This is a genomic window from Mycolicibacterium xanthum, from assembly GCF_019710635.1.
GTDB lineage: Bacteria > Actinomycetota > Actinomycetes > Mycobacteriales > Mycobacteriaceae > Mycobacterium > Mycobacterium xanthum.
Genome location: NZ_JAIFZS010000063.1, coordinates 1 through 57,671, shown reverse-complemented (window position 1 = coordinate 57,671; position 57,671 = coordinate 1). Strand labels below are relative to the sequence as shown.

The following is a 57,671-nucleotide window of genomic DNA, read 5'->3' as shown; positions in this document are numbered from 1 at the left end:
GCACGATCCTCGACGAGCTGGGCCTGGGCGCGGCGTTCACGACACCCGACGAGTCGGCCGATGCCGAGCTGATCGATCTGGTCACCGCCGAGCTCGGGTCCGACTGGCCCCGGCTGGTGGCCCCGGCGTTCGACGCCCGCAAGGCGGTGCTGTTCGACGACCGCTGGGCCAGCGCCCGTGAGGACCTGGTCCGGATCTGGCTGATGGATGAGGGCGACATCGACGCCGACTGGCCCCGCCTGTCGGAGCGGTTCGAAGGTGCCGGCCATGTGGTGGGCACCCAGGCCACCTATTGGCAGGGCAGGGCGCTGGCGGCGGGCCGCAACATCCACGCCTCGCTCTACGCCCGTGCCGCCGCGGGTGCGGAGAACCCGGGCAAGGGCCGCTACAGCGACGAGGTCGCCGTGGTCACCGGCGCGTCGAAGGGCTCCATCGCGGCGTCGGTGGTGGCTCAGCTGCTGGAGGGCGGCGCGACCGTCGTCGCCACCACGTCCAGGCTCGACGACAGCAGGCTGGCGTTCTATCGCGGCCTATACCGTGACAACGCGCGCTTCGGCGCGCAGCTGTGGGTGCTGCCGGCGAACATGGCTTCCTACAACGACATCGACGCGCTCGCCGAGTGGGTCGGCACCGAACAGACCGAGAGCCTCGGGCCGAAGTCGATCCACATCAAGGACGCGATGACGCCGACGCTGCTGTTCCCGTTCGCGGCTCCGCGGGTGGGCGGCGATCTGTCCGACGCGGGTTCGCGCTCCGAGATGGAGATGAAGGTTCTGCTGTGGGCCGTGCAGCGGCTCATCGCCGGGCTGTCGCACATCGGTGCGGACCGCGACATCGCGGCGCGGCTGCACGTGGTGCTGCCCGGTTCCCCGAACCGCGGCATGTTCGGCGGCGACGGCGCCTACGGCGAGTCCAAGTCCGCGCTGGACGCGGTGGTCGCGCGGTGGAAGGCCGAGACGTCCTGGGCGCAGCGGGTCAGCCTGGCCCACGCCCTGATCGGCTGGACCCGCGGAACCGGGCTGATGGGCCACAACGACGTCATCGTCGACGCGGTCGAGGAAGCCGGTGTCACCACCTACTCAACCGAACAGATGGCGGCGATGCTGCTGGATCTGTGCGGCGTGGAGACCAAGGTCGCCGCCGCCCGCGAACCGGTGCAGGCCGACCTGACCGGTGGGCTGGCCGAGGCCGAGCTGGATCTCTCGGAGCTGGCCGCCAAGGCCCGTGAGGATGCCGCCGCCGCCCCGGCCGACGAGGCCGAGGAGGAGCAGGCCGACGGTCACCTGATCGCCGCGCTGCCGTCCCCGCCGCGGCCGGCCACCCCGGCGCCGCCGCCGGAGTGGGCCGACCTCGACGTCGATCCGGCCGACCTGGTCGTCATCGTCGGCGGCGCCGAGCTGGGTCCGTACGGTTCGTCGCGCACCCGTTTCGAGATGGAGGTCGACAACGAGCTGTCGGCCGCCGGCGTGCTGGAGCTGGCGTGGACGACCGGCCTGATCACCTGGGAGGACGATCCCCAACCCGGTTGGTATGACGTCGAATCCGGCGATCTGGTCGACGAGTCGGAACTGGTCGAGCGCTACCACGACGCCGTCGTGGAACGCTGCGGCATTCGCGAGTTCGTCGACGACGGCGCGATCGACCCCGATCACGCGTCGCCGCTGCTGGTCAGCGTGTTCCTGGACAAGGACTTCCGCTTCGTGGTCTCCAGCGAGGCCGACGCGCGGGCGTTCGTGCAGTTCGATCCGGAGCACACCCTGGCCCGGCCGGTCCCGGGGTCCGGTGACTGGGAGGTGATCCGCAAGGCGGGCACCGAGATCCGGGTTCCGCGCAAGACCAAGCTCTCGCGCACCGTCGGTGCCCAGATCCCGACCGGGTTCGATCCGACCGTGTGGGGCATCACCCCGGACATGGCCAACTCGATCGACCGGGTGGCGTTGTGGAACATCGTCGCCACCGTCGACGCGTTCCTGTCCTCCGGGTTCACCCCGACCGAGCTGATGCGCTGGGTGCACCCCAGCCTGGTGGCTTCCACGCAGGGCACCGGCATGGGCGGCATGACCTCGATGCAGACGATGTACCACGGCAACCTGCTGGGCCGGGCCAAGCCGAACGACATCCTGCAGGAGGTGCTGCCCAACGTCGTCGCGGCGCACGTGATGCAGTCCTACGTCGGCGGTTACGGCGCGATGGTGCACCCGGTGGGTGCCTGCGCCACCGCGGCGGTGTCGGTGGAGGAAGGTGTCGACAAGATCCGCCTCGGCAAGGCCGAGCTGGTGGTGGCCGGCGGTTTCGACGACCTGACGCTGGAGGCCGTCATCGGCTTCGGCGACATGGCGGCGACCGCCGACACCGAGATCATGCGCGGCAAGGGGATCAGCGACTCGAAGTTCTCCCGGGCCAACGACCGGCGCCGACTGGGCTTCCTGGAGGCCGAGGGCGGCGGCACCATCCTGCTGGCCCGCGGTGACCTGGCGTTGCGGATGGGTCTGCCGGTGCTGGCGGTGGTCGGCTACGCACAGTCGTTCGCCGACGGCGTGCACACCTCGATCCCGGCTCCGGGCCTGGGCGCGCTGGGCGCCGGCCGCGGCGGCAGGGGCTCGGTGCTGGCGCGCTCGCTGGCCAAGCTGGGGGTGGGTGCCGACGACATCGCGGTGATCTCCAAGCACGACACCTCGACGCTGGCCAACGACCCCAACGAGACCGAACTGCATGAGCGGCTCGCGGACTCGCTGGGCCGGTCGGAGGGTGCACCGCTGTTCGTCATCAGTCAGAAGACGCTGACCGGGCACGCCAAGGGCGGCGCGGCGGTCTTCCAGATGATGGGGCTGTGCCAGGTCCTGCGCGACGGGGTCATCCCGCCGAACCGCAGCCTGGACTGCGTCGACGACGAACTGGCCACCTCGGGGCACTTCGTGTGGCCGCGCGAGACGCTGCGGCTGGGGGAGAAGTACCCGCTCAAGGCGGGCCTGGTCACCAGCCTCGGCTTCGGTCACGTGTCCGGTCTGATCGCGCTGGTGCATCCGCAGGCGTTCCTGGCGACCCTGGATCCGCAGCAGCGGGCGGAATACTCCGCCCAGGCGCAGGAGCGGACCCTGGCCGGGCAGCGCCGCCTTGCGTCGGCGATCGCCGGCGGGCGGCCGATGTACGAGCGTCCCGCCGACCGGCGCTTCGACCACGAGCATTCGGAGAAGGCCCAGGAAGCGGCGATGCTGCTGGACACGGAGTCGAGGCTGGACCAGGACGGCGTGTATCGCAGGTGAACCGTGAGATAGCGTGCTGCCCGTGGGCATCGTCGGGATAGGCATCGATCTCGTCTCCATACCGGAATTCGCCGAGCAGGTGGACCGTCCCGGCACGGTGTTCGCCGAGACCTTCACCCCCGGCGAGCGGCGCGACGCCGCCGACAAGAGCTCGTCGGCGGCGCGCCATCTGGCGGCGCGGTGGGCGGCCAAGGAGGCGGTGATCAAGGCCTGGTCGGTGTCGCGCTTCTCCAAGCGGCCGGTGCTGCCCGAGGGGATCCACCGCGACATCGAGGTCGTCACCGACATGTGGGGACGGCCCCGGGTGCGGCTGTCGGGAGCGATCGCCGAGCACCTCAAAGAGGTGACGATCCACCTGTCGCTGACCCACGAGGCCGACACCGCGGCCGCCGTCGCCGTCCTCGAGGAGCGCTGAGCTTTCCGTGCCGCGTGCCGCGCGCGTCAGCACACCGACACTCCGTGTCCGGCGTGCAACAGCGCGCGCTCGCCGGGTGCGCGAGCTACTAGCCTGACAACCATGAGCGATCTGGTCGCCAAGGTCCGCGACGTCCTGCCATCGGTGCGCGCCGACCTCGAGGATCTGGTGCGCATCCAATCGGTGTGGGCCGACCCGGCCCGGCGTCCCGAGGTGCAGCGCAGCGCCGAGGCAGTATCGAAGCTGTTGTCCGAGGCCGGATTCGGCGACGTGCGCATCGTCTCCGAGGGTGGCGCCCCGGCCGTCATCGCACACCATCCCGCGCCGCCCGGCGCGCCGACGGTGCTGTTGTACGCCCACCACGACGTGCAGCCGGAGGGCGACCCCGCGCAGTGGGACTCGGCGCCGTTCGAGCCGACCGAGCGCGACGGCCGGCTCTTCGGGCGCGGCTCGGCCGACGACAAGGCGGGTATCGCAACGCATCTGGCGGCGTTCCGGGCCCACGGCGGGGCGCCGCCGGTCGGGGTGACGGTGTTCGTCGAGGGTGAGGAGGAGTCGGGCTCGCCGTCGCTGAAGCGGTTGCTCGCGGCGCACCGCGACGCGCTGGCTGCCGACGTGATCGTCATCGCGGACTCGGACAACTGGAGCGCCGAGATCCCTTCGCTGACGGTGTCTTTGCGTGGACTCGCCGACTGCGTGGTCGAGGTGGCCACGCTGGACCACGGCCTGCATTCGGGGATGTGGGGCGGGGTGGTGCCCGACGCGCTGTCGGCGCTGGTCCGACTGTTGGCCGGCCTGCACGACGACGACGGAAACGTCGCGGTCGAGGGACTGCACGAGTCAGACGTGGCCGGCCGGGACTTTCCCGAGTACACCCCGGCGCGGGTGCGGTCGGACACCGGACTGCTCGACGGGGTCGGCCAGATCGGTTCCGGCTCGGTGGCGCAGCGGCTGTGGGCGAAACCGGCGATCACGGTGATCGGTATCGACACCACCCCGATCGCGCAGGCCTCGAACACGCTGATCCCGCGGGCACGGGCCAAGGTCAGCATGCGGGTGGCGCCCGGCGGGGACGCGGCCACACATCTGGCGGCGCTGACCCGCCACCTCGAGTCGCACGCGCCGTGGGGGGCGCACGTGACGGTGACGCCGGGCGACATCGGTGAGCCGTACGCGATCGACGCCACCGGACCGGTCTACGACCAGGTGCGTGCGGTGTTCCGCCAGGCGTGGGGCCACGATGCGGTCGACGCCGGGGTCGGGGGCTCCATCCCGTTCATCGCCGAGTTCGCCGCCGCGTTCCCCGAGGCCGAGATCCTGGTCACCGGCGTCGAGGATCCGGACACCCAGGCACACAGCATCAACGAGAGCCTCGACCTCGGGGTGCTCGAGCGGGCGGCGACGGCCGAGGCGCTGCTGCTGGCCAGCCTCGGCGGGTCAGACGGAGAGGTCGCGCCGTAGCTTGGCGACGTGTCCGGTCGCACGGATGTTGTACTGGGCCACCTCGATCTTGCCCTTCTCGTCGACAACGAACGTCGAGCGGATGACGCCCTGCACGGTCTTGCCGTACATGGTCTTCTCACCGAAGGCGCCCCACGCCTGCAGGACCTTGCGGTCGGGGTCGGACAGCAGCGGGAAGGTCAGTTTCTCCTTGTCGCGGAACCTGGCGAGCTTCTCCGGCTTGTCGGGCGAGATGCCGACCACGTCGAGGCCCGCCTCGTTGAGCTCGCCGAGGTTGTCGCGGAAGTCGCAGGCCTCCTTCGTGCAGCCCGGGGTGGAGGCCGCCGGATAGAAGTACACGATGACCTTGCGGCCCTTGTAGTCCGAGAGCTTGACGGTGTTGCCGTCGGCGTCGGCCAGGCTGAACGCGGGAGCTGTGTCGCCGACCTCGAGTCGGGGAGTCTGCGGCATCGGTGGATTTCCCTCCAGTGGTCCCGATGGATCCGGATTGGTTCGGTAGACCGGGGCACCCGGGTGCGCGCCGGCTGATCTAGGGTAGTGCGGCAGGACCGCGGTGCAGAAGGACCTCGTGCCGGGCGTCGAGGGCATTGCGCGGATATCGCGACGATATGGCGAGGATATGGCGAGGATTTAGGAGGACTCAGTGGCGGACCGGGATCCCGACTCCATCAAGGCCGATATCGATCAGGCCCGAGACCAGTTGGCGGTCACCGTCGACTCGCTGGCGGCCCGGGCGAACCCCCACCGCATCGTCCACGACCTGAAGGTCAGTGTCGTCGCCTTCGTCAAGCGCCCGGCGGTGGCGGTCTCGCTGGCCGGCATCGGGGTGGTCGTCGTGGTGGTGACGGTGCGGCGGCTGCGTCAGCCCTGACCGCCGCGTCAGCGTCTCCGGCCGGAGCGAAACCACGCGGAGAAGGGGAATCCGGGGGGGTTTGCCACGCGGCCGATCCGGCTGCAGCTGTGCACGGCGATGGGCCGTTGGGAGGTGACGTCGATCGCCGAGTCGTCACTACCGGGGCCGGCCGAAACCGGATCTTCCGGGCCTGACATCAGCTAATTCCTCGATTCCCGGTCACTCTGTTCGCCCGCTGCGGACGTCGTTCCGCTCAGCTAAGCGGAACCATAGCATTTCTGCCCTCGTCTGCGCAGCGCAGAAAGCATTCAAGTGCTGTCATCTCGATCTGCGGTTACTGCCGGTGGCGGAATGTGACGTTGCTCGGCGGGCGGCGTCCGGTGCCTTCTAGCACATCACGGAGACGCGCTGTGGGAGAGGTGCCGGATTTTGCATGATCGTAAATAATCGCCGGAGGACGAATTCCGCCCGTGATTGCGGGCGGGGCCGGGAATCCGTCCGCGACGTCTTCTACGCTGACTGCGACCCCGACGAGCAAAGGAGGCGGGCATGGCGTGGTTCCTCGCCCTGCAGGGCCCGGCGCAGCCGAGCCATCAGGCATCGGTCTACGAACTTCAGGACCTGACCGACATCGACAAGCTCGCTCAGGAACTGGCGAGCGCGGCGACGATCGACCGGGTGGTGGCGATCCCGGCGATGCTGCCGCAGAACGCCCGCAACCGACAGAAAGTCACCCTCTACGTCCGGCCTGCCGCATGGGGGATGTGGACCTTCTACGAGCTCTCCGATGAGGACCGCCGCCAGCTGATCAAGGACAACCCGCTGGTGCAGGCGATCCAGCAGCGTCAGCGCGGGCAGGCCGGACAACCCGGGCAGGCCGGACAACCCGGGCAGGTCAATCCGCTTCTCGGCCAGCCCGGCGCAGGTGGCTTCGGCGCCCCCCGCTGACCTGCGTCGACCGGTTGGCAACCCGCGAACGCCGGCGAAGCCGGCCGAGAATCGCTTCGCGGGTCGATTTCGCGGACTGGGCGAGTCGTCCGCGTTGGCGCGAGTAACTTCCCTGTTGGTGATGTGGGTCACACGACGGTGGGGAGCAGGCCATGGCCAAGACCGATTCGCTGGCGCCGACCGAACAGCGCGCCGCGACGACGCCCGCGGGCCTGGGGTTGGCGGCGCTGACCGCGATCGTGGTCGGTTCCATGATCGGCAGCGGAATCTTCGCCCTGCCATCGCAGATGGCCGGCAGCGCGGCGCCCGGGCCGCTGCTGATCGGCTGGGGGATCACCGGCGTCGGCATGCTGACACTCGCGTTCGTCTTCCAGACGCTGGCGCGGCGCAAACCGCACGTCGACGGCGGCGTCTACGGCTACGCCAAAGCGGGATTCGGCAACTACATCGGGTTCACCTCGGCGTTCGGCTACTGGGCCTCGGCGTTCATGGGCAACGTCGCCTACCTCGTCCTGCTCTTCGCCACGCTGGACTACTTCGTCCCGGGCACCTTCACCGAGGGCACCACCGTGTCGGCGATCATCGGCGCCTCGGTTCTGCTGTGGGTGGTGCACTTCCTGATCCTGTCCGGTGTGCAGACGGCGGCGTTCATCAACGTGGTGGTGACCATCGCCAAGGTCGTACCGATTCTGACGTTCATCGGCGTGGCGATCGTCGGCTTCAAGGCCGGCCTGTTCACCGCGGACTTCTGGGGCCACACGACCCAGATCGACGGCGAACCACTGGGCACCACCATGCACCAGGTTCGCAACATGATGTTGATCACGGTCTGGGTGTTCATCGGCATCGAGGGTGCCGCGGTGTACTCCCAGCGCGCCAAGAGCCGCACGGACGTCGGCAAGGCCACCGTCGTCGGCTTCCTGGCCGTGCTGGCGCTGCTGCTGGCGGTGAACTTCCTGTCCTACGGCCTGATGGAGCAGGCGAAGATCGCCGGCCTGGCCGACCCGTCGATGGCGGGTCTGATGGAAGAGCAGGTCGGCAGCTGGGGTGCGGGATTCATCTCGCTCGGCCTGATCGTCTCCTTGCTCGGTGCGCTGCTGGCCTGGGTGCTGCTGTGCGCCGAGATTCTGCGGGTACCCGCTGAGGAAACCGTGATGCCGGAGGTGTTCGGCCGGGAGAATGCCCACGGTTCACCGGCCGCGGCGCTGTGGTTGACCAATGGCTGCGTCCAGGTGGTGCTCGTCCTGACCCTGTTCCTGCCGAGCACCTATACCGGCCTGGTGTACATGGCAACGTCGCTGATCCTGCTGCCCTACCTGTGGTCGGCGGCTTATCAGGTGCTGCTGGCCGTCCGCGGCGAGACCTACGGCAATGGCGAGGGCCGCACCAAGGATTTGATCATCGGCGGTATCGCGTTGATCTACGCGATCTGGCTGGTCTACGCCGGCGAGCTGAAGTATCTGCTGACCGCGGCGCTGTTCTACCTGATAGGCACCGTCTTGTTCGTCTGGGCCCGACGCGAGAAGGGCCAGCCCCTGTTCACGGCCGTGGAGTGGATCATCTTCGCCGCCGTCGCGGTTGCCGGCGTGATCGGGTTCTACGAGATTGTCAGTGGCGGTATCGAGGTCTTCAACGCCTGACCCGGCCGCGTTACCCGATCAAGAAACCGCAGAAAGGAAGCAACCCTGATGGCTGGAGAAACCCGAGTCGGCGTCTGGTCGGAGATCGGCAAGCTGCACCGCGTTCTGGTTTGCCAGCCCGACCTCGCCCACCAGCGGCTCACTCCGGACAACAGCGCGGAACTGCTCTTCGACGACGTGATCTGGCTGGCCCAGGCCCGGCGGGACCACTACGACTTCGTGGCCAAGATGGAGGACCGCGGCGTCGAGGTGTACGACCTGCAGGACTGCCTGGCCGAAGTGCTCGGCGACCGGCTGGCCCGCGCCTGGGTGTTGGACCGCCGTCTCACCGACAATCTGATCGGCCCGAACATCAGCGGGGAGATGCGGCCGTGGCTGGAGGAGATGAAGGCCGCAGAGCTGGCGCGGCATCTGATCGGCGGGATCGCCTTCCATGAGGTTCCCCGCGACGTCACCGGCCCGTTCCTGAGCGTCTTCGCCGAAGCCGAGCCGGCCGGTTTCGTGATCGCGCCGCTGCCCAACACCCAGTTCATGCGGGACAACTCGTCGTGGATCTTCCACGGCGTCACCCTCAACCCCATGTACTGGCCGGCACGGCAAGCCGAGACCCTGCTGACCACAGCCGTGTACAACTTCCATCCGGCGTTCGCCGACGAGGACTACAACGTGTGGCTCGGTGATCCCAACGGGGACCCCTACGATCATGGCGCCACCACACTGGAAGGTGGCGATGTCATGCCCATCGGCAATGGCATCGTGGTGATCGGCATGGGGGAGCGGTCCTCCCGGCAGGCCATCGTGCAGGTCGCGCGCAACCTGTTCGACGCCGGGGCCGCCGAGCAGGTCATCGTGGCGAGCTTGCCCAAGACCCGGTCGGCGATGCATTTGGACACCGTCTTCACGTTCTGCAACCACGATGTGGTGACCGCGTACGCGCCGATCGTCGACAACATCGAACCGATCAGTCTGCGGCCGGATTCCTCGTCGCCGGGCGGCATGTCCGCCCACCACGAGACCAAGGGCCTGGTGCAGACCATCGGCGACGCGCTGGGGGTGAACTTCCACGTCGTCGAGACCGCCGGCGACATCTACGGCATCCAGCGCGAGCAGTGGGATGACGCCAACAACGTCGTCGCGCTGGAACCGGGCGTCGTCATCGGCTATGACCGGAACACTTTGACCAACACCGCATTACGCAAGGCCGGCATCGAGGTCATCACCATCGACGCCAGCGAACTGGGCCGCGGCCGTGGTGGCGGCCGCTGCATGACCTGCCCGATCCTGCGCGATCCGGCCTACGACTGACCTGTGCAACCTGCCCAACCACGTTCAAAGGAGATCGAGGGATGGCATTGAACCAACGCAACCGCAACCTGCTCTCGCTGGTACACCACACCGAGCGTGATCTCCTCTATCTGATCGATCTCGCGCGCGATCTGAAGCGGGCCAAGTACTCCGGCATGATCCGGAACAGCCTGGCCGGCAAGAACATCGCGCTCATCTTCGAGAAAACGTCGACGCGGACCCGGTGCGCCTTCGAGGTGGCCGCCCACGACGAGGGCGCCCATGTCACCTATATCGACCCGAGTTCGTCGCAGATCGGTCACAAGGAGTCGATGAAGGACACCGCCCGGGTGCTGGGCCGGATGTACGACGCGATCGAGTACCGCGGTGCGGGGCAGGAGATCGTCGAGGAGCTGGCCGCATACGCGGGGGTGCCGGTGTTCAACGGTCTCACCGACGAATTCCACCCCACCCAGATGCTCGCCGACGTGCTGACGATGACCGAGCACTGTTTCAAATCGTTGCATGACATCACCTACGCCTACGTCGGCGACGGCCGCAACAACATGGCGAACTCGTTGCTGATGGTGGGAGCCAAACTCGGTATGGATGTGCGGATCGGCGCCCCGAAGCACCTGTGGCCCGCCGACGACCACGTGAAGATGTGCGAGGAATTCGCGGCCGAGTCGGGGGCGCGGCTCACCATCACCGACGACCCCGAGGCGGCGGTGAACGGGGTCGATTTCATCCACACCGACGTCTGGGTGTCCATGGGTGAGCCGATCGAATCGTGGGGTGAACGCATCGCAGAGCTGATGCCCTTCCAGGTCAACGCGAAACTCATTGCCGCGGCGAATAACCCGCGGGTGCGGTTCATGCACTGCCTGCCGGCATTCCACAACTCCGAGACCAAGGTGGGTGCACAGATCGCCGCGCAGTACCCGGAACTGAAGAACGGGATCGAGGTCACCGAGGACGTTTTCGAGAGCCCGGTGAACATCGCATTCGAGCAGGCGGAGAACCGGATGCATACCATCAAGGCGGTCCTCGTGGCCGCGCTGGCCTGAGGCGCGACGATGCGGATCGTCATAGCTCTGGGCGGAAATGCCCTGCTGCAGCGTGGCCAGCCGATGACCGCCGAGAACCAGCGGGCCAACATCCGGCTGGCCGCCGAACGAATCGCCGCGGTGGCACCGGGCAACGAACTCGTCATCGCCCATGGCAACGGCCCGCAGGTCGGGCTGCTCGCACTGCAGGCCGCCGCCTACACGGACGTGGCCCCGTACCCGCTCGACGTCCTGGGCGCGCAGACCGACGCGATGATCGGCTACGTCATCGAACAGGAGCTGGGCAACCTGCTGCCCTTTCATCAGCAGTTGGCCACCCTGTTGACGATGATCGAGGTCGATCCGAAGGACCCGGCGTTCAAGAACCCGACCAAACCGATCGGCCCGGTCTATGACAAAGAGACCGCGGAGAAGCTGGCCGCCGTCAGCGGCTGGTCGATCGCTCCGGACGGGGACAAGTTCCGGCGGGTGGTGGCCAGCCCGAAACCGCGGCGGATTTTCGAGATACGGCCGATCCGGATGCTCGTCGAACGGGGCGTCATCGTGATCTGTGCGGGCGGCGGCGGGATTCCCACGATGTACGACGACGACCACGATCTGCGCGGTGTGGAGGCGGTGATCGACAAGGACCTGGCGGCCGCGCTGCTGGCCGAGGAACTCGATGCCGATCTGCTCGTCATCGCCACCGACGTCGACGGCGTCTACACCGGCTGGGGGACGCCCGAGCAGGCCAGGCTCGGCGCGGTGAGCCTCGACGAGATCGAGGCCATGGAGCTGCCGAAGGGTTCGATGGGCCCGAAGGTGGACGCGGCGTGCGGCTTCGCCCGCACCACCGGTAACGAGGCGGTGATCGGCTCGCTCGCCGACATCGCCCGGATCGTCGCCGGCGAGGCCGGGACGCGGGTGCGCGCGGCGGTCACCGCCCCGCGCTGACGGGTCGCGGAGTGCGCTGCAACCACACAATCCCGCCCGCCCCATCGATCACCGCTGACGAACACCACCTCGCTCGGCCCACCGGCGCGAGTCGGCCCGAATGGAACCGAGCAGTTCGAAGTACGGGCGGAGACGACGGTCATGGAAGGAAGCGCTGGAGCACGTTCTCTCGACCGGCGCCGGCGTGGTCCGGGTCGACGAGCAGGTCGCAGTCTTTGCGGCGCCGATCAAGCCCGCCATTTCGTCGAATTCGACAGCGAATCGGCGAGGGCAGCCTCAGTCCGGGTAGTCCATCGGTACACCGAGGGTGTTCAGCCACATCGCCAGGGCATCGTACTGACCGACCAGCATGACGAACTCCATGAGCTGGCGACGGCCCAGATGGCCGGCCAGCCGCTGCCAGGTCTCGTCGGACACCATCCGCGTCGCGAGCAGCTCATCGACGCCGGTCAGAAGGGCCTGATCGCGCGACGAGAGCCCGTCGGCCTGCGGCCAGGCGAACACCGCCGCCTGGGTGTCCTGATCCACGCCGCGCTTCAGCGCTATCCGGCGGTGCTGCTGCAACTCGTAGTCGGAGTTGCGGAGGTGGCCGACGCGCAGGATCACCACCTCGGTGTCGCGTCCCGGCAGCCGGCCCCGCCGCAACAGCACTCCACCGAACGGGGCCCAGGACCAGAACAGTCGCCGGTGCTGGGCGAACACCGTGAACAGGTGGATCTCCGGCACCCCGGTGACCCGCGCCGCAAGCTTGCAGAACAGCCAGCCGAACAGGCCCAGTTCGCGACGACCACCGGGCGGGATCCGGGGCGGGATCACCGCGGGCACTGGCTCGGGCCGTTCCGCCGGTTGGGGCTCCCAGGACGCCATGGTCCGCCTTTCGCGCCTGTCACAGAGGTACCGGAGCGCGCCGTTCCGGTCGGCACCGCCATTAGACATCAGGAAGGCTGCGCGTGGCTGGCGCGGGCCGCAGTGTCGGTCCCGGCCGCCTCTGGTGATTCCGGCGAACGGCGACTCCGACGTCGGGTCGGCTAGGCTTGCGCAGTCCGTGCGAGACGGTGTGCGCACGACCTTGGGGCGGTTGAGGCCGGAACATTCCGGTGCGGTGCGCGGCCCTGCGACACATCCGAAGAAGAAGGAACCCTCTGTGGCTGAACTCGAGGTCACGGCGGTCGCGGTGATTGGAATGGCCTGCCGGCTGCCCGGCGGCATCAACTCTCCCGAGCAGTTGTGGGACGCGTTGTCGGCCGGCGCCGATCTGGTCACCGAGGTGCCCGCCGACCGCTGGGACGCCGACGAGTACTACGACCCCGAACGCGGCGTCCCGGGCCGCACGGTTTCGCGGTGGGGAGCATTCCTCGACGACATCGCCGGCTTCGACGCCCCGTTCTTCGGCCTCGACGACAAGAAGGCCACCGCGATCGACCCGCAGCACCGCCTGCTGATGGAGACCTCGTGGGAGGCCGTCGAGCACGCGGGCATCGACCCGTCCTCGCTGGCCGGCACGCTGACCGGGGTGTATTTCGGGATTTCCCACGACGACCACACGCCGGTGGCCCTCGACGCCGGCGTGTACGGCTACACCGAGACCGCGTATTGCATGGCGTCCGGTCGGGTGGCCTACGTCCTGGACGTGAACGGCCCGGCGTTGACGGCCGACACCGCCTGTTCGTCGGGGCTGCTCGCCGTGCACATGGCGGCGCGCAGCCTGGCCACCGGGGAGACCGACCTGGCACTCGCGGGTGGTTGCGAGGTGATGCGCGAGCCGCGCAAGAATGCCTGGGCCTCGGCGCAGGGGATGCTGTCGCCGGTCGGGCGGTGCAAGGCGTTCGACGAGTCGGCCGACGGCTTCGTGCGTTCCGAGGGTTGTGCGGTCGTGCTGCTGAAGCGGTTGTCCGATGCCGAGCGAGACGGCGACCGGATTCTCGCCGTCGTGCGCGGCAGCGCGGCCAACTCCGACGGCCGGACCAGGAACATCGCCACCCCGTCGGTGGACGCGCAGGTGTCGGCCTGCCGGGCGGCGCTGGCGGCTTCCGGTGTCGACCCCGACACGATCGGCGCGATCGAGGCGCACGGCACCGGCACCCCGGTCGGCGACCCGATCGAATTCACCAGTCTGGCAGAGGTGTACGGCGCCAACAGCCCGGTGCTGTTGGGCTCGGCGAAGTCGAATTTCGGTCACACCGAGGCGGCGGCGGGTGCCCTCGGCTTCGTCAAGGCTGTCCTCGAACTGCAGCACGGGGTCGTTCCGCCGATGGTGCATTTCCACCGCCTGCCCGAAAGGTTGGCGCAGATCCAGACCGGACTCGTTGTCCCACAGGAGGTTACGCCGTGGCCCACCGGTCACGGCGAGAGGCGTCGCATCGCGGTGTCCTCGTACGGCATCTCCGGGACCAACGTCCACGCGATCCTCGAGCAGGCGCCGCCGGTCGAGTCTCCAGCTGCCGACACCGACGAGTCGCCATCCGGCGCGAAGCTGTTCGTGGTGTCCTCGACGTCCACCGAGGAGCTCCGGCGCACCGCCGACCGGCTCACCGAATGGCTGGAGCACCAGGAGAATCCGGTATCCCTCAACGACCTCGGCTACACCCTGGCCCGGCGGCGCGGGCACCGCACCGTGCGCACCGGTGTGGTCGCGAACGGTCTCAAGGAGCTCTGCGCCGGCCTGCAGGACATCGCCACCGGCGACACCCCGTACCCGGCGAAAGTCGGTCGGGACGACCGCGGGCCGGTGTGGATCTTCTCCGGCCAGGGCTCGCAATGGCCGCAGATGGGTGCCGAGCTGCTGGCGACCGAGCCGGTGTTCGCCGCTACCGTCGACCACCTCGAGCCGCTGATCCGGCAGGAGAGCGGCTTCTCGGTGATCGAGGCGATGTCGGCACCCGACACCGTGACCGGCATCGAGAAGATCCAGCCGACGCTGTTCGCCATGCAGGTCGCGCTGGCCGAGGCGATGGCAGCCCGTGGGGTGCGCCCGGGTGCGGTGATCGGGCACTCGATGGGAGAGGTGGCGGCGGCCGTCGTCGCCGGGTCCCTCTCGGCCGGGGACGGCGTCAAGGTCATCTGCCGACGGTCCACGCTGCTGGCCCGGCTGGCGGGTTCCGGGGCCATGGCATCGGTGGAACTGCCCGAGCGGACCGTTCGCGACGAACTGACCACAAGGGGTGTCGACGACGTCGTCGTCTCCGTGGTGGCCTCCCCGCAGGCGACGGTCGTCGGCGGCGACACCGCGACCATCCGCGACCTCGTCGCGGAGTGGGAACAGCGCGACGTGATGGCACGGGAGGTCGCCGTCGACGTGGCCTCGCACTCGCCGCAGGTCGACCCCATCCTGGCCCGCCTGGCGGAGGACCTGGCCGGGCTGGCACCCGCCGAGGCCACGGTGCCGCACTACTCCGCGACGCGGCCGGATCCGCGCGCGGTGCCGCCGTGCGACGCCGAGTACTGGGTGGACAACCTGCGTCAGATGGTCCGCTTCTCCGCGGCCGTGCAGGCCGCCCTGGAGGACGGCTACCGGGTCTTCGCCGAGTTGTCTCCGCACCCGTTGCTGACCAGAGCCGTCGAGCAGACCGCGCAGGGCATCGAGACCCCGGTGGCCGCACTCGCGGGCCTGCGCCGCGATCAGCAGCTTCCCCACGGGTTGCTGGGCGTCGTGTCGGACCTGCACGCCGCCGGCGCCGCGGTGGACTTCGCCGCGCTCTACCCCGCCGGTCGGCTGATCGACGTGCCGCTGCCGTCGTGGACACACCACCACCTGCTCCTCGATCGCGGGTCCAGGCAGGACCACCTCGTCGCGGCCCACCCGCTGCTGGGCGCCCATGTCCGGCTGGTCGAGGAGCCGGAGCGGCACGCCTGGCAGTCCGACGTCGGCACCGTCGCCCTGCCCTGGCTGGCCGATCACCGGGTGCACGAGGTGGCCGCCCTGCCCGGGGCCGCCTATTGCGAGATGGCGCTGGCCGCGGCCGAGCAGCTGTTCCCGGCGGGCTCCGGCGTACGCGACGTCCGTTTCGAAGACCTGCTGCTGCTCGACGATCACACCGAACTGACCGCGGTGGCGGCGCTGGACACACCCGGGGCGGCCGCGTTCAGTGCGCAGACCGACGACGACGGGGAACGGGCCGTCCGCGCCACGGCCACCCTGCACGCCGCCGGAGCGGACCGGCCGGCCCGTCGCGATGTCGCCGGTTTGCTGATGTCGCACCCGAACATCCTGAGCAGTAACGAGATTCGTCAGACCCTTGGCGCGCGCGGTATCGAGTTCGGCCCTGCCTTCACCGGTCTGGTCAGCGTGCGCACCGCTCCCGACACCGCCACCGCGGTGGGCGAGGTGACCGCCCCCACCGGCATCCGTGCCCAGCAGTCCGGCTACGGCATCCACCCGGCGGTCCTCGACGCCTGCTTCCAGACGGTCGGCGCCCACCTGCTGGCCGACGGCGGGCAGAACGGCACCCTGATGCTGCCGTTGACGGTGGGCAGCCTGCGCCGGTTCGGCTCCGGCCGGGACGCACGGTACTGCCACGCCACGATCACCAAGGCCGACGCCAACGAGATCGAGGCCGACCTCGAGATCCTCGATGCTGCGGGCGACGTCGTTCTGGAGGTCGCCGGGCTGCGGATGGGTACCGGCACCACCAAGGCCGGCGAACGCGAACGCGTGCTCGCCGAACGATTGCTCACCGTGGGCTGGGAGCAACGGCAGCCATCGACCGGCGCCACCGCGGGCACCGGCGAGTGGCTGGTGGTCACCGTCGGCGACACCGGTGAGCTCGGGTCCGGGCTGCCGGACGCGCTCACTGCGGCCGGCGCACGCTGCCGGGTTGTCCGGCCCGGCGATCAGCCGGGCACCGAAGGTCCGTGCACCGGCGTCGTGGTGGTGACGCCGGCGGCCGGCAGCGAACCGGATGCCGGATGCCTCTCGCGGGGTCGCGAACTCGTCGAGCAGGTGGTGCGCATCGCCGGCACGCTGTCGGAGGCCGACGGCGAACCGCCGCGCCTCTACGTCGTCACCCGCAACGCACAGGACGTGACGCCGCACGACCGGCTCAACCTCGATCAGGGCGGTCTGCGCGGGCTGCTGCGGGTGATCGGGTCCGAGCAACCGGGGCTCCGGCCCACCCAGATCGACACCGACGCCCGCACCGCCGCCGAGGATCTGGTGCAGGAGCTGCTCAGCGGCTCCGACGAGGATGAGACGGCCTGGCGGGACGGCTGCTGGTTCGTCGCGCGGTTGCAGCAGAGTCCGCTGCGGGCCGAGGAGCGGCGCGTCGCGCTGGTCGACCCCGACCGGGACGGTATGCGCCTGCAGGTGCGCGCACCCGGCGATCTGCAGACCCTGGAACTGGTCGCCGCCGAGCGGCGCCCCGCGGACGCCGGCGAGATCGAGGTCGCGATCAGCGCGTCCAGCATCAACTTCGCCGATGTGCTGGCCGCGTTCGGGCGCTACCCGTCGTACGACGGCAAACAGCCGGAACTCGGTCTGGATTTCGCCGGCGTGGTCACCGCGGTCGGTCCCGGCGTCACCGACCACAAGGTCGGCGACCGCGTCGCAGGTGTCCGCCCCGGCGGATGCTGGGGCACCTTCATCACCTGCGATGCGCGGCTGGCGGCGCCGCTGCCGGCCGGGTTGTCCGCCGAGCAGGCCGCCGCGGTGGCGACCGGTTACGCCACCGCATGGTTCGGCCTGCACGACCTCGCCCGAATCAGCGCCGGTGACCGCGTCCTCGTCCACTCGGCGACCGGCGGTGTGGGTCAGGCCGCGATCGCGATCGCACGCCAGGCCGGGGCCGAGATCTTCGCGACCGCGGGCAGCCCGGGCCGCAGACAGTTGCTCACCGACATGGGAATCGAGCACGTATACGATTCCCGTTCAACGGATTTCGCCGACGAGATTCGGCGTGACACCGACGGCTACGGTGTCGACATCGTGCTGAACTCACTGATCGGACCGGCCCAGCGCGCCGGGATCGAACTGCTGGCCTTCGGCGGGCGTTTCGTCGAGATCGGCAAGCGGGACGTCTACGAGCACACCCGGGTGGATCTCTACCCGTTCCGGCGCAACCTGGCGTTCTACTACGCCGACCTGGCATTGATGACGGTGACCGATCCCGAGCGCAGCGGCGCACTGCTGCGCAAGGTCTGTCAACTCGTCGGCGACGGTGTGCTCCCGGCACCCGAGTTCACCGGCTATCCGTTGTCGGAGGCCGCGACCGCGATCCGGGCGATCAGCGCCGCCGAGCACACCGGCAAGCTGGTCCTGACGATGCCGCGCGGCGGCGGGATCTCGGTGGCGGTGCCGCCGAATCGCGCCCCGGTGTTCCGCCGCGACGGGTCGTACATCGTCACCGGCGGTGTGGGCGGCCTCGGCCTCTTCCTTGCCGCGGTGATGGCGTCGGGAGGATGCGGGCGAATCGTGCTCACCTCGCGATCCCAGCCGAATGCCCAGGCGGAGAAGACGATTGCACGGCTGCAGGCCAACGGCGCGGACATCGTCGTGGAGTGCGGCAACATCGCCGACCCCGACACCGCTCCGCGGCTGGTCTCCGCGGCGACGGCCACCGGGCTTCCGCTGCGTGGTGTCCTGCATGCAGCGGCGGTCGTCGATGACGCCACCCTGACCAACATCACCGACGAGCTGATCGAACGCGACTGGGCGCCAAAGGTTCACGGAGCATGGAACCTGCATCAGGCGACGCGGGACGAGCCGCTGGACTGGTTCTGCAGCTTCTCCTCGGCCGCCGTGTTGCTGGGTTCACCCGGCCAGGGCGCGTACGCCGCGGCCAACAGCTGGCTGGATGCATTCACCGCCTGGCAGCGCCGGCAGGGCGTTTCCGCGACGGCGATCGCCTGGGGCGCCTGGGCCGACATCGGGGCAGGCGCAAAGGTGGCGCAGCGGGGAAACGTGGAGATGATCAAGCCGGAGGACGGCGCCTACGCGTTCCGGGCGCTGCTTCGGCACGGCCGCGGATACACCGGCTACCTGCCCGTCACCCGGATGCCCCTGTTGACCGCCCTGGCCGCGCGCAGTCCGTATGCCGAGCTGTTCCGTGAGGACGTCGGCCACCACGCCGGCGCGCTGGCCGAACTCGCGGCCCTGCCGGCCGAGGAGCGGCAGGGCCGGTTGCGACGTCTGGTCACCGACCAGGCGGGTCTCATCCTGCGCCGCGCGATCGATCCCGACCGTTCGTTCGTCGAGCACGGTCTGGATTCGCTGGGCACCCTGGAGCTGCGCACCTCCATCGAGACCCAGACCGGCGTTCGGATCAGTCCGAAGACCATCGTCACCTACAACACGGCACGCAGCCTGGCCGCCCACCTGAGCGAGACGTTGGACACGGCGGGCTGACGTCAGCCGCCCAGCAACCGCCCGGACACCGCGACCACGAGCCGCTTGGGCAGCACCCGGGTGACCACGCGGGCGACGAAGGCGTTCGCGATGCCGTCGACGACGCTGGGTTTGCGCCCGGACAGCGCGCGGATGGTGTGGTCGACGACCTGCTGTGGGGTGCGGGTGAAGGCCAGGGCCACCGACCCGGACGCGGCGCTGACCGCGGCTTCCCCCGCCAACTCGAAGAACGGGGTGTCGGTGAGCCCCGGGCACACCGCCAGGACCCGGACGCCGTGTTCGCGTTCCTCCGCCCACAGCGCCTCGGTGAACGACAACACGAAGGCCTTCGACGCCCCGTAGACCGCCATCTGCGGCAGTGGTTGGAACGCCGCCGTCGACGCGATGTTGATGATCGTGCCCCTCGCCCTGGTCCGCATCTGGGGAAGGTAGCGGGCGGTGGTGCCGACCAGCGTCCGGCAGTTGAGCTCCACGGCGTTCTCGAGGCGTTGCGGGTCGGCGTCGGCGACGTCGCTGTGCGTCCCGAAGCCGGCGTTGTTGACCAGGACGTCGACCTCGAGCCCCAGAGCATTCGTTCGCTGCCACAGGTCGCCGGCGGCGGTGGGGACCGAGAGGTCCATCGGAATCACCGTGACGTCCACGCCGTGTACCGCCCGCAGCCGGGCGGCGAGGTCGTCGAGCTTGTCCGCACTGCGGGCCACCACGACGAGGTCGTGGCCGCGCGCGGCGAACTGCCGGGCGAACTCGGCGCCGATGCCGGTCGAAGCCCCGGTGATCAGGGTCACCATCGGTCACCTCCACGCACGTGAAATCCGTAGTCATCGTAGATGGCGTCTGCCGAGGGGCCGGGATGCCTCAGCAAAGCCATCGAGCGGTTATGATTCCACCGTGCCACGTCCGCAGCGGATGAGCGGACTCGACGACAGCTTCCTGTCCCTCGAAACCGCGACACAGCCCCTGCAGGTGTTCTGCGTCATCGAGCTGGACACCGCGAGCATTCCCGGCGGCTACACCTTCGACCGGTTCCGTGACGCCATGGCGACGCGGCTGCGGGTCATCCCCGAGTTCCGGGAGAAGCTGTCCGACCCGTTGCTCAACGTCGATTTCCCGGTCTGGGTGCCGGACGGCGACTTCGACATCAACAACCATGTGCACCGCATCGGTCTGCCCCCACCCGGCCGCCGCGCTGAGCTCGAGCAGCTCTGTGGGTATCTGGCCGGATTGCGGCTCGACCACAGCCGGCCGTTGTGGGAGATGTGGGTCATCGAGGGTCTCGACGGTGGTGGTGTCGCCGTCATGCTCATGCTTCACCACGCGATCGCCGACGGCGTCACCTTCGCCGACATCCTGTCGCGGCTGTGCAGCGACGAGCCCGACCCGCCAACGCCGGCCCTGATCCAGGCCGCGCCGCGCGCCGGCACACTGCGGATCGTGATCGACGGCCTGGTCCGGTTCGCCGGCCGGCCCCGCCAGATCGTGCGACTGCTGCCACCGACCATGCGAGCGGTGATCGAGACCGTCCGGCGCGTGGCGTCGGGCCGTGCGATGGCACTGCCGTTCACCGCTGCGCGGACCGTGCTCAATGGCCGCATGACCTCGGAGCGCAGAATCGCGCTCGCCCGGCTCGATCTCGACGACGTGAAGAAGGTGGCTCGCCACTTCGGGGTCAAGGTCAACGACGTGGCCATGGCCCTGGTCGGCCGGCAGGTCCGCCAGTTCTTCATCGAACGCGGCGAGTTGCCGAGGAAATCCCTGATCGCGTTGGTTCCGGTGGGGGCACATGAGGATCCGAACTGCCCTGCTTACAACCAGGTTTCGGGCATTTTCGGCAAAATCCAGACGCAGATCGAGGATCCGGCGGAACGGCTGAGGGCGGTGGCCGCGGCCAGCCTGATCGCCAAGGAGCACAGCGCTGCGCTCGGCGTCACGCTGCTCAACGACTGGGGCCAGGTCATCGGCCCGGTGCTTCTGGGGATCGCGAAGCGGGTGTACGCGCGCCTGACCCGGGTTCGCCCGATGTACAACGTCGTGGTGTCCAACGTGCCGGGGCCACCGCACACGCGGCACTTCCTGGGCGCCGGGGTGTCGGCGATCTACATGTTCGGGCCCGTCATGCACGGGGTGGGAATCAATGTCTCGCTGTTCTCGACCAACGGCGCACTCCACGTCGCCGTGATCTCGTGCCCGGCGCTGCTGGCCGACCCGCGCGCGGTGGCGGACGGAGTCAGCGCCGGACTCAACGAGCTACTCGCCGAGATCGACGGACCCCCGACGATATCGGCGGCGGGCTGAGCCAGACCGCTACTCGGTCACCCAGCCGTATTTGGCCGGAACGCCGGCCAGCAGCTGGTGGATCTCCGCGACGTAGCGATCGGGCTCGGGCCCGTGGCTGTGATAGCCGACCACCAGTCGTCCGTCGTACGTACCGGCCGAATACATGTCGACCCCCGCCGACGTCGACGCGAAGAGCAACTCGAGGTCGTACTGCTCGACGACCAGATCGGGTGGGGTGCGCAGCGGCGGCAGCTCCCCGCCGTCGGTGGTCATCACGACGTCGGGCAGCCCGGGCGGGTTCCCCTGGTACTCCAGGCCGAAGTGCAGGAACGACTGTTGGATGACGCCGTCGGCCAGATCGGAACGGAACGCCTCGACGATGTCGCGGGCCAGGTCGAGGATGTCGGTTCCGGAACGGATCTCGGCCAGGTACATCGCCATCCCGACCGGGTTGGTGGCCTCGGTCGCACCGACCGGCGGGGTCAGGAAGAAGCGCAGATCGACGGGGTAGATGTAGGGGATCGGGAGGTGCGGGGTCTCCCGAATCGTCCACTCCGCCAGCAGTATCGCAGCGGCGGTCAGCGCGTTGAGGCTCACCCTGCGGTCTGCGCAGATGCCGGCCAGGTCCTGGGTCTCCCGGCGGGACAGCCGGCAGGTGGCCGACGGAACGCGAACCGGCTGCGGCCCGACCCGCCCGGCGTTGCGCTTGGAGGGCGGCAGCTCGTAGGCGAACATCGCCGGCAGGAAGCGCTCGAGGCCGAACCGCTGAAGTTTGACGATGCCGCGTTCGGCGAGAACGGCTTCCAACGACACCGGAATGGGCTCGGCCTGGACCGGCCCGACACCGGCGCCGGCGACGATGTCGGTATACCAGCCGAACAGCTTCTCCAGCAGGGCGAACTGATGGTGACCGTCGGCCAGCGCGTGGTGGGTGAAAAGGGTGAGTTCGGAACGCTCCCCGCCCAGTCGGAGGCGCAGGTTGAGCAGCGCCTCGGACTGGTTGGGCAGCCGCCCCGCGGAGGCGTCGTCGAGCTTCTCGAGCCAGATCCCCTCATGCTCGTAGTCGTCGACCATGAGCTGGTGCCTGCCGTCGGTGCCGCGCTCGAGGTGACCGGCATGCGCGGGATGCACCCGTAGCAGCGTCTCGAAGGCCTCCGACATCGCGGCCACATCCACCGGGCCGCACAGCGTCACGGTGAGACCGACGAAATTCTCGGCATTGGCGTAGAACTCCTCACTGGGCGCCAGATGGCGGATCGGCGTTGAGCCAAACACCCGTGATCCTTCCTTTCAGTGCATGTCAGTGCATGTCAGTGCATGTCAGTGGATGTCGATGGCACGCCGGTCACCGGCTGGTGCTCGCCCTGCGGTAGCCCACCATGATCGGCCACAGGCACACCGCGAAGATCGCGGCGCACCACACCAGGGTGGTGACCATCGGAGACAGCACCGGCCCACCGACCGACAACCCGCGCATCGCGTCGACGGCCGGCGACATCGGTTGGTGGCTGACGAACGGCTGCACCCAGTCGGGGTACTTGTCCACCGGCACGAACCCCGTGCAGAACGTGGCACCCAGGATGATCACGGGCTGCATCGCCTCCACCATGACCGCCTTGGGCCAGTACAGCGCGGCGGTGGTGGCCAGCGCAGCGAATGCCAGACCGAAGATCACCGGGATGGCGATCCACACCAGCGCGCCGCCCACCCCGCGGTGGAAGCGGAAGCCGAGGAGCATTCCGGTCGCCATGATGACCAGCGTCGTGACGAGCAGACGCACCGTCTCGGCGCCCAGCCGCGACAGCAGACCGGCCGCGCGGTGGACGGGCAGCGACCACATTCGGGCCAGGAACCCGTCCAGGCGTTCGGCGTTGATTCCGACCATCCCCGTCGTCGAGCCCGACATCGTCGCCACCAGTGCCACCAACGGCACGCTGCGGTACAGCGCGTTCTCACCGGTGATGGTCGTGATCGAGTCACCGAAGACGACCTTGAGCGTGAGCAGGAACGCCACGGGCAGCAGCACGGCGTGCACGAGTGTCATCGGTGTGCGAACCGACCGGACGAGCAGCCGCCGGGTCAGCACCACGGTCTGCGACAGCAGGGCGGGCAGCGAGTTCTCCGGATGGCGTCCGGTCCCGGCGGCCGCGCCGTCCAGCACCGTCATCAGGTTCTCCGCCGGTAGATCACAACAGCCCACGGCAACGTCACCGACACGACAACCGCCACCCAGGTCAGGGCCCGTCCGATCACCGCCCCGGTGACGGGAGGCACCCCGTCGCCGGAGTCGCCGGCGAGTGCCTGCATGGCGTAGACGAACCGGGAGATGGGCTGATTCTCGACGACCGGCTGTATCCACTCCGGAAACCTGTGCAGCGGTTGGATTCCCACCGACAGGAAGCCGAAGATCAGCTGCGGCAGCAGCAGCCACTGCGCGGTTGCCGCAGGATCTCGCGACTTCGTGCCGAGGGTGTCACCGAGGAGCGCGAGGGCCATGCCGATCAGCAGCGTCAGCAGGCAGAACGCCACGGCGTTCCAAGGGCCGCGGTAGAAACGGAAACCGATGACATACCCGCACGCCAGCGCGACGGCCAACCCGATCACGCAGCGGTAGAGACTCGCGGTGATCCGGGCCGCCAACGGGGTCAGCGACGGGACCGGCAGGGACTGGAAACGGCGGTTGATGCCCTGAACCGAGTCGGTGGCGGCCCGGAAGGCGGTGGAAATGGACGCGAATGCGATGGCCTGCAAAACGATCAGCGGCACCAGGTACTGCGCGTAGCTGCTCATTTCCAGGTCGGGCCCGTCCATGAGCCGGTTCAGCGGGATGTAGAGGCTCGCCGTCGCTGCCACCGATACGGCCACCCCCACCGCAACCTCGCCGTTGCGCAGTGTGGGAGCGATCAGTCGTCTCGTCAGTACCCACCACTGCTGCGCTCCGGATGGGGCCGGTCGCGTGTGCGCAGTCAACGCGGTCACGAAAAGACCTCGCCGGCCACGCGTTCTTCGGGTGTGTCGCCGGCGGGGTTTCCCGTCAGCGACATGAACACGTCGTCGAGCGACGGCCGGCGCAACGCGATGTCGGCCAGTTCGATGTTCGCCGAGTTCAATAGCGTCAGTGCGGCGCCCAGCGTGCTCGGCCCGTCGGGAGCCGGCATGCTGACGCGGTCGGACTCGGGGGTGAGCGCGAACCGGCTGGCCTCGGGGAGCAGCGGACCCAGGGCTGCCGCAACGGCGGGAACGTCGGCCGGGTCGCTGGGCACGATCTCACAGAATGTCCCGCCGGTACGCTCCTTGAGGTCGTCTGCGGTTCCCTGCGCGACGATGGTGCCGTGATCGATCACGATGATCCGGTTGCTGAGCGCGTCGGCCTCTTCGAGGTACTGGGTGGTCAACAGCGTCGCTATGCCGGCGTCCTTGAAAGTGGTGACCAGCTCCCAAATGGCTTGCCGGCTACGCGGGTCCAGGCCCGTGGTCGGCTCGTCGAGGAACACCACCTCGGGACGGACCACCAACCCGCAGGCGATGTCGACGCGTCTGCGCATACCACCCGAGTAGGTGCCGACCCGCCGCTCGGCGGCGTGCTCCAGGTCGAATTCGCGCAGCAGCTCCCGGGCGCGAGCCTTGGCCGCGGACTTCTTCAGACCCTGCAACCGGCCGAACATCACCAGGTTCTCGTAGCCGGTGAGCATCTCGTCGAGCGCCACGTGCTGACCGGTCAGCATGATCGACCGGCGCACCATCGCCGGGTCGGTGACCACGTCGAAGCCGGCCACCCGAGCGCGGCCGCGGTCCGGCATCGTCAGTGTGGACAGGATCTCCACGGTGGTCGTCTTGCCCGCGCCGTTGGGGCCGAGCAGCGCGACGACCTCGCCGCGGCCCACATCGAAGGAGATGTCGTGCAACGCATCGACGGAACCGAATGACTTTCCGATGCCCTCTACGGCTACGCCGACATCCACACCGTTGTCGAATTCTGACATCTCACCTACTCATCGTCGTCGAAGACCGCTGCCGACAGGTCGACGAGGGCGAGCGCCTCGTCCTCGGCCTCGCTGTCGGCGCCGTCCTCGTCACCCATCAGCGCGTCACCGAGCAGTTGCATCACGGTGGCCGGGAACCGTTCGGCGAGCGCCTCGACGGTGCCGGCGGGCACCCGCCGGCCGTCATACCACCAGTCGACGTGCAGCACGCCGCCATGCCGGTAGGTCCGCAGTTCGAGCGCATGACCCAAGCCCGGCAACGTCTCCCGGACCGTCCGCTCGCTGTCACCGTCGAACTGCACCGCGGCATCGCTGTCCTGCCACTCGGGGATCATGCCGAGATAGGACAGGGATATGTCCGCGGTGCCCGCGGCCCCGAGCAGGCCCGCGGTCGGGGCGTGCAGGTACCGCAGGAGTCCGTAGCCGATCCCGTGGTGCGGCACCGCCTTCACGGTCCGGCCGACCTCGGAGAGCAACTGGGCCGCGCTGGCCGCCTGACCGCCCATACAGGGCAGCGCGACCGGGTAGATCGTCGAGAACCAGCCGATCGTCCGGTGGAAGTCCACGTCCGGCCGCAGCACGGATCGCCCGGCGCCGGCGAGATCGACGGTGGCGACACCCTCGCCGACGGTCTCGGCGAGGCCGCGTGCGAGCGCGGCCAGCAGGATCTCCTCGGTCGATGCCTGCAACACGCGGCGGGCGTTGTCGATCTGCGAGGTCTGCTCGGGCGTCAGCGCGACGGCGAGCCTGACCAGGTCGTCGGGTTCGGGCGCACCGGTGACGCCGGTGTCGGCCAGCCGCACCGTCGCCGCGGTCTCGGCGTCGATCCAGTAGCTGCGCCGGTCGAGCACCGCCGGGTGGGCGGCGAGCGCCGCGCAGCGTTGCGACCACGCCCGCCAGCTCGTGGTGGCCGCTTCCAGCGTGATGTCGTTGCCGGCGAGTCGCTGTCCGAATCCGGTCAGCAGGTCGGTGGCCAGCACCTCGCGCGAGGTGGGGTCGTCGACCATCGCGTGCAGGGTGATCACCAGGAACCGGGGCCGGCCCTGCCCATCGACGACATAGGCGGCCGTCAACGGTGAGCTGGTCAGATCCGGGGCCGCCAGGGCGTCGGACACGATGGACTGCAGGGCTTCCCGTTCCCGGGAGGTGCCCGGCCCGGCGTCGGTGGGCAGCGCCTGCTCGGCGAGGTCGGTGAACTCGCCGCGCTCGCCGATCTGCTGCTCCCAGACACCGGCCCGGTTGACGACCCGCATGCGCAGGGCGTCGTGGTGGTCGACGACCGAACCGATCACGGCCGAGACGTCCTCACGACTGACCCGGGAGTCGATGCGCAGCACCATCGGCACCCGCCAGCGGCCCGGCTCGGCGAGTCCGCCGTCGAGGAAGCGCAGAATGTTCGGCGGCACCGGGGGATTCAGCTCGTCGATGTCCTGGCTTGCCAGGCCGCCCGACGCGTGGCGCGCCACGAGGGTGTCGGCGAGTTCGGCCAGGGTGCCGTTGTCGTAGAGGTCCTGCGGGGTGAGCTCCACACCTTCGTGTCCGGCGGTCATCGCGACGCCGATCGCGACCAGCGAGTCGCCGCCGAGGTCGAAGAAGTTGTCGCCCGGCCCAACCGAATCGACACCCAGACACTGCGACCAGATCCGTTGCAGGGTGGCCTGCATCTGCGCGCGGGCATCCGTCGGCGCTGCACCCTGGCCGCCGGCCGGCCCGGTCTCGGCTGCGGGTGCCCCGTCCCGGGTGCCGCGGGGCCCGCGCACCGCGGTGCTGTCCGGCTCGATCCAATGGCGCTGGCGCGCAAAGGCATAGCCGGGCAGGGTGACACGGCGCGGGTGCTCGCCGTACAGCCGGGTCCAGTCCACCTCGACGCCTGCCGACCAGAGTTGCCCGAGGGCGAGCAGGAACGCGTCCCGATCGTCGCGGGTCTGTACCGGATGGCGCATCAGGCGCACCGCGCGGTGGGTTTCCGACCAGTCCGGCATCCGCACGGCCGATCCGGTCAGGCTGCCGCCGGGACCCACCTCGACGAGCACGCGGTGGGTGTCGCCGAGCAGGGTCTGGACCTCGTCGGCAAACCGTACGGTGGACCGGATGTGCTGGGCCCAGCGATTCGGATCGGTGGCCTCGTCGTCGGTCATCCAGGTGCCGGTCACGTTGGACAGCATCGGGATGCGCGGCGCGTGCAGCGTCAGGGTGCACAGGAATTCGGTGAACGGGGCGAGCACCGGGTCCATCGACTGGGAGTGGAACGCATGTGAGGTGCGGACGCGCCGGGCCACGATGCCGGCGGCGGCGAGGCGGTTGGTGACGTCGCGGATCGCCGCGTCGGGGCCGGCGAGCACACAGCTGCCGAACTCGTTGACCGCGGCCAGGTCGACATCGGCGGTCAGATGGGCGATGTCGTCGGGGCTCGACGCCACCGCCACCATGGCACCCGCCGGCGCGGCGTGCATCAGGCGCGCCCGCATCGCGACCACCTTGATGGCGGCGTCCAGATCGAAAACCCCGGCCAGGGTGGCCGCCACGAGTTCGCCGATGCTGTGCCCGGCCAGCGCCGTCGGGGTCACGCCGTAGGACATCACCAGGTGCGCCAGCGAGTACTCCACGGTGAACAGCGCCGGCTGGGCCAGGTCGGTGGGCTCCAGTCCCCGACCGCCGGTCCCCTCGAACACCTCGGTCCTGAGGTCGATGCCCAGCTCCTCGGCGAAGCCGGCGGCACACCGGTCGAAGTTCTCGGCGAACACCGGCTCGGTGTCGTAGAGCCCCCGGGCCATGCCGACGTGCTGGGCGCCCTGCCCGGGAAACAGGAACGCCGCCCGTTGCGCGCCCGGCGTACCGCCCGGTGGGCAGTGACCGACCCAGACGTTCTCGTGCTCCTGGCCGCCGGGTTGGGCGCCCAGCACGGCGCAGGCGTCGGCGCGATCGGCGACGACGGCGGCCATCCGCACCTCGTGTGCCCGGCGGCCGGCAAGCGTGAACGCCACGTCGGGCAGCGACAGGTTCTCGTCCCCGGACAGTTCGGCGGCCAGCGCAGCCTTGGCGTCGTGCAGAGAGTCGGCGGTGCGGGCGGACAACAACAGCACCTGCGGACGGCCCGCAACCACCGCGGCGGGGAACGTCTGGGGCGCCTCCTCGACGACGACGTGTGCATTGGTGCCGCCGACACCGAAAGAGCTCACCCCGGCACGGCGCGGTGCGTCGGACTCCCACGGCGTGTAGGTGTTCGACACCGCGAACGGCGTGTCCCCGAGGTGCAGCTCGGGGTTGGGGGCGGTGTAGTGCACCGTCGGGGGAATCGCCTTGTTCTTCAGGCACAGGATCGTCTTGACCAGCCCGGCGATCCCGGAGGCCGCGTCCAGGTGGCCGATGTTCGACTTGACCGAACCCAGGACGCACGGGGCCGGCCTGTCATGGTCGGAGACCTCGAATGCCTGCCGGAGGGCCTCGATTTCGATCGGGTCGCCCAGCGGGGTGCCGGTGCCGTGGGTCTCCACGAATCCGATCGTCGAGGAGTCCACCTCGGCGACGGCATGAGCTTCGGCGATGACCTCTGCCTGGCCGGCGACGGCGGGCGCCGCATAGGTCATCTTCACCGAGCCGTCGTTGTTGATCGCCGAGCCGCGGATGACGGCGTGGATGCGGTCGCCGTCGTCGAGTGCGGCCTGCAACGGCTTGAGTATCAACGCCGCGACACCGCTGCCGAAGATCGTGCCGTCGGACCTGACGTCGAACGGCCGGCAGTGGCCCGAAGGCGAGACCATCGCGCCGGGCTCGTAGGTGTAGCCGACGCGATGCGGCACCCGGATCGCGGAGGCACCGGTCAGGGCCATGTCGCACTCGCCGGACAACAGGCTCTGGCAGGCGAGGTGCACCGCGACCAGCGACGACGAACACGCGGTCTGCACCGATAGGCTCGGCCCGCGCAGATTCAGCTCGTGCGACACCCGGGTGGCCAGGTAGTCCTTGTCGTTGAGCAGGACCAGGTTGAACATCTCGACGGTGATGCCCTCGCCGACCAGCCTCTTGGGGTCGCGGTGCGACATCAGGTTGTCCATCAGGTAGCCGCTGGCGGTACTGGCGGCGAAGACACCGATCGCTCCGTCGTAGGTGGCGGGGTCGTACCCGGAATCCTCCAGGGCATGCCACGCGGTCTGCAGGAACAGTCGCTGTTGGGGGTCCATCATCCGGGCGGTGTAGGGGGTGATGCCGAAGTACTCCGCGTCGAACTCGTCGACCGCGTCGAGCAGGGCCGCGCGCCGGACGTACGTGGGGTCGGCCAGCGTCTCGGCACTGACGCCCGCGGCGGCGAGTTCCTCCTCGGGCAGGGTGGTGATGGACTCCTCACCGCGGGTCAGGTTCTCCCAGAACGCCGTCACCGAGTCCGCGCCGGGGAACCGGCCGGCCATTCCGATGACCGCAACAGCGTTGGGCGACAGCCCATCCGCTGTGGTCACGAGTCCGTCGTCGGTAGTCAAACCCGATGTCCTTTCCGTCTGTTCGCCTGGGCGCCCTGACGGGCGCGAGCGCGTTGCTGGGCTCGTGCGCCAAGGCCCGATGGCGAGGTCCCCGGGATCTCGGCCGCCGCCACCCCCATGCGCTCGCACAGGGCGTCGGTCAGACTCGAGATGCTCGGGTACTCGTAGATCAGTGCCGCGGGCAATGCGATGCCCAGGCTTGCGCTGAGGCGGCGCTGAAGCGTGACGCTCATCAGCGAATCCATGCCGAGTTGGAAGAATCCCGCTTCCGGGTCCAGGGTTTCGTCGGGCGCCAGTCCGATCACGGCCGACGCCATCGTGCCGATGTGCTCGGCCAACAGCCCGCGGCGCAGCTCGGGTGGGCTCTCGCGCAGGGCCTTGCAGAATTCGCTCTCGGGCGCGGCCGACTCGGCGGCCTGTTGGCGCGCCAAGACGTCGTCGACGATGCGCAGCGCTCCGCGGGTGCGATAGGCCGTCGCCAGCAGTGGCCAGTCCGCGTCGACCACGGTGGACCGCACCGGCGCATCGGGACCCAGCAGCAGCGGCAAGGCGCGGATGGCCACCCCGTCGGGCATCGGCTGGAGCCCGGCGTCGGACATCACCTGTCCCGCATCGGACTGTTGGTCGGCCAGAGATTTCCACAGTCCCCAGTTCACGACGGTGGCGGGCAGGCCGAGGTTGCGCCGGGCGTAGGCGAAGGTGTCCAGGAAGGTGCTGGTCGCCGTGTAGTGGGCGAGCCAGCGCGAACCGAGCAGACCGGAGATCGACGAGAACAGAACGAACTGGCGGACATCGGTTCTCAGTGACAGCGCGTGCAGCACACCCAGTGCGTCCAGCTTCGGACGGAACATGGTGTTCACGTCGTCGTCGGTCATGTCGGACAACGTCACCGGCCCACCGGCGAACGCCGCGAGGTAGATGCCCTCGAGCGCGGGGAGTTCGGTGCCGAACCGGTCGAACAACGCCGCCATGGCGGTCTGGTCGGTGACGTCGGCGGCCACCTGGACCAGCGTCGTCCCCGCGGATGCGAGTTTTGCGCCCAGGTCGTCGAGCCGTCCGCCGGGATTCCGGGAAACCGCGACGATCGTTCCGGCGCCCATGTCGGCGAGCTGCCGGATCAGATGCGGACCGATGTGGCCGGTGGCCCCGATCACCAGGTGGCTGCCGGCCGTGGTCAGTGTGGTACCGGATCCCGTTGCCGCCGTTGGCTGTAGACGCGGCACATGGCGGGCGCCGGCCCGGTGGACGACCTGGTCCTCCCGGTCGCCGGCGCTCGCCTCGGCGCGCACGTGGCGAGCGGTCAGCACCGCCGGCATCGACTCGTCGACGTCGATGACACCGCCCCAGATCTCGGGGTGCTCGAGGGCCAGGGTGCGGCCCAGGCCCCAGAGCACCGCATGGACGGGATTGGCCCGGTCCCCGTCGGCGACCGGCTGGGCGTTGCGGGTCAGGAAGAACAGTCGGGGCGGTGACGGCAGTTCGATCAGCTCGGCGGCGATGCGCCGCGCCTCGTTGAAGAGCTCGTAGGCCGATGCGACGTCGATCGGCGAGCCGGTGGCGGCGGGTGCGTAGAGCACGTTGTCCACGGCGTCGGCCCGGCCGCGACCGAGTTCGGCGGCCAGTTCGTCGTCCCCGAGCACCCGCCACGAGCCGGCCGCACCGGCGTCGCCGGCGGGCAGCGGACGGCTCGGCCAGGTGGGCTCGTACAACCAGTCCGCAGGGATCGGGCTGTCCTCGGCGGCCAATGGCCGTCGACCTTTCCGCGCACCGAAACCGTTGGTGGACAACGGGGGAGCGAAGTCGATCCAATGTCTGGTATGGCGCCATGGCGTGGCCGGGAGCGCCGGGTGCGGCTCCGGCGGGTGCTCGCCGAGTGGGGGACGGACGGTATGCGTTGCGTTCAGCGACGTGTGGAATGCGACGGTGTCGTGAGTGTCACGCTGCAGGGTGCCGAGGCTGTGGTGATGTTTGTTGCCGGTTTCCGGGTCCTCCAGGGTGTCGGAGATCGCCCTGGTGAGCAACGGGTGCGGGCTGATCTCGATGAAGGTGCGGTTGGTGGTACCGGCGATGGCGACGGCCTGGCTGAACCGGACCGGGTTACGCAGGTTGGCCACCCAGTGGTCGGCATCGAACTGTGGTGATTCACCGGCATTCTCGACTGTGCTGATGACCGGGATGACCGGAAAGCCGGGCACCAGGTCGGCCAACGCGTCCTTCAACTCCGGCAGGATCGGATCCATCATCGCGTGGTGGGACGCCACATCCACATTCACCTTGCGGGCGAACGTGTTCTGCCGGCCCGCGCGGTCGATGACCGCGTCGATCGCCTCGGCCGGCCCGGCGACAACGGTCTGGCGCGGTGAGGCGTAGACCGCCACCGTCACGTCCGGGACATCGGCGATCAACGCCTCGGTGGCGGGTGCGTCGAGTTCCAGCAGTGCGATCGCGCCCTTGTCGGCGCGCCGGGACATCAACTGCGACCGCCGGGCGATCACCCGAAAGCCTTCGGCCGGAGTCAGCGCCCCGGCCACCACCGCCGCCGTCACCTCGCCCATCGAATGCCCGATCACCGCATCGGGTTCGACGCGGTAGGAGCGCCACAATGCGGTCAGCGCCAACTGGACACCGACCAACACCGGCTGGATCTGCTCGATGCCGCTGAGTTCCCGCCCACTGGCGAGCACGTCGTGCAGCGAGAACCCGACCTCGGCCACGAAATCCGGTTCGAGCTTGGTGACGGCGGCCGCGAACGCCGGCTCGTCGGCGAGCAACTGCCGGCCCATCCCCGCCCACTGGGAACCCTGCCCCGAGTAGACGAAAACGGTTCCCGTGCCGCACGATCCCTGGTGCGGCCCGACCACGCCGGGCGCGTACTGCCCGGCCGCCAGCGCCCGCAACCCGGCCACGGCCTCGGCCCGGTCGGCCGCGCACACCGTGGCGAACGACGGTTGATGAGTCCGGTGGTGGTTCAGGGTGTGCGCCACGTCGGCCAGCGGCACCGCTGACCCGGCGCCGGTCATCCAGTCGGCCAGCGTCGACGCCGTCGCCGCCAGGCGATCGGGACTCTTCCCGCTGACCACCAGCGTGGTCACCGCCGGCACCAGCACGGGCAGGGGCAGCGGCGCCGGTGGGGCCTGCTCCAGCACCACATGGGCGTTCGTGCCACCGAAACCGAACGACGACACACCGGCCCTGCGGGGATGCCGGGCCGCCGGCCACTGGACCGCATGGTCGACGACCTTCAGACCGAGCTCGTCGAACGGGATGTGCGGATTAGGGGTGTCGAAGTGCTGGTTGGGCGGGATCTCGCCGCGCTGCACGGCCAGGGTCGCCTTGATGAGCCCGACGATGCCCGCGGCGGCTTCGAGGTGGCCGAGGTTCGTCTTCACGGCACCCACCAGCAGCGGCGCGTCGGGTTGCCGGCCGCGTCCGTAGACGGCTCCGAGGGCGCGGGCTTCGATGGGGTCGCCGAGGAGCGTCCCGGTGCCGTGCGTCTCGACGAAGTCCACCTCGGCGGGCTCCACGCCGGCATCGGCGCAGGCCGCCCGGAGCGCGGCGGCCTGAGCGGCCGGGTTGGGTGCCATCAGGCCGTTGGACCGGCCGTCCTGGTTGACCGCCGAGCCACGTACGACCGCGAGCACCCGGTCGCCGTCGCGCAGCGCGTCGGAGAGCCGCTTGAGCACGGCGACACCGCAGCCCTCACCACGGACGAATCCGTCGGCTGCGGCGTCGAACGCGTGGCATGCACCGGTGGGCGACATGGCCCCGGCCCGGTCGAAGCTGCGGGTCACAACGGGGGAGAGCAGCAGGTTGACCCCGCCGGCGATGGCCAGCTCCGACTGGCCTGTGCGCAGGCTCTGGCAGGCCAGGTGGACCGCCACCAACGAGGAGGAGCAGGCGGTGTCGACGGTCAACGACGGCCCGTGCAGGTCCAGGAAGTACGACAGCCGATTGGCGATGATGCTCAACGCGCCGCCGGTGCCCGTCCACGCGTCGATCTGGCTGAGGTCGCGCGAGGCCAGGTATCCGTACTCGCTGACGCATGCGCCGACGAACACACCGGTCTGCGAGCGCTGCAACGACTCGGCCGGGATGCCGGCCTGTTCGAGGGCCTCGACGGTCACCTCGAGCAGCAGGCGTTGCTGAGGATCGATGTAGTCGGCCTCACGCGGGGTGATCCCAAAGAAGTCCGCGTCGAAGCCGGCGATGTCGCTCAGGAACGAACCCCACCGCGTGGTCTCGGCGAGGGTCTCGGCGGTCTGCGGGGAGCCGTCGTCGAACGCCTGCCACCGATCGTCGGGAACCGTCGACACCGCCGAGCGGCGTGCGGTGAGCAGATCCCACAACGCGTCCGGCCCCTCGACGTCGCCCGGCAGTCGGCATCCGAGGCCGATGATCGCGATCGGTTCGGACAGTGGGGCGGGGACGCCGTTCCGGGTCGCGTGGGGTGCCTCCGTATCGGGATGGGCCAACGCATGGGCCAAGCCCTCGATGGTCGGGTTCTGCCAGAGGTCGACCGGCGACACCTGGCGCCCCAGCACCTCGGACAGCTCGCCGCACAGGACCACCGCATCGCGCGATCCCACGCCGAGTTCGTTCAGCGGCGTGTCGAGTTCGATCACATCGGGGTCGCAGCCGATGTTGGTGACCAGGTAGTCGACCAGCCAGTGGCGGAGGTCGGCTGCCTCGTCACCCGATGACGTCATCCGGCGAGATCCAGTCGCTCGAACTCACCCTCACGGTACAGCTGGGCGCACGACGACCGGCGGATCTTGCCGCTGGTGGTGATCGGGATCGCGCCGGGCGACACCAGCACCAGATCGTCGACGCGCAGGTTGTGCGATTTCCATACCGCCGTGGCGACTTCGCGCTTCATCGAGGCGGGCTCGGCGGCACCGGGCTTGACCTCGACGATCGCCACCAGGTTCTCGGAGGTCGCGTTGTCGACGGCGATGGCGGCGACGCGGCCGCCGGTGATCTCCCGGATGGTGGCCTCGATGTCGTCGGGGTAGTGGTTGCTGCCGTCGACGATCAGCAGGTCCTTGAGCCGGCCCATGATGAACAGCTCGCCCTCGGAGATGACACCGAGATCGCCCGTGCGCAGCCACGGCCCGGCCGGGGTGCCGTCGGTGGGCTGGTTGATCCGGGCCCGGAACACGCGGGAGGTCTGCTCGGGCTTGTGCCAGTAGCCCAGCGCGACGTTGTCGCCGCGCACCCAGATCTCGCCGATGGTGTCGCCCGGCTGCTCGATACCGGACTCCGGGTCGACGATGCGGACCGGATATGCCCCGGGCGGGCCATAGCTCACCAGTTCGGTGCTGCCCGAGCTCACCAGTTCGGTGGTGCCCGCCTGCGCGGGCTCGCGGCGGCGGGCCACTCCGGTGGCCAGTTCCTGAAGGTCGAAGCGAGCGGTGCGGACGGTGTTGCTGGCCCTCGGGGTGGCCACATACAGCGTCGCCTCGGCCAGGCCGTAGGACGGCCGGATCACCCGCTCCTTGAGTCCGAACGGGGCGAACCGGTCGGCGAACCGCTGCACCGTCGCCTGGTGCACGCGTTCGGCCCCGCTCAGGATCACCTGCACGTGGCTCAGGTCGAGTCCGGCCATGTCGGCGTCGGAGGTCCGGCGTGCCGCGAGCTCGAAGGCGAAGTTGGGGGCGCCGGAGAAGCAGCGGGTGCTCGTGGCCAGCAGCTGCATCCAGCTGGCGGGTTTGCTCAGGAATGCCAGCGGGCTCATCAGCACCGCGCTGCAGCCGGTCACCACCGGTGCGCAGACACCCATGATCAGACCCAGGTCGTGGAAGAACGGCAGCCAGGACACCACGGTGGTGTCGGCGGGCAGCGTGTCGAAGTCCTCGAAATAGTCTGCGACCGCCTGCTCGACATTGCTCGTCACGTTGTGATGCGAGATGATGACGCCGGCCGGGGTGCGCGTCGAGCCGGAGGTGTATTGCAGATAGGCCGGTCCCCGGCGCGAGCGGTCGGTGGCGTCGAGTTCGCGGGTGACGTCTGCATCGATGATGTCGACCTCGATGACGGTCGGCACCGGCCCGCCGCCGTGCGGGTCGGCGTACTTGTTGACGTCGGCCACGGCCGCCGAGGTGGTGAGCAGCACGGTCGGCTCGCTGTCGGCCAGCGTGGACTCCACGCGCTGGTCGTGAACGCCGAACATCGGTACCGACAGCGGCACCGCGATCAGGCCGGCCTGCAGCGCGCCGTAGAAGGCCACGACATAGTCGAGTCCCTGCGGGGCCAGGATCGCCACCCGATCACCGGGGGCGGCGGTTCGGCGCAGCTCCTCGGCCAGTGCCAGCACCCGCCGGTGCAGTTGGTTCCACGTCAAGCTTTCGGGATGACCCGTGCCGAGCACTGCGCCATCCACGAACGTGAAGGCCGTAACGTCACCCTGCGTGGTCGCCCGAAGGCTCAGCAGGGCAGGAAGCGTCATGTCGGTAGTCGGCATGGTTGGTGACCTCTTTGCGTCTTTCCGTTTGCTCAATGCGGCGCTCAGCAGCCGAGTCACGGGCCCGAGTACGAGGCATGGCCGTGATTGGCGGCGACCGCGCTGACCGGAAGGTCTGAGGCAGAACTCCCCGACCCGGCGCGTGGGGCCGTAGCGAATTTATCAGCTGCGTCAGGATAGCACTGAATCAGCGAAGGCTACTGCGCCCGCTACGGGCTGGGGTATCGGCGGCCAGGTTGCTGATACCCTGACCCCAGACCGGTCTATGGTTACAGACCGCCATGTGACCTGGGGCCGGTCTCGAAATCTGGAACCGTGGCTGAAATTCGAAGAATTTACTGGCATGCGCACCTGTGAAACTAATGAGCAAACCCCCAAGAGGCGCCTTCAGGTCACAGAAACACGGGCTTGGGGCTGGCTAGCCGCCGTCACATCTGGCGAGAATTCGCTCCTGAACCATCTGTGACAGCTGGGTCAGGTTGGTGTTGATGTAGAAGTGGTCCCCGGGGAACACGGTGAGGTCGAACTGCGCAGTGGTGCGCTGCTCCCATGGTGCCATCAGCTCCTCGGTGGCCAACTCGTCGTTGCTGGCCATCAGCGCGTGGATCGGACACGAGACCGTCGCATCGGGTGGGCACTCGTAGGACGTGATCGCCTTCAGGCCGCGCAGTGTCGGCAGGAGGGTTGCGGCGAACTGGTCGTCGTTGAGGAACTCCGGATTCGCCCCGGTGACGTCGCTGACCATGCTCAGCAGTTGGAGGTCGGACCCCGTCATGTCGACGCGTTGGCGCCACAATCCAGGAGCTGCACTGGCCGACACGAACAGCGCGGCGATGGGATTGCCGGCCTGCTCGAAGCGGAGTGCGAGCTCGAAGGCCAGTAACGCCCCCATGCTGTGCCCGAAGAACGCCACCCGGCCGGCGGGCGCGTCGGCGGGCTTGAGCATTGCGCAAAGGCGGTCAGCCAGATCCGGAATACTCGTGTATTGGGACAAGTCCTTACCGGCGCGCTTGCCGGGATACTGGACGGCGACGCACTTGATTGCCCCGCCGAACGTCCTGGCAAAGGGCACATAGAAGTCCGCTGAGCCGCCGGTGTGGGGGAAGATGTAGAGCCGTGGTGCCTGCTCCGTAGTCACGGTGCTCACGGTAGCGCAGCCGACCTGGCATCTGCGCTCAGCCGAAGTCATACGCTAAACGTAGTGCGCCGTCAGGGTTTCGAACCCCGGACCCGCTGATTAAGAGTCAGCTGCTCTACCAACTGAGCTAACGGCGCGCGTGTGAGACAATAACAGGCCCACGGCACAGGATGAAATCCGGTCGTCCGTGCGGTTATCGGGGCCTAGACGTCGCGGTCACGCTCCGGTTCCGAAGTAACCGTAGAATCGTCGCCGACGATGGTTTTGGTGAAGCAGTCCTTCATACGAGGTGGAGCGTAGTTATGTGGCAGGTCAGCACGGTGGCCCGTTTCCGGCGGAGCCGAGCCTGGATGGTGGCCGTTGCGTTGGTTCCTGCGATCGCGCTCTCCCTGACCGCATGCGGGGGGTCCGCAGAGGCTCCTGCGCCACAGGTCATCGCCGACAAGGGCACCCCGTTCGGGGATCTGCTGGTGCCCAAGCTCACGTCGTCGGTGAAGGACGGCGCGGTGGGCGTGAGCGTCGACTCGCCCGTGACGGTCGCCGCCGAGTTCGGTGTGCTCGGTGCGGTGACGATGGTCAACGAGGACGGCGAGCAGGTGTCCGGCCAACTCAGCAAGGACGGGCTGAGGTGGGAGACCACCGAGCCACTCGGCTACAACAAGCGCTACACGCTGACCGCGCAGTCCCTCGGCCTCGGCGGGGTCGCCAGCCGTCAGATGACGTTCGAGACGCACTCGCCGGAAAACCTGACGATGGCTTACGTGGTGCCCACCGAGGGGGAGGTCGTCGGTGTCGGACAGCCCGTGGCCATCCAGTTCGACGAGAACATCCCGAACCGGCTGGCCGCGCAGCGCGCCATCACGATCAAGACCGACCCGCCCGTCGAAGGCGCGTTCTACTGGCTGAGTAACCGCGAAGTGCGTTGGCGCCCAGCCCAGTACTGGAAGCCGGGCACCACGGTCCAGGTCGATGTGAACACCTACGGCGTGGATCTCGGCGACGGCCTGTTCGGTCAGGACAACGTCTCGACGAACTTCAGCATCGGTGACGAGGTGATCACCACCATCGACGACGACACCAAGACGCTGACGGTGACGCGCAACGGCGAGGTCATCAAGACCATGCCGGTGTCGATGGGCAAGAACAGCACGCCGACCAACACCGGCGTCTACATCGTCGGCGACCGCCGCTCGCACATGATCATGGATTCCTCGACCTACGGCGTCCCGTCCAATTCGCCCAACGGCTATCGCACCGAGGTCGACTGGGCCACCCAGATCTCCTACAGCGGGATCTACGTCCACGCCGCACCCTGGTCGGTGGGCAGCCAGGGCTACAGCAACGTCAGCCACGGCTGCATCAACGTGAGCACGAGCAACGGCCAGTGGTTCTACGACAACTCCAAGCGCGGCGACATCGTCGAGGTGATCAACACGGTGGGCTCCACGCTGCCGGGCACCGACGGTCTCGGTGACTGGAACATCCCGTGGGACCAGTGGCAGGCCGGCAACGCCAACATCTGACGGCGGATAACGGTGGGTCGGCGTGGGTGATCCCCGACTCCGGTGGCCTTGTGCGCGGCCGGCGTCCGACACGTCTCCGGATAGCGGAAACGCCGCCTACGTCGTGTAGACGGCGTTCCCGGTGCCGGGGTGGCTGACGGGACTCGAACCCGCGACAGCCAGGATCACAACCTGGTGCTCTACCAACTGAACTACAGCCACCATTGCCGCTCACGCGGCGTCGTCGATCTTAGCCGCTGGACCCCTCTGGAGCCGAATCGTTAACCGATGACGGTCCCAGGCCGTTCGCGGCCGCCGCGATTTCGCTGGTCGACGGGCCGGGAGGAACCACGAAGGCGGTCTGGCGGTAGTACCGCAGCTCCCGGATCGACTCGTGGATGTCGGCCAGCGCCCGATGAGCCAGCCCCTTCTCGGGCTGGCCGAAGTAGATCCGTGGATACCAGCGCCGGCACAGTTCCTTGATCGAGCTGACGTCGATCATCCGGTAGTGCAGATAGTCGTCGAGTTTGGGCATGTCGCGCGCGATGAACCCGCGGTCGGTGGCGATCGAGTTGCCGGCCAACGGCGCGGTCTTGGCCTGTTTAACGTGGGTGCGGACATAGTCCAGCACCATCCCCTCGGCGGTGGGCACGTCGATCACCGAGGTCCGTACCTCGTCGGTGAGGCCGGATTTGGCGTGCATCTGGGCCACCACGTCGATCATCGACCCCAGCGCCTCGTCGTCGGCGTGGATCACCACGTCGACCCCGTCGCCGAGCACGTTGAGTTCCGAGTCGGTCACCAGGACCGCGATCTCGATGAGCCGGTCGGACTTGAGGTCCAACCCGGTCATCTCGCAGTCGATCCACACCAGTTCGTCGCGCACAGCGCTCAACAGTAAGCCCCACCGTGGCGGCGGTCCGCCCACACCCGCCGGATCCACGCCGTCGTCGCAGTAGGGTTCGACCCATGACCTCTGAGGCGCCGGAGTCGTCGGCCACCCCCGCCCAACAGATCGCTGCAGGTTACGACGCCGAGGGGGTGGCGCTCGAGCTGGGCACCGTGATGCTCGACGGGGTGTGCGACCCAGGCGCCCGGGTCCGCATCCCGTTGGCGACCGTCAACCGGCACGGCCTGGTCGCCGGCGCCACCGGCACCGGCAAGACCAAGTCGCTGCAGGTGCTCGCCGAGCAGCTCTCGGCGGCCGGCGTGCCGGTGCTGATGGCCGACGTGAAGGGCGACCTGTCGGGATTGGCGTGCCCCGGAGAGCCGGGTGAGCGGATCACCCAGCGTGCCACCGACACCGGCGACGCCTGGACCCCGACCGCGTTCCCGGTCGAGTTCCTGTCGCTGGGCACCACCGGGACCGGCGTCCCGGTGCGCGCCACGATCAGCAGTTTCGGGCCGATCCTGTTGTCGAAGGTGCTGGGGCTCAACAAGACCCAGGAATCGACTCTGGGGTTGATCTTCCACTGGGCCGACCAGCAGGGTCTGCCGCTGCTGGACCTCAAGGACCTGCGTTCGGTGATCCAGTACCTGACCAGTGACGAGGGCAAGCCCCAGCTCAAGGCGCTGGGGGCGGTGTCGACCACCACCGCCGGGGTGATCCTGCGCGCGCTGGTCAACCTGGAGGCCGAGGGGGCCGACACGTTCTTCGGTGAGCCCGAACTCGAGCCGGAGGACCTGATGCGCGTCGACGCCGCAGGACGCGGCGTCATCACGCTCCTGGAGCTGGGCAGCCAGGCGGCGCGGCCGGTGATGTTCTCGACGTTCCTGATGTGGGTGCTCGCCGACCTGTTCACGACGCTGCCCGAGGTCGGCGACGTCGACAAACCCAAGTTGGTGTTCTTCTTCGACGAGGCCCATCTGTTGTTCACCGACGCCTCCAAGGCGTTCCTCGAGCAGGTGGAGCAGACGGTCAAGTTGATCAGGTCCAAGGGCGTCGGGGTGTTCTTCTGCACCCAGCTGCCCACCGACGTACCCGCCGATGTGCTCAGTCAACTCGGCGCCCGAATCCAGCACGCCCTTCGCGCGTTCACCCCCGACGATCAGAAAGCGTTGCGCAAGACCGTCCGTACCTACCCGAAAACCGATGTCTACGAACTGGAGTCGGCGCTGACATCGCTGGGCATCGGTGAGGCGATCGTCACGGTGCTCTCCGAGAAGGGCGCGCCGACACCGGTGGCGTGGACGATGATGCGGGCGCCGCGGTCCCTGATGGACACGATCGGTGCCGACGCGATCGCGTCGGCCGCCACGGCCAGTCCGTTACAGGCCGAATACGGCCAGACCGTCGACCGGGAATCGGCCTACGAAAGGCTGGCGACCAAACTTGCGGCTCCGCCACCGGTGCTGGCGGAGCCCGGTGCGCCGGCCCCCGGCGGGCCGGCGCCCACCGAGACGCTGCCACCGGTGCCGGTGCCGCCGCCGATGGATCTCCCGCCGATGCCGGCCCCCGCCGGACCCGCCGAACCGGGCCTGCTGGACAAGGTGATGGACAGCCCGGCGTTCAAGAGCGCGATGCGCTCGGCGGGCACCGTGATCGGCCGTGAGATCACCCGCAGCATCTTCGGGACGGGTCGACGCCGGCGTCGCCGCTAGTCGCCGGTCGCCGCCCCGCCGGGGCCGCCCCGCCGAACTGGCATTCCGGCAGGCCGCTACTCGCACGTTCGCTGCCGGAATGCCATTTCGGCGGCGAAGGCGTCGCTAGTCGCCGCCGAGCTTCTTGTAGACCGCGCCGACGATCGGGGCGACGATGGCGCGCGGCGCGTATCCGGTGGCCGCCGACATCGCCTTGGACGTCACACCCGGGACCACCCGCATCTTGTTGCGGTCCAGTCCGTCCAGCGACACCTTCGCGGTGTATTCGGTGTCGATCCACAGGAAGTCCGGGATCAGCCGCTCGACCAGCGACTGCTCGGCGGGGTCGGGCAGCTCGGTGCGCACCGGTCCGGGGGCCAGCACGGTGACGTGCACGCCCGCCGCGCTCACCTCGCCGCGCAGCGACTCGGCGAAGGTGTTGGCGAACGCCTTCGTCGCCGCGTAGGTGGCGTTGTTGGGGATCGGCGAGTTGCCCGCCACCGACCCGGAGATCAGGATGCCCCCCGCGCCGCGCTCGATCATGCCGGGCAGCACGGCCAGCACCAGGTCGTGCACCCCGAGGACGTTGAGTTGCACCTGGTTGCGTTCGTCGGCCGGATCCAGCGACGCGACCGGCCCGAACGTGGCCGTGCCGGCGTTCGCGCACAGGATCGAGATTTCGCGGTCGGCCAGCTCGTCGCACAGCGCGGTGCGCGCCTGCGGGTCGGCCAGGTCGACGGCGCGCACCTCGACCGTCACGTGATACTGCTCGCGCAGCCGCTCGGCCAGCGCCTCGAGTACCTCCGCGCGCCGCGCGGTGATGATCAGGTGGTGACCCCGGGCGGCGAGCTCGACGGCCAGCGCCTCGCCGATGTTCTGCGACGCGCCGGTGACCACCGCGCGGGCGTCTGCGCTGGGAGCGGGAACGGGCATGCGCCGGACTATATCGTTTGCGTACATGAGCCAGCCGTCGCCTCCGGACGTGCCGTCGGCCGCGGTGGCGGCCCGGCCGCGGGTGCTGGCGTGGGCCATATGGGACTTCGGGGCGACGGCGATCAACGCCATCGTCGTGACGTTCGTGTTCTCGGTGTACCTGACCACCAACGTCGGCGACGAGGTTCCCGGCCAGACCAGTCCGGCCAGCTGGCTGGGTCGCGCGCTGGCGGTCGCCGGGCTGATCGTCGCGCTGCTGGCGCCGGTCACCGGGGTATGGGTCGAGGCGCCGCCGCGGCGCCGTCGTGCGCTGACCGTGCTGACCGGGCTGGTGGTGGTGTTCACGGGCGCGATGAGCGTGGTCCGCGACGAGCCCGGCTACCTGTGGCTCGGCCTGCTGCTGCTGGCCTGCACCGCGGCGTGCAACGAGCTGGCCACCGTGCCCTACAACGCGATGCTGCGCGAGCTGTCCACCCCGCAGAACTCCGGACGGGTCTCCGGATTCGGTTTGGCGCTGGGCTATTTCGGTAGCGTGCTGGCCCTGCTGGTGGTGTACCTGGGCTTCATCTCCGGTAGCGGCGACACCCGCGGATTCCTGCATCTGCCGACCGCCGACGGGTGGAATGTGCGTGCGGCGATGCTGTTGGTTGCGGCGTGGTTCGCGGTGTTCGCGCTGCCGCTGCTGGTGGCTGTGCGCACCTCCGGGCCGGGGGTGCCCGCGCCGGGGATCGGGGTGCTCGGGGCCTACCGGCGGCTGTGGTCGGAACTCCGCGCCGAATGGCATCGCGACCGCAACGTCGTGTACTACCTGGTGGCCAGTGCGGTCTTCCGGGACGGGCTGGCCGGGGTGTTCACCTTCGGCGCGGTGCTCGGCGTCAAGGTCTACGGCGTATCGGAGGCCACCGTCCTGCTGTTCGGGGTGGCCGCCAGCGTGGTCGCCGCGGTCGGCGCGGTGCTCGGCGGACACCTCGACGACCGGGTCGGCTCCAAGCCGGTCATCGTCACATCACTGACCGCGATGATCGCGGTGGCGCTGACCCTGATGGCGCTGTCGGGTCAGACCGCGTTCTGGGTCTGCGGACTGCTGCTGTGCCTGTTCATCGGTCCCACGCTGTCCTCGGCGCGCACGCTGATGCTGAGGATGGCCGCCCACGGCAAGGAGGGGGTGGCGTTCGGGCTGTACACCACGGCCGGTCGGGCGGCCACGTTCCTGGCGCCGTGGCTGTTCTCGCTGTTCATCGACATCTTCCACACCGACCGGGCCGGCATGGGCGGGCTGATCCTGGTGCTGGCGGCCGGGCTGGTGGCGATGATCATGGTGCGCGCACCGCACCGGCGTGCCTAGCGGGTCGCCGTACAGATGGTCAGGCCGGCGCCTTCGCGCTGTTCGACCTGGATGCCGTTGACGGCGATCGAGCACGTCACCTCGCGACCGACGTTGATGATGCTGATGCTGGCCGAGTCCTCGCCGGGCCGGGGCAGGGTCACTTCCTTGCTCCACGGCAGCATCACGTTGAACTCGGTCTGCAGCAGCCCGCCGGTGTCGACGTAGGTGATGTTGATGGCGCGTCCGCTGCCGGTGACGTTGTAGACGACGGTGTCGGTCCCGCCCGGGGTGGTGGTCCCGGTGCTGGGGGTGGGCGAGGTCGTGATCGTCGGCAGCGGCGGGACCGGCTGGGTGGACGTGCTGGGGGTGGTGGTCGGCGACCTGGGCGATGTCGTGGTGGGTGCCGACGGCGACGTGCTGAAGCTCGGCTCTGGCTGCGAGGGCAGCGGAGCCATCACCGTCTGCTGGCGCGAGCTGTTGACGATGACCAGGGCGATGACCAGGCCGATGACGGTCACCACCGCGATTGCGGCGATCACCCACAGCCAGCGGGGGGTTTTCGGGCCCTCCGGCGGTGGCGGCTCGGGCGGGTACTGCGGCGGATGGTGTCCGCCGGTGTAGGGCTCATAGCCGTAGGGCGGTTGATATCCGGACAGACGTTCGGTCGGTGGGGGTGCGGTGGGCGGCTGGTAGGCCTGTCCGTACGGCGTCTGGCTGGCATATGCCGGATCCGGGTATCCGGGGTAACCGTTGCCGAACGCCTGCGTCGGCTCCTCGCGATTGCCCCATTGCCCGCGTTGTGGTGAATCCGTCATGCCCACCTCATGGCTGCAGGGTACCTGTGCCGCCGCTCGGTGTGTCCGTGCACCGGCCACATCTCATGGTCCGCCCAGACCGGGCACAATCGAGCATCGTGGGAGAACAGGTACGCCGGATCTACGGCGCGTCGATGTCGCCGGATGCGACGGCGTTCGCCCACCTGGTCGACGATGGCGGTTACCCGCGCGCGGTGCAGCGGTTCCTCAGGGGCTGGCGGGCGAGTTCGTGGCGCGACGTCGAACTGCCCGTGGAGGGCCCGGTGACCCGCGTCATACATTCGGCCGACGGGTACTGGCTGGCCTGCCAGGTCGCACCCGAAGGTGGAACCCGCAGCCAGATCTGGGTGGTGACAACCGATCCGGACGACCGCGATGCGCGACGGATCGACTACTGGCCGTCGGGTGTGGAGGGCACCGCCGAGTTGATCGGCTGGGACGGCGCGCAGGTCGCGGCGATCCTCACCGGTGAGGACGGTGTGGGCTCTTCGTGCCTGATCGACCCGTCGGGGCAGACGAGCATCGTGTTGGACCGGCGCTCCGGCGGCCGGCTGGTGGACGCCTGGGCGGGTGCGTCTCTGGTGCGCGTTGGCCCCCGCGGCTACCGCGACCTGATCATGCTGCGCGGGCTCACCGAGACCGCACTGCTGCCCTACGACCCGGGATCGACGACGGACACCGGCATCATCCTCGATGACCGCAGCCCGCGGCGGCTGCGGTCGGGTCCCGAAGGAGAGGTGCTCGAGCTCTATCAACCGGCCAAGGAGTACGGGCTCAACAGCACCGAAGGCTACGTGCGTGCCCTGATCCGCAGCGAAAACGGCGCCGAGCACGCCCGGCTCCTCGAGGTGACCGTTACCGCCGACGGCGTGGCCTACCAGGTACTCGCCGAGCGGCCCGGTTGCGAGCTCGACGAGTTCACCGTCAGCGACGACCTGTCCACGGTGGCGATGCTGTGGAACATCCACGGCGCCAGTGAATTACAGGTCCTCGAGTACGGCGACAACACGCTTTACGAGCCGATCCCGCTGCCGGGCCTGGTGGCCAGCGAGCTGAGCATCAGCGCGGGCGGGTCGATGGTGGCCCTGACGGTGGAGGGTCCGTCCAACCCACCCACGGTGGAGCTGGTCGACCCGCGTACCCGTGAATGGGAGCCGATCGACCGCAAACCCAGTACCGGTCCGCTGGCCGCCGACCCCACCTTGGAGACGGTCACCGCGCGCGACGGGCTGACGTTCTCCGGGTGGCTGTTCAGGCCACCTGCGGGGGTGCCGACCATCGGGGCGATGCTGTTCCTGCACGGTGGCCCCGAAGGTCAGGGCAGGCCGGGCTACAACGAGTTCTTCCCCGGGCTGCTCGACGAGGGCATCTGCGTTTTCCTGCCCAACGTGCGCGGTTCGGGTGGCTTCGGGCGCACGTTCATGCACGCAGACGACCGGGAGAAGCGCTTCGCGGCCATCGACGACGTCGCCGATGCGGCGAGCTTCCTGGTCGAAGGCGGCCACGCCCCAGCCGGGCGGGTGGCCTGCTGCGGCTGGTCCTACGGCGGCTACCTGACCCAGGCGGCGCTGGCCGTCCACCCCGACGAGTTCGCCGCGGGCATCAGCATCTGCGGTATGAGCGATCTCAACAGCTGGTACCGCACCACCGAGCCGTGGATCGCCGCCGCGGCCTACCCCAAGTACGGCCATCCGATCAGTGACCAGCAGCTGCTCGAAGACCTCTCCCCGCTGCCGAAGGTGGGCGCCGTGACGGCGCCGCTACTGCTCGTGCACGGCCTCAACGACACCAACGTGCCACCCACCGAGTCCCAGCAGATGTACGAGGCGCTGCGCGCCCTGGGTCGACGCACCGAGCTGGTGCAGTTCGACGACGACGGCCACGAGATCGACAAACGCGAGAACCGTGCGGTGCTGCTCAAGGCCATGACCGCCTGGCTCACCGAGGCTTTCGCAGATTGACCTGTGCCGGCACAGGTTTATCGGAATTGTCCGCCGGGTAGAACTCTGCTGCGCGCCGAGCGGGTGCGCGGACGGAGGAGGCAGGACATGCGAGGCATACTCGGCGTCGTTGTACTCGTCTGGTTGTTGATCGGCGTCTTCGCCGCTTACCAGCGGGATTACTTCGCTGGTGGTGAAACCAACTGCGCCACAGCGGGAAGTATCGCGCTCACGGTGGTGGTCGGACCGCTGAACTACGCGGGAGTCAATCCGAAAGTCACGGATTGCTCGATCCCGCAACCCAGTCAGTAATTCGCTGGCTGGATAACTGGAAAGAATGGAGTGGCCATGATCGTCCTCGGTGCGATCCTGCTGATCCTGGGTCTCGTTCTCGGAATGTCGATCCTCACCTACATCGGCGTCGTCCTGCTCGTGATCGGCGCGGTGTTGTGGGTGCTGGGTGCCGTCGGCCGTCCCGTCGGGGGCAGGAAAGTCTGGTATTAGCGCGTCGGCGCACAGTCAGCCGGCCGGGGTCAGCGCGGCGACCGTCATCGCTCTCAGGACGGATCGCGAGCTGGCCTCGGCCGCTTTCGTGCTCCCCGGTTTGACGCTGTGTGAGGTCGAGTTGAGCAGTCCGAACACCGCGTGCGCCATCAGACGCGCATCCGTCTCGGTCAGGTCCGGATCGCGCCGGCGCAGCACATCGACCCAGATCTCCACATACTGACGCTGGGCCCGGCGGACCTGGCGCTTGGCGGCCGGCGGCAGGTTGCCGAGGTCGCGGTCCTGGATGCGGATCAGGTCCGACTCGCCGAGCGCGAAGTCCAGATGGAAGTCGATGAGGCCCTGGAGCGTCGACTCGGCGTTCCCGGCCCGGCCGGCCACCACCGACGCGCCGGTGAGCAGTCGTGTGCTGATCCCCACCAGCAGTTCGGCCAGCAGGGCTTCCTTGTTGGGGAAGTGCCGGTAGATGGCGGGTCCGCTGACCCCGGCCGCTGCGCCGATGTCCTCCAGGCGCACCGCCAGGTAGCCGTGCTCGGCGATCAGCCGCTCCGCGGCCGCGATCAGCTGGCTGCGGCGATCGGACTTGGCCCTGCTCCGTCGGGAGGCGGCGTCGGCGGTGGTCATACCGAAACCTCCATCCGGTGTTGGACAATCCGAGTTAATAGTGACTAACATACCACCAGTTAGTTTCGATTAACTCAACTCAAACCGACCGAGGCGGATCACCGATGGCAGCGCGGACATCACATCGTGACGAGCACGTCGCATTGATGGAACAGTTGCGGACCAAGCTGGGCGCCGCCGCGCTCGGAGGACCGGAGCGGGCCCGGGAGCGCCACGTCAGCAGGGGCAAGCTGCTGCCGCGCGACCGGGTCGACGGTCTGCTGGACCCGGGCAGCCCGTTCCTCGAACTGGCCGCGCTGGCCGCCGACGGCATGTACGACGACGAGTGCCCCGGCGCCGGGATGATCGCCGGGATCGGGCGGGTGTCCGGCCGTGAGTGCATGATCGTGGCCAACGACGCGACCGTCAAAGGCGGTACCTACTACCCGATCACCGTCAAGAAGCACCTGCGCGCCCAGGAGATCGCCGCCCAGAACCTGCTGCCCTGCATCTACCTGGTGGACTCCGGGGGGGCCTTCCTGCCCCGGCAGGACGAGGTGTTCCCCGATCGCGAGCACTTCGGCCGCATCTTCTACAACCAGGCCACGATGAGCGCCCGGGGAATCGCGCAGATCGCCGCGGTGCTCGGCTCGTGCACCGCCGGCGGCGCGTACGTGCCCGCGATGAGCGACGAGGCCGTGATCGTGCGCAACCAGGGCACCATCTTCCTGGGCGGTCCGCCGCTGGTGAAGGCTGCCACCGGTGAGGTCGTCACGGCCGAGGAACTCGGCGGCGGCGATCTGCACTCCAAGGTCTCCGGAGTCACCGACCATCTCGCCCACGACGATCGCGACGCCCTGCGGATCGTGCGCCGCATCGTCGCGACGCTGGCACCGCGTGCCGATCCGCCGTGGACGGTGGCGCCCGCGGTGGCGCCCGTCGCCGACCAGAGTGAGCTCTACGACGTGGTACCGGTCGACTCGCGGGTGCCCTACGACGTGCACGAGGTGATCACCCGCATCGTCGACGGCGGAGAGTTCGACGAGTTCAAGGCCAATTACGGCACCACGCTGGTCACCGGTTTCGCGCGCATCCACGGACACCCGGTCGGCATCGTCGCCAACAACGGCGTGCTGTTCGGCGAATCCGCGGTCAAGGGAGCACATTTCATCGAGCTGTGCGACAAGCGGGTGGTACCGCTGCTGTTTCTGCAGAACATCTCGGGCTTCATGGTCGGTCGTGACTACGAGGCCGGCGGCATCGCCAAGCACGGTGCCAAGATGGTCACCGCGGTGGCATGTGCGCGGGTGCCGAAGCTGACGGTGGTGATCGGCGGGTCCTACGGCGCGGGCAACTACTCGATGTGCGGCCGGGCGTATTCGCCACGGTTCCTGTGGATGTGGCCCAACGCCCGGATCTCGGTGATGGGTGGTGAACAGGCGGCGTCGGTGCTGGCCACCGTCCGCGGCGAGATGACCGCCGAGGAGGAAGAGGCGTTCAAGGCTCCGATCCGGGCCCAGTACGAAGACCAGGGCAACCCGTACTACTCGACCGCCCGGCTCTGGGACGACGGGGTCATCGATCCCGCCGACACCAGAACGGTTGTCGGACTGGCGCTCTCGGTGGTCGGGCAGGCGCCGCTGGATCCGGTCTCCTACGGCGTTTTCAGGATGTGACGGGATGAAGAGACAACTGTTCGACACCGTTCTGGTCGCCAACCGCGGAGAGATCGCGGTCCGGGTCATCCGCACGCTGCGCGCCATGGGGATTCGCTCGGTGGCGGTGTTCAGCGACGCCGACGCGAACGCCCGCCATGTGGCCGAGGCCGACGTGGCGGTGCGGCTGGGCCCGGCGCCGGCGCGGCAGAGTTACCTGTCGATCGAGGCGTTGCTGTCGGCGATCGAGCGCACCGGTGCACAGGCGGTGCATCCCGGCTATGGATTTCTCTCGGAGAATGCGCATTTCGCGGCGGAGCTGGACAAGGCCGGTGTGGCATTCATCGGGCCGCCCGCCGCGGCCATCGAGACGATGGGCGACAAGATCGCTGCCAAGGCCGCCGTGTCGGCGTTCGGTGTCCCTGTGGTACCCGGCATCTCGCGCCCGGGACTCAGCGACGAGGAGTTGATCGCGGGGGCCGACCAGGTCGGCTACCCGGTGCTGGTCAAGCCGTCCGCCGGTGGCGGCGGCAAGGGGATGCGGATGGTCGAGCGTGCCGCCGACCTGCCGGCGGCGCTGACCTCGGCGCGCCGCGAGGCGGCATCGGCGTTCGGAGACGACACGCTGTTCCTGGAGCGGTTCGTGCTGAACCCCCGCCACATCGAGGTGCAGGTGCTCGCCGACACCCACGGCAACGTCGTGCATCTCGGCGAACGCGAGTGCAGCCTGCAGCGCCGCCACCAGAAGGTGATCGAAGAGGCGCCGTCCCCGCTACTGGACGCCGAGACGCGGGCCAGGATCGGCGCCGCGGCGTGCGACACCGCCCGCAGCGTCGACTACACCGGGGCGGGCACCGTGGAGTTCATCGTGTCGGCCGACCGCCCCGACGAGTTCTTCTTCATGGAGATGAACACCCGCCTGCAGGTGGAGCATCCGGTCACCGAGATGGTCACCGGCCTGGATCTGGTGGAGCTGCAGGTGCGGGTCGCGGCGGGGGAGGTGCTGCTGCTGAGCCAGGACCAGGTGCACCTGAACGGGCACGCGATCGAGGCGCGGGTGTACGCCGAGGACCCGGCGCGCGGCTTTCTGCCGACCGGCGGCGAGGTGCTCGCGTTGCGCGAACCGGCGGGCCCCGGTCTCCGTGTCGACTCCGGCCTGGCCGCGGGCACGGTGGTCGGAAGTGACTACGACCCGATGCTGTCCAAGGTCATCGCGCACGCGGCGGATCGACCGGCAGCGCTGCGCGAGCTCGACGGCGCGCTGGCCGGCACCGCGGTCCTCGGGCTGACCACCAACGTCGAGTTCCTGCGCTTCCTGCTGGCCGATCCCGACGTCGCTGCCGGCCGGCTCGACACCGGGCTGCTCGACCGTAGGCTGCCCGGCTTCTGCCCCGCCGAGCCCGGCGACGACGCGCTGATCGCCGCCGCGGCCTACCGGTGGATCCTGTCCTGGCCGGCGACCCCCGCCAGTCCGTGGGAGGTGCCGTCGGGCTGGCGGATCGCCGGCCGCGCGCCCATCCCGATCCGGCTACGGGCGGGCGAGCGCACCGACCACGTCTTCCTGACCGGCTCGCCGGAGCGGGCCACGGCCGTCGTCGAGGGCGGCGGCGAGGCCAGGGCGCTGACCGCGACGCTGGCGGGCGACCGGCTGACGGTCACCCTGGACGGCCTTCGCACGGAGTACCTCGTCGCTGAGGCGGATCACCAGATCTGGCTGGCCGGTGCCGGGAGCGTCGTGCTCGTTGAAGAGGTCCGCGAGGCGCCGGTGCGGCCCGACGACGAGCACAGCGGCGACGCCGAGCTGACCAGCCCGATGCCCGGTGCGGTGGTCGCGGTCGGGATCGAAGACGGGGGGATGGTGACGGCCGGCACGGTCGTGGTGACCGTCGAGGCGATGAAGATGGAACACGCACTTTCCGCACCCGTCGACGGTGTGGTGGAACTGCTGGTCGCCGCGGGCGAACAGGTGAAGGTGGGCCAGGTGCTGGCCCGGATAACGGCAACCAAGGAGCCGCAGGAATGACCATCCAGCGAGAAGCGGAGCGAATCGCGCATGAGCAATAGTCTGACGACCGGAACGCTGCCCGACCATTACGAGCAGCTGGCCAAGACCGTGCGCGACTTCGCTCAGAGCGTGGTCGCGCCGGTGTCGGCCAAACACGATGAAGAGCATTCGTTCCCGTACGAGGTGGTGTCGGGGATGGCCGACATGGGCCTGTTCGGCCTGCCGTTCCCCGAGGAGTACGGCGGCATGGGCGGTGACTACTTCGCGCTGTGCCTGGCCCTCGAGGAACTCGGCAAGGTCGACCAGAGTGTGGCGATCACCCTGGAGGCCGGCGTGTCGCTGGGCGCCATGCCGGTGTACCGCTTCGGCAACGAGGAGCAGAAACAGGAATGGTTGCCGCTGCTGGCCAGCGGCGAGGCGCTGGGCGCGTTCGGGCTGACCGAGCCGGGCGGCGGCAGTGACGCCGGAGCGACCAAGACCACCGCGAAGTTGGATGGGTCAACGTGGGTCATCAATGGCAGCAAGCAGTTCATCACCAATTCCGGCACCGACATCACCAAACTCGTCACCGTCACCGCGGTGACCGGGGAACGCGATGGGAGGAAAGAGATCTCGTCGATCCTGGTGCCGGTCCCGACGCCGGGGTTCACCGCCGAGCCCGCCTACAACAAGGTCGGCTGGAACGCCTCGGACACCCACCCGCTGAGCTTCGACGATGTTCGGGTGCCCGAGGAGAACCTGCTCGGCGAGCGGGGCCGCGGCTACGCCAACTTCCTGCGCATCCTCGATGAGGGCCGCATCGCCATCGCCGCGCTGTCGGTCGGCGCGGCGCAGGGTTGCGTGGACGAGAGCGTCAAGTACTCGAAGGAGCGCGAGGCCTTCGGCCGCGCGATCGGCACCAACCAGGCGATCGCGTTCAAGATCGCCCGGATGGAGGCCCGGGCCCATGTGGCGCGCGCGGCCTACTACGACGCGGCCTCACTGATGCTGTCCGGCAAGCCGTTCAAGAAGCAGGCCGCGATCGCCAAGCTGGTGGCCAGCGAGGCCGCGATGGACAACGCGCGCGACGCCACCCAGATCTTCGGCGGCTACGGCTTCATGAACGAGTACCCGGTTTCCCGGCACTACCGCGACAGCAAGATCCTCGAGATCGGTGAGGGAACGACCGAAGTGCAGCTGATGCTGATCGGCCGGGAGCTGGGCCTGTGAGTGGACAGGAGTCGGCCGACAAGAAGGTGATAGTTCAGCGTGGGCTGTGGTTCGAGGAGTTCGAGCCCGGGGTGATCTATCAGCACCGGCCGGGCCGCACCATCACCGAGGCCGACAACGTGCTGTTCACCACGCTGACGATGAACACCCAGGCGCTGCACCTGGACGCTGCGTTCTCCGACGCCCTGCCGCCGTTCAACCAGCGGCTGGTCAACTCGATGTTCACGCTGTCCACGCTGGTCGGCCTGTCGGTGGCGCAGCTGACCCAGGGCACCATCGTCGGCAACCTGGGCTTCGGCGAAGTGGCCTTCCCCAAGCCGCTGTTCCACGGTGACACGTTCTATGCCGAGACCGAGGTCACCGACAAGCGGGAATCCAAGAGCCGGCCCGGCGAGGGCATCGTGACGTTTGCACACACCGGCCGCAACCAGCACGGCGACGTCGTGGCCACGGCGTCGCGCAAGACCATGGTGCGCAAGCGCCCCCAGGAAGGTGGCCAATGACGGCGACGACGCTGGCCGCCGGTCCCGGTTGGCTGTTCTGCCCGGCCGACCGGCCGGAGCGGTTCGCCAAGGCCGCGGCCGCGGCCGATGTGGTGATCCTCGATCTCGAGGACGGGGTGGCCGCCAAGGACCGGCCGGCGGCCCGGCAGGCCGTGATCGACACGCCGCTGGATCCCGCGCGCACCGTGGTGCGGGTCAACCCGAGCGACACCCCGGATCATCAGCTCGATCTGGAGGCGCTGGCGCGCACCCCGTATTCGACGGTGATGCTCGCCAAGACCGAGGCGCCGGAGCAGGTCAGCGCGCTGGCCCCGCGGCAGGTCGTCGTGCTGATCGAAACGCCGCTGGCCGCGCTGCGGGTCGCCGAGTTGGCGGGTGTCGACAACACGTTCGCCCTGTTTTGGGGTGCCGAAGACCTGTTCGCCGTGCTCGGAGGCACCGCCAACCGGTATCCGGACGGCTCGTACCGCGAGGTGGCCCGCCATGTCCGGTCGCAGACCTTGCTGGCCGCGAAGGCCTACGGCCGGCTGGCGTTCGACTCGGTGTACCTCGACATCAAGGATCTCGACGGCCTGCGGGCTGAGGCCGACGACGCCGTGGCGGTCGGGTTCGACGTCAAGGTCGCCATCCACCCGACGCAGGTGGCCGTCGTGCGGGCCGCCTATGCGCCGACCGATGATCAGGTGGACTGGGCGCGGCGGGTGCTGGACACGGCGCGCCGAGAACGAGGCGTGTTCGCTTTCGAGGGCATAATGGTGGATGCCCCAGTGCTCCGGCGAGCAGAGCGCATCGTCCAGCTGGCGCCCCACCCCGGCGACTAGTTGACAGCCTCCCACCAGGGGATCTAGCTCTGACCGCCAGTGCGCTGAGCACCTCACGGACTGGCGGCCGAACATGCCGCCACCTGAAGGAGGCGGTATGGCCGATCCATGTGGGCTTTCTGGCCCCGTTCAACTCGTCGCGCCCGACGGTGCCCCCACCCCGTCCGGGGGCTACGGTCGCGACCTCCCGCCGGAGACGCTGAGCTGGCTCTACGAGCTCATGGTCGTCACCCGCGACGTGGATGCGGAGTTCGTCAACCTGCAGCGTCAGGGCGAGCTTGCGCTCTACGCGTCGTGTCGTGGGCAGGAGGCCGCCCAGATCGGTGCGGCGGCGTGCCTGCGCAAGAGTGACTGGCTGTTCCCGCAGTACCGCGAGCTCGGCGCCTACCTGCTGCGCGGGATCCCACCCGTCCAGGTCGGAGCGTTGTGGCGCGGATCGTGGCACGGCGGCCTCGGCTTCACCGACAAGTGTTGCGCGCCGGTCGCGATCCCGATCGGCACCCACGGGCTGCATGCCGTCGGCGCCGCGATGGCCGCCCAGCGGCTCGGGGAGGACTCGGTGACCGTAGCCTTCCTCGGCGACGGTGCCACCAGCGAGGGCGACGTCCACGAGGCGCTCAACCTGGCGGCGGTCTATCAGACGCCGTGCGTGTTCTTCGTGCAGAACAACCAGTGGGCGATCTCGGTGCCGGTCGAGCGTCAGGTGGCCGGACCGTCGATCGCCCATCGCGCCGCCGGGTACGGCATGCCCGGGGTGCGGGTGGACGGCAACGACGTACTGGCGTGCTTCGCGGTAATGGCCGAGGCGGCGAAGCGGGCCCGCAGCGGTGGCGGGCCCACGCTGATCGAGGCGATCACCTACCGGCTCGGGCCGCACACCACCTCCGACGATCCGACCCGGTACCGCAGCGCCGAGGAGGTCCGGGAGTGGGAGGAGCGGGACCCGATTCCGCGGTACCGGACCTATCTCCAGTCGATCGGCGTGCTTACCGACCGGCTCGAGGAGCGGGTGGCGGCACGCTCGAGGCGGTTGCGTGTGGAACTGCGCGACGCGGTCGTCGGTGCCCCCGACGGCGACGTCGCCGAGGTCTTCGACACCGTCTACGCCGACATCACCCCGGATCTCGTGCGTCAGCGCGATCAGCTGATGACCGAGCTGGCGAGGGAGGCCTGAGATGACACCGCGCACGCGAGGAGCAGAAAAGACACCCCGCACGCGAGGAGCAGAAAAGACACCCCGCACGCGAGGAGCAGAAAAGACACCCCGCACGCGAGGAGCAGAAAAGACACCCCGCACGCGAGGAGCAGAAAAGTCACCGCGCACGCGAGGAGCAGAGAAGACACCGCGCACGCGAGGAGCAGAATCATGACCCAGATGATGGATCGGCCCGCGGCGCACGGTGGTGAGCTGCCCGAGCCGCCACGGCTGCGCCTGCTGCCGACGGCCCAGGTGGAGACCCTCTCGATGGCGAACGCGATCAACCGTGCCCTGCGCGACGCGATGGCCGCCGACGAACGTGTGCTGGTCTTCGGAGAGGACGTCGCCAAGCTGGGCGGCGTGTTCCGGGTGACCGACGGTCTCGCCGAAACCTTCGGTGACACGAGGTGTTTCGACACCCCGCTGGCAGAGTCGGCGATCATCGGTATCGCGGTCGGTTTCGCGATCCGCGGTTTCGTCCCGGTGCCCGAGATCCAGTTCGACGGATTCGCGGCGCCGGCGTTCGATCAGATCGTCAGCCACCTGGCGAAGTACCGGACGCGTACACACGGGGACATCGACATGCCGGTGACTGTGCGCATTCCGTCGTTCGGCGGAATCGGTGCGGTGGAGCATCATTCGGAGTCCACCGAGAGCTACTGGGTGCACACCGCAGGGTTGAAGGTCGTCGTGCCGTCGACTCCGAACGACGCGTACTGGCTACTCAGGGATTCCATCGCGAGCCGCGACCCGGTGGTCTATCTGGAACCCAAGCGGCGGTACTGGGCGCGTGAGTCGGTCGACACGACGACGCCTGCGGATCCGATCGGGCGGGCCGCGGTGCGGCGCAATGGTACCGACGTCTCGGTGATCACCTATGGCTCACTGGTGCCGACCGCGCTGAACGCCGCGGAGATGGCCGCCGATGGTCACGGCTGGAGTGTGGAAGTGGTCGACCTGCGGTCCCTGAACCCGTTGGACTTCGACACCGTCGCGGATTCGGTCGGTAAGACGGGGCGCGCAGTGGTGATGCACGAGGGCGCGCGGACGCTGGGATTCGGCGCGGAGTTGGCCGCGCGCATCCAGGAGGAGCTGTTCTACGACCTGGAAGCCCCGGTGTTGCGGGCCACCGGATTCGACACCCCCTACCCGCCCGCCCGGCTCGAGAAGCTGTGGTTGCCGGGCCCGGACCGGCTGCTGGACTGCATCGAGCGCACGCTGGAGAAGCCATGACTGAGACGGTGCGGGACTTTCTGGTTCCCGATCTGGGTGAGGGCCTCGAGGATGCGACGGTCACCGAGTGGGCCGTGGCGGTCGGCGACCACGTCGAGCTGAACCAGCCGCTGTGCACGGTGGAGACCAACAAGGCGCAGGTCGAGATCCCGAGCCCGTATGCCGGCCGGGTGGTCGAACTGGGCGGTGCCGAAGGCCAGGTACTCGACGTCGGCGCCGTGCTGGTGCGGATCGCCACCCAGCCCGAGTCCGATGTCTCGCCCGAGGCCCGGCCCGAGTCCGATGTCGCGCCCGAGTCCGAGGCTGGGCCCGATGTTGCGCCCGTGCCCGATGACGTTTCGCCGCAGCCGATCCGGCGGCCCGTACTGGTCGGCTACGGTGCCGACGACGCCATGGACAGCAGCAGGCGAAGGCCCGTCAGGCGTCCGCGCGCGGCGCCGCGCACCCGTAAGCTCGCGGCCGACCTTCGGGTCGATCTCGCCCGGGTGCCCGCGTCGGGAGGCGAGTCGGTGATCACCCGGGAGGACGTGCTGGCCGCGGCGGAACGCGGCGCACCACCGAGCGGGACCGTTCCGGTGCACGGGGTGCAAGCGGCCATGGCGCACCGAATGTCGATGTCGCGCAAAGAGATCCCTGATGCACACACTCGGGTCGAGGTGGACTGCACGGGCCTGTTGCGAATGCGGGACCGGCTGCGCGAACAGGCCGATGCCGATGCGCCCGTCACACCGTTCGTGCTGGTGCTTCGGTTGCTTTCCATGACCCTGCGCCGACACCCGCGGCTGAACTCGACCTGGGTGGAGACCGCGGACGGTCCGCAGATCCACCTGCACTCGACCGTGCATCTGGGGTTCGGCGTCGCGGCGCCGCGCGGACTACTGGTGCCGGTGGTGCGTGACGCGGGGGAGAAGACGACGCGTGAGTTTGCCCGGGTGGTGGCCAGGCTGGTGGCGGAGTCGCGGGACGGCACCGTGAAACCGGCAGAGCTGCAAGGCTCGACATTCACCGTGTCGAACTTCGGGGCCTTGGGTTTGGACGACGGAGTGCCGGTGATCAACTATCCCGAGGCGGCGATCATCGGGATGGGTTCGATCAAGCCTCGCCCGGTGGTGGTGGACGGCGCGGTGGTGGCGCGGCCGACGATGGCGATGACGTGTGCCTTCGACCATCGGCTGGTCGACGGTGCGCAGGCTGCGGCGTTCCTTTGCGACCTGCGCGATCTGATCGAATCTCCCGAGCTGGCGTTGCTCGATCTCTAAGTCACCGGCGCTTGGCCGCAGCCAACCGCTCGGCGAACGCGGGGGACAGGA

The 57,671-nt window shown here is 69.0% G+C and carries 40 protein-coding genes and 2 tRNA genes (1 of these 42 running past the window's edge); 25 read left to right on the top strand and 17 right to left on the bottom strand.

What is annotated here, in order from left to right; genetic code table 11:
* The 3 genes from JDV09_RS22720 to JDV09_RS22710 all read left to right on the top strand — a co-directional run.
* On the top strand, positions 1-3,263 hold the 3' end of the coding sequence (locus JDV09_RS22720) for a polyketide synthase (protein ID WP_308124213.1). Its footprint begins 6,028 nt before the window's first position; 3,263 of the gene's 9,291 nt are visible here — the last part of the coding sequence; its start codon lies beyond the left edge, outside the window; its stop codon occupies positions 3,261-3,263.
* Between the two features lie 22 nt (positions 3,264-3,285).
* Positions 3,286-3,678 carry a holo-ACP synthase AcpS gene (gene acpS, locus JDV09_RS22715; RefSeq protein ID WP_221371399.1) on the top strand — a complete coding sequence of 131 codons (393 nt, stop codon included), beginning with the start codon at positions 3,286-3,288 and terminating at the stop codon, positions 3,676-3,678.
* Between the two features lie 102 nt (positions 3,679-3,780).
* On the top strand, positions 3,781-5,139 hold the full coding sequence (locus JDV09_RS22710; RefSeq protein WP_221371398.1) for a dipeptidase: 1,359 nt from the start codon (positions 3,781-3,783) through the stop codon (positions 5,137-5,139).
* Here JDV09_RS22710 and bcp read toward each other — a convergent pair.
* Complete coding sequence (gene bcp, locus JDV09_RS22705) at positions 5,116-5,589, bottom strand: thioredoxin-dependent thiol peroxidase (RefSeq protein WP_221371397.1); 474 nt, start codon at positions 5,587-5,589, stop codon at positions 5,116-5,118. The genes JDV09_RS22710 and bcp overlap by 24 nt on opposite strands.
* 193 nt (positions 5,590-5,782) lie before the next feature.
* Between bcp and JDV09_RS22700 the strand changes: the two genes are divergently transcribed.
* The 6 genes from JDV09_RS22700 (at position 5,783) to arcC (ending at position 11,864) form a co-directional block, all read left to right on the top strand.
* Positions 5,783-6,010 carry a DUF3618 domain-containing protein gene (locus JDV09_RS22700; RefSeq protein ID WP_221371396.1) on the top strand — a complete coding sequence of 76 codons (228 nt, stop codon included), beginning with the start codon at positions 5,783-5,785 and terminating at the stop codon, positions 6,008-6,010.
* Positions 6,011-6,541: 531 nt separating this feature from the next.
* The gene (locus JDV09_RS22695; protein WP_221371395.1) at positions 6,542-6,940 is read left to right on the top strand and encodes a hypothetical protein; all 399 of its coding nucleotides are present in this window, start codon (positions 6,542-6,544) and stop codon (positions 6,938-6,940) included.
* 152 nt (positions 6,941-7,092) lie between these two features.
* Positions 7,093-8,580 (top strand): arginine-ornithine antiporter, encoded by a 1,488-nt coding sequence (gene arcD / locus JDV09_RS22690; RefSeq protein WP_221371394.1) that lies wholly within the window; start codon positions 7,093-7,095, stop codon positions 8,578-8,580.
* A 48-nt stretch (positions 8,581-8,628) separates the two neighbouring features.
* On the top strand, positions 8,629-9,885 hold the full coding sequence (locus tag JDV09_RS22685; RefSeq protein ID WP_221371393.1) for an arginine deiminase: 1,257 nt from the start codon (positions 8,629-8,631) through the stop codon (positions 9,883-9,885).
* A gap of 41 nt (positions 9,886-9,926) precedes the next feature.
* Positions 9,927-10,931 carry an ornithine carbamoyltransferase gene (locus JDV09_RS22680; protein ID WP_221371392.1) on the top strand — a complete coding sequence of 335 codons (1,005 nt, stop codon included), beginning with the start codon at positions 9,927-9,929 and terminating at the stop codon, positions 10,929-10,931.
* 9 nt (positions 10,932-10,940) lie between these two features.
* Positions 10,941-11,864, top strand: coding sequence for a carbamate kinase (gene arcC, locus JDV09_RS22675; RefSeq protein WP_221371391.1), 924 nt, complete (start codon positions 10,941-10,943; stop codon positions 11,862-11,864).
* A gap of 276 nt (positions 11,865-12,140) precedes the next feature.
* On the opposite strand, the gene JDV09_RS22670 is transcribed toward arcC, so the two are convergent.
* Positions 12,141-12,731 (bottom strand): carboxymuconolactone decarboxylase family protein, encoded by a 591-nt coding sequence (locus JDV09_RS22670; RefSeq protein WP_221371390.1) that lies wholly within the window; start codon positions 12,729-12,731, stop codon positions 12,141-12,143.
* A 316-nt stretch (positions 12,732-13,047) separates the two neighbouring features.
* Here JDV09_RS22670 and pks2 point away from each other — a divergent pair, with 316 nt between their 5' ends.
* Positions 13,048-19,203, top strand: a complete 6,156-nt coding sequence (gene pks2 / locus JDV09_RS22665; RefSeq protein ID WP_372453010.1) for a sulfolipid-1 biosynthesis phthioceranic/hydroxyphthioceranic acid synthase — start codon at positions 13,048-13,050, stop codon at positions 19,201-19,203.
* 2 nt (positions 19,204-19,205) lie between these two features.
* On the opposite strand, the gene JDV09_RS22660 is transcribed toward pks2, so the two are convergent.
* On the bottom strand, positions 19,206-19,991 hold the full coding sequence (locus tag JDV09_RS22660; RefSeq protein ID WP_221371388.1) for an SDR family NAD(P)-dependent oxidoreductase: 786 nt from the start codon (positions 19,989-19,991) through the stop codon (positions 19,206-19,208).
* A gap of 100 nt (positions 19,992-20,091) precedes the next feature.
* Here JDV09_RS22660 and JDV09_RS22655 point away from each other — a divergent pair, with 100 nt between their 5' ends.
* Positions 20,092-21,495 carry a WS/DGAT/MGAT family O-acyltransferase gene (locus tag JDV09_RS22655; RefSeq protein WP_308124211.1) on the top strand — a complete coding sequence of 468 codons (1,404 nt, stop codon included), beginning with the start codon at positions 20,092-20,094 and terminating at the stop codon, positions 21,493-21,495.
* A 9-nt stretch (positions 21,496-21,504) separates the two neighbouring features.
* On the opposite strand, the gene JDV09_RS22650 is transcribed toward JDV09_RS22655, so the two are convergent.
* The 9 genes from JDV09_RS22650 to JDV09_RS22610 all read right to left on the bottom strand — a co-directional run bounded on the left by JDV09_RS22650 (position 21,505) and on the right by JDV09_RS22610 (position 37,670).
* Positions 21,505-22,752 carry a phthiocerol/phthiodiolone dimycocerosyl transferase family protein gene (locus tag JDV09_RS22650; RefSeq protein ID WP_221371387.1) on the bottom strand — a complete coding sequence of 416 codons (1,248 nt, stop codon included), beginning with the start codon at positions 22,750-22,752 and terminating at the stop codon, positions 21,505-21,507.
* A 70-nt stretch (positions 22,753-22,822) separates the two neighbouring features.
* A complete protein-coding gene (locus JDV09_RS22645; RefSeq protein WP_221371386.1) occupies positions 22,823-23,644 on the bottom strand; it encodes an ABC transporter permease in 822 nt (273 codons plus the stop codon).
* Positions 23,644-24,456, bottom strand: a complete 813-nt coding sequence (locus JDV09_RS22640) for an ABC transporter permease (protein WP_221371385.1) — start codon at positions 24,454-24,456, stop codon at positions 23,644-23,646. The genes JDV09_RS22645 and JDV09_RS22640 overlap by 1 nt, the downstream gene beginning before the upstream one ends.
* A complete protein-coding gene (locus JDV09_RS22635; RefSeq protein WP_221371384.1) occupies positions 24,453-25,460 on the bottom strand; it encodes an efflux ABC transporter ATPase subunit, DrrA-related in 1,008 nt (335 codons plus the stop codon). The genes JDV09_RS22640 and JDV09_RS22635 overlap by 4 nt, the downstream gene beginning before the upstream one ends.
* Positions 25,461-25,465: 5 nt before the next feature.
* The gene (locus JDV09_RS22630) at positions 25,466-29,866 is read right to left on the bottom strand and encodes a type I polyketide synthase (RefSeq protein ID WP_372453009.1); all 4,401 of its coding nucleotides are present in this window, start codon (positions 29,864-29,866) and stop codon (positions 25,466-25,468) included.
* Between the two features lie 65 nt (positions 29,867-29,931).
* Positions 29,932-34,641 carry a type I polyketide synthase gene (locus tag JDV09_RS22625; protein WP_221371382.1) on the bottom strand — a complete coding sequence of 1,570 codons (4,710 nt, stop codon included), beginning with the start codon at positions 34,639-34,641 and terminating at the stop codon, positions 29,932-29,934.
* Positions 34,638-36,395 (bottom strand): AMP-binding protein, encoded by a 1,758-nt coding sequence (locus tag JDV09_RS22620; RefSeq protein WP_221371381.1) that lies wholly within the window; start codon positions 36,393-36,395, stop codon positions 34,638-34,640. The genes JDV09_RS22625 and JDV09_RS22620 overlap by 4 nt, the downstream gene beginning before the upstream one ends.
* A 418-nt stretch (positions 36,396-36,813) precedes the next feature.
* A complete protein-coding gene (locus tag JDV09_RS22615) occupies positions 36,814-37,533 on the bottom strand; it encodes a thioesterase II family protein (RefSeq protein WP_308124210.1) in 720 nt (239 codons plus the stop codon).
* A gap of 64 nt (positions 37,534-37,597) precedes the next feature.
* Positions 37,598-37,670: transfer RNA gene (locus JDV09_RS22610), tRNA-Lys, on the bottom strand.
* 165 nt (positions 37,671-37,835) lie between these two features.
* Here JDV09_RS22610 and JDV09_RS22605 point away from each other — a divergent pair.
* On the top strand, positions 37,836-39,056 hold the full coding sequence (locus JDV09_RS22605; RefSeq protein ID WP_221371379.1) for a L,D-transpeptidase: 1,221 nt from the start codon (positions 37,836-37,838) through the stop codon (positions 39,054-39,056).
* A gap of 128 nt (positions 39,057-39,184) precedes the next feature.
* On the opposite strand, the gene JDV09_RS22600 is transcribed toward JDV09_RS22605, so the two are convergent.
* A tRNA-His gene (locus JDV09_RS22600) sits at positions 39,185-39,257 on the bottom strand.
* A 28-nt stretch (positions 39,258-39,285) separates the two neighbouring features.
* Positions 39,286-39,921, bottom strand: a complete 636-nt coding sequence (gene orn, locus JDV09_RS22595; protein WP_221371378.1) for an oligoribonuclease — start codon at positions 39,919-39,921, stop codon at positions 39,286-39,288.
* An 83-nt stretch (positions 39,922-40,004) separates the two neighbouring features.
* Between orn and JDV09_RS22590 the strand changes: the two genes are divergently transcribed.
* Positions 40,005-41,636, top strand: coding sequence for a helicase HerA-like domain-containing protein (locus JDV09_RS22590; protein ID WP_221371377.1), 1,632 nt, complete (start codon positions 40,005-40,007; stop codon positions 41,634-41,636).
* Positions 41,637-41,741: 105 nt separating this feature from the next.
* Here JDV09_RS22590 and cmrA read toward each other — a convergent pair whose 3' ends face one another.
* On the bottom strand, positions 41,742-42,548 hold the full coding sequence (gene cmrA, locus JDV09_RS22585; protein WP_221371376.1) for a mycolate reductase: 807 nt from the start codon (positions 42,546-42,548) through the stop codon (positions 41,742-41,744).
* Between the two features lie 25 nt (positions 42,549-42,573).
* On the opposite strand from cmrA, the gene JDV09_RS22580 reads away from it, so the two are divergent.
* Positions 42,574-43,893 carry an MFS transporter gene (locus JDV09_RS22580; protein WP_221371375.1) on the top strand — a complete coding sequence of 440 codons (1,320 nt, stop codon included), beginning with the start codon at positions 42,574-42,576 and terminating at the stop codon, positions 43,891-43,893.
* Here the strand turns inward: JDV09_RS22580 and JDV09_RS22575 are convergent.
* On the bottom strand, positions 43,890-44,690 hold the full coding sequence (locus JDV09_RS22575) for an MmpS family transport accessory protein (protein ID WP_221371374.1): 801 nt from the start codon (positions 44,688-44,690) through the stop codon (positions 43,890-43,892). The two genes, JDV09_RS22580 and JDV09_RS22575, sit on opposite strands and share 4 nt — an antisense overlap.
* Positions 44,691-44,824: 134 nt before the next feature.
* Between JDV09_RS22575 and JDV09_RS22570 the strand changes: the two genes are divergently transcribed.
* The 3 genes from JDV09_RS22570 to JDV09_RS22560 all read left to right on the top strand — a co-directional run bounded on the left by JDV09_RS22570 (position 44,825) and on the right by JDV09_RS22560 (position 47,134).
* Positions 44,825-46,651 (top strand): alpha/beta hydrolase family protein, encoded by a 1,827-nt coding sequence (locus JDV09_RS22570; RefSeq protein ID WP_221371403.1) that lies wholly within the window; start codon positions 44,825-44,827, stop codon positions 46,649-46,651.
* 87 nt (positions 46,652-46,738) lie between these two features.
* Positions 46,739-46,942: a hypothetical protein gene (locus JDV09_RS22565; protein WP_221371373.1), complete on the top strand. Its 204-nt coding sequence runs from the start codon at positions 46,739-46,741 to the stop codon at positions 46,940-46,942.
* A gap of 36 nt (positions 46,943-46,978) precedes the next feature.
* Positions 46,979-47,134, top strand: a complete 156-nt coding sequence (locus tag JDV09_RS22560; RefSeq protein ID WP_221371372.1) for a hypothetical protein — start codon at positions 46,979-46,981, stop codon at positions 47,132-47,134.
* A gap of 15 nt (positions 47,135-47,149) precedes the next feature.
* Here JDV09_RS22560 and JDV09_RS22555 read toward each other — a convergent pair whose 3' ends face one another.
* On the bottom strand, positions 47,150-47,758 hold the full coding sequence (locus JDV09_RS22555) for an SACE_7040 family transcriptional regulator (protein WP_221371371.1): 609 nt from the start codon (positions 47,756-47,758) through the stop codon (positions 47,150-47,152).
* A gap of 104 nt (positions 47,759-47,862) precedes the next feature.
* On the opposite strand from JDV09_RS22555, the gene JDV09_RS22550 reads away from it, so the two are divergent.
* The 8 genes from JDV09_RS22550 to JDV09_RS22515 all read left to right on the top strand — a co-directional run bounded on the left by JDV09_RS22550 (position 47,863) and on the right by JDV09_RS22515 (position 57,620).
* Entirely contained in the window at positions 47,863-49,413 is a 1,551-nt protein-coding gene (locus tag JDV09_RS22550; protein ID WP_221371370.1) for a carboxyl transferase domain-containing protein, read from the top strand.
* Between the two features lie 4 nt (positions 49,414-49,417).
* Positions 49,418-51,415 carry an acetyl/propionyl/methylcrotonyl-CoA carboxylase subunit alpha gene (locus JDV09_RS22545; protein WP_221371369.1) on the top strand — a complete coding sequence of 666 codons (1,998 nt, stop codon included), beginning with the start codon at positions 49,418-49,420 and terminating at the stop codon, positions 51,413-51,415.
* A gap of 30 nt (positions 51,416-51,445) precedes the next feature.
* Positions 51,446-52,606, top strand: a complete 1,161-nt coding sequence (locus JDV09_RS22540) for an acyl-CoA dehydrogenase family protein (RefSeq protein ID WP_221371368.1) — start codon at positions 51,446-51,448, stop codon at positions 52,604-52,606.
* Positions 52,603-53,109: a MaoC family dehydratase gene (locus tag JDV09_RS22535; protein ID WP_308124209.1), complete on the top strand. Its 507-nt coding sequence runs from the start codon at positions 52,603-52,605 to the stop codon at positions 53,107-53,109. Before JDV09_RS22540 ends, JDV09_RS22535 begins: the two co-directional genes overlap by 4 nt.
* Positions 53,106-53,930: an HpcH/HpaI aldolase/citrate lyase family protein gene (locus JDV09_RS22530; protein ID WP_221371367.1), complete on the top strand. Its 825-nt coding sequence runs from the start codon at positions 53,106-53,108 to the stop codon at positions 53,928-53,930. The genes JDV09_RS22535 and JDV09_RS22530 overlap by 4 nt, the downstream gene beginning before the upstream one ends.
* A 97-nt stretch (positions 53,931-54,027) precedes the next feature.
* The gene (gene pdhA, locus JDV09_RS22525; protein ID WP_255605863.1) at positions 54,028-55,104 is read left to right on the top strand and encodes a pyruvate dehydrogenase (acetyl-transferring) E1 component subunit alpha; all 1,077 of its coding nucleotides are present in this window, start codon (positions 54,028-54,030) and stop codon (positions 55,102-55,104) included.
* A gap of 192 nt (positions 55,105-55,296) precedes the next feature.
* Positions 55,297-56,361 carry an alpha-ketoacid dehydrogenase subunit beta gene (locus tag JDV09_RS22520; RefSeq protein ID WP_221371365.1) on the top strand — a complete coding sequence of 355 codons (1,065 nt, stop codon included), beginning with the start codon at positions 55,297-55,299 and terminating at the stop codon, positions 56,359-56,361.
* Positions 56,358-57,620 carry a dihydrolipoamide acetyltransferase family protein gene (locus tag JDV09_RS22515; protein ID WP_221371364.1) on the top strand — a complete coding sequence of 421 codons (1,263 nt, stop codon included), beginning with the start codon at positions 56,358-56,360 and terminating at the stop codon, positions 57,618-57,620. Before JDV09_RS22520 ends, JDV09_RS22515 begins: the two co-directional genes overlap by 4 nt.
* The last annotated feature ends 51 nt before the right edge of the window (positions 57,621-57,671 follow it).

What these genes read in the sequence shown, in the direction of transcription:
- JDV09_RS22560 (WP_221371372.1), top strand. Translation starts at nt 46,979, where the DNA reads ATGATCGTCCTCGGTGCGATCCTGCTGATCCTGGGTCTCGTTCTCGGA.
- JDV09_RS22620 (WP_221371381.1), bottom strand. Translation starts at nt 36,395, where the DNA reads ATGCCGACTACCGACATGACGCTTCCTGCCCTGCTGAGCCTTCGGGCG.
- JDV09_RS22680 (WP_221371392.1), top strand. Translation starts at nt 9,927, where the DNA reads ATGGCATTGAACCAACGCAACCGCAACCTGCTCTCGCTGGTACACCAC.
- JDV09_RS22670 (WP_221371390.1), bottom strand. Translation starts at nt 12,731, where the DNA reads ATGGCGTCCTGGGAGCCCCAACCGGCGGAACGGCCCGAGCCAGTGCCC.
- cmrA (WP_221371376.1), bottom strand. Translation starts at nt 42,548, where the DNA reads ATGCCCGTTCCCGCTCCCAGCGCAGACGCCCGCGCGGTGGTCACCGGC.
- pks2 (WP_372453010.1), top strand. Translation starts at nt 13,048, where the DNA reads ATGGCCTGCCGGCTGCCCGGCGGCATCAACTCTCCCGAGCAGTTGTGG.
- JDV09_RS22545 (WP_221371369.1), top strand. Translation starts at nt 49,418, where the DNA reads ATGAAGAGACAACTGTTCGACACCGTTCTGGTCGCCAACCGCGGAGAG.
- JDV09_RS22580 (WP_221371375.1), top strand. Translation starts at nt 42,574, where the DNA reads ATGAGCCAGCCGTCGCCTCCGGACGTGCCGTCGGCCGCGGTGGCGGCC.
- JDV09_RS22570 (WP_221371403.1), top strand. Translation starts at nt 44,825, where the DNA reads ATGTCGCCGGATGCGACGGCGTTCGCCCACCTGGTCGACGATGGCGGT.
- JDV09_RS22630 (WP_372453009.1), bottom strand. Translation starts at nt 29,866, where the DNA reads ATGGCCGGCCGGTTCCCCGGCGCGGACTCGGTGACGGCGTTCTGGGAG.
- JDV09_RS22555 (WP_221371371.1), bottom strand. Translation starts at nt 47,758, where the DNA reads ATGACCACCGCCGACGCCGCCTCCCGACGGAGCAGGGCCAAGTCCGAT.
- arcD (WP_221371394.1), top strand. Translation starts at nt 7,093, where the DNA reads ATGGCCAAGACCGATTCGCTGGCGCCGACCGAACAGCGCGCCGCGACG.
- JDV09_RS22575 (WP_221371374.1), bottom strand. Translation starts at nt 44,690, where the DNA reads ATGACGGATTCACCACAACGCGGGCAATGGGGCAATCGCGAGGAGCCG.
- JDV09_RS22520 (WP_221371365.1), top strand. Translation starts at nt 55,297, where the DNA reads ATGACCCAGATGATGGATCGGCCCGCGGCGCACGGTGGTGAGCTGCCC.
- bcp (WP_221371397.1), bottom strand. Translation starts at nt 5,589, where the DNA reads ATGCCGCAGACTCCCCGACTCGAGGTCGGCGACACAGCTCCCGCGTTC.
- JDV09_RS22685 (WP_221371393.1), top strand. Translation starts at nt 8,629, where the DNA reads ATGGCTGGAGAAACCCGAGTCGGCGTCTGGTCGGAGATCGGCAAGCTG.
- JDV09_RS22645 (WP_221371386.1), bottom strand. Translation starts at nt 23,644, where the DNA reads ATGACGGTGCTGGACGGCGCGGCCGCCGGGACCGGACGCCATCCGGAG.
- JDV09_RS22625 (WP_221371382.1), bottom strand. Translation starts at nt 34,641, where the DNA reads ATGACGTCATCGGGTGACGAGGCAGCCGACCTCCGCCACTGGCTGGTC.
- JDV09_RS22635 (WP_221371384.1), bottom strand. Translation starts at nt 25,460, where the DNA reads ATGTCAGAATTCGACAACGGTGTGGATGTCGGCGTAGCCGTAGAGGGC.
- arcC (WP_221371391.1), top strand. Translation starts at nt 10,941, where the DNA reads ATGCGGATCGTCATAGCTCTGGGCGGAAATGCCCTGCTGCAGCGTGGC.
- JDV09_RS22515 (WP_221371364.1), top strand. Translation starts at nt 56,358, where the DNA reads ATGACTGAGACGGTGCGGGACTTTCTGGTTCCCGATCTGGGTGAGGGC.
- JDV09_RS22695 (WP_221371395.1), top strand. Translation starts at nt 6,542, where the DNA reads ATGGCGTGGTTCCTCGCCCTGCAGGGCCCGGCGCAGCCGAGCCATCAG.
- JDV09_RS22550 (WP_221371370.1), top strand. Translation starts at nt 47,863, where the DNA reads ATGGCAGCGCGGACATCACATCGTGACGAGCACGTCGCATTGATGGAA.
- JDV09_RS22710 (WP_221371398.1), top strand. Translation starts at nt 3,781, where the DNA reads ATGAGCGATCTGGTCGCCAAGGTCCGCGACGTCCTGCCATCGGTGCGC.
- JDV09_RS22530 (WP_221371367.1), top strand. Translation starts at nt 53,106, where the DNA reads ATGACGGCGACGACGCTGGCCGCCGGTCCCGGTTGGCTGTTCTGCCCG.
- JDV09_RS22540 (WP_221371368.1), top strand. Translation starts at nt 51,446, where the DNA reads ATGAGCAATAGTCTGACGACCGGAACGCTGCCCGACCATTACGAGCAG.
- pdhA (WP_255605863.1), top strand. Translation starts at nt 54,028, where the DNA reads ATGGCCGATCCATGTGGGCTTTCTGGCCCCGTTCAACTCGTCGCGCCC.
- JDV09_RS22565 (WP_221371373.1), top strand. Translation starts at nt 46,739, where the DNA reads ATGCGAGGCATACTCGGCGTCGTTGTACTCGTCTGGTTGTTGATCGGC.
- JDV09_RS22660 (WP_221371388.1), bottom strand. Translation starts at nt 19,991, where the DNA reads ATGGTGACCCTGATCACCGGGGCTTCGACCGGCATCGGCGCCGAGTTC.
- JDV09_RS22590 (WP_221371377.1), top strand. Translation starts at nt 40,005, where the DNA reads ATGACCTCTGAGGCGCCGGAGTCGTCGGCCACCCCCGCCCAACAGATC.
- JDV09_RS22605 (WP_221371379.1), top strand. Translation starts at nt 37,836, where the DNA reads ATGTGGCAGGTCAGCACGGTGGCCCGTTTCCGGCGGAGCCGAGCCTGG.